This is a genomic window from Anaerotruncus sp., from assembly GCF_057433415.1.
The window spans coordinates 1-57,671 of record NZ_DBMDHH010000014.1; the positions used below are offsets into that span (position 1 = coordinate 1).

46 protein-coding genes, 1 tRNA gene, 2 other RNA genes and 1 riboswitch are annotated in these 57,671 nt (G+C 63.6%); of the genes, 4 read left to right on the top strand and 45 right to left on the bottom strand.

The window, feature by feature from the left end:
- From ACZO3G_RS05715 to ACZO3G_RS05755, 9 genes are all read right to left on the bottom strand, one after another.
- Positions 1–2,289 (bottom strand): PAS domain-containing protein (locus ACZO3G_RS05715; protein ID WP_486846917.1); only part of this gene is annotated, 2,289 nt, incomplete at its 3' end.
- A gap of 119 nt (positions 2,290–2,408) precedes the next feature.
- Positions 2,409–2,987, bottom strand: coding sequence for a DapH/DapD/GlmU-related protein (locus tag ACZO3G_RS05720; RefSeq protein ID WP_276871546.1), 579 nt, complete (start codon positions 2,985–2,987; stop codon positions 2,409–2,411).
- 144 nt (positions 2,988–3,131) lie between these two features.
- Positions 3,132–3,671 carry a hypothetical protein gene (locus ACZO3G_RS05725; protein ID WP_276871548.1) on the bottom strand — a complete coding sequence of 180 codons (540 nt, stop codon included), beginning with the start codon at positions 3,669–3,671 and terminating at the stop codon, positions 3,132–3,134.
- Positions 3,671–3,910, bottom strand: coding sequence for a bactofilin family protein (locus ACZO3G_RS05730; RefSeq protein ID WP_276871551.1), 240 nt, complete (start codon positions 3,908–3,910; stop codon positions 3,671–3,673). The genes ACZO3G_RS05725 and ACZO3G_RS05730 overlap by 1 nt, the downstream gene beginning before the upstream one ends.
- A gap of 176 nt (positions 3,911–4,086) precedes the next feature.
- On the bottom strand, positions 4,087–5,544 hold the full coding sequence (locus tag ACZO3G_RS05735) for a hypothetical protein (RefSeq protein WP_277138483.1): 1,458 nt from the start codon (positions 5,542–5,544) through the stop codon (positions 4,087–4,089).
- A 26-nt stretch (positions 5,545–5,570) separates the two neighbouring features.
- Positions 5,571–6,797 carry a hypothetical protein gene (locus ACZO3G_RS05740; RefSeq protein WP_276874860.1) on the bottom strand — a complete coding sequence of 409 codons (1,227 nt, stop codon included), beginning with the start codon at positions 6,795–6,797 and terminating at the stop codon, positions 5,571–5,573.
- Positions 6,798–6,854: 57 nt separating this feature from the next.
- The gene (locus tag ACZO3G_RS05745) at positions 6,855–9,116 is read right to left on the bottom strand and encodes an InlB B-repeat-containing protein (protein ID WP_277138484.1); all 2,262 of its coding nucleotides are present in this window, start codon (positions 9,114–9,116) and stop codon (positions 6,855–6,857) included.
- Positions 9,117–9,560: 444 nt separating this feature from the next.
- Positions 9,561–10,412, bottom strand: a complete 852-nt coding sequence (locus ACZO3G_RS05750) for a tyrosine-type recombinase/integrase (protein ID WP_276874752.1) — start codon at positions 10,410–10,412, stop codon at positions 9,561–9,563.
- Positions 10,413–10,676: 264 nt separating this feature from the next.
- Entirely contained in the window at positions 10,677–13,589 is a 2,913-nt protein-coding gene (locus ACZO3G_RS05755; RefSeq protein ID WP_276872294.1) for an ICP22 family protein, read from the bottom strand.
- A 110-nt stretch (positions 13,590–13,699) separates the two neighbouring features.
- Positions 13,700–13,782, bottom strand: a riboswitch (cyclic di-GMP riboswitch).
- 247 nt (positions 13,783–14,029) lie between these two features.
- Between ACZO3G_RS05755 and ACZO3G_RS05760 the strand changes: the two genes are divergently transcribed.
- On the top strand, positions 14,030–14,560 hold the full coding sequence (locus ACZO3G_RS05760; RefSeq protein ID WP_276872292.1) for a putative ABC transporter permease: 531 nt from the start codon (positions 14,030–14,032) through the stop codon (positions 14,558–14,560).
- Between the two features lie 76 nt (positions 14,561–14,636).
- Here ACZO3G_RS05760 and ACZO3G_RS05765 read toward each other — a convergent pair whose 3' ends face one another.
- From ACZO3G_RS05765 to ACZO3G_RS05800, 8 genes are all read right to left on the bottom strand, one after another.
- Positions 14,637–15,776: a M24 family metallopeptidase gene (locus ACZO3G_RS05765; RefSeq protein WP_276872290.1), complete on the bottom strand. Its 1,140-nt coding sequence runs from the start codon at positions 15,774–15,776 to the stop codon at positions 14,637–14,639.
- A 28-nt stretch (positions 15,777–15,804) separates the two neighbouring features.
- Positions 15,805–16,689, bottom strand: a complete 885-nt coding sequence (locus tag ACZO3G_RS05770) for a CoA-transferase subunit beta (RefSeq protein ID WP_276872288.1) — start codon at positions 16,687–16,689, stop codon at positions 15,805–15,807.
- A 1-nt stretch (position 16,690) separates the two neighbouring features.
- Positions 16,691–17,647, bottom strand: coding sequence for a CoA transferase subunit A (locus tag ACZO3G_RS05775; RefSeq protein ID WP_288283998.1), 957 nt, complete (start codon positions 17,645–17,647; stop codon positions 16,691–16,693).
- 10 nt (positions 17,648–17,657) lie between these two features.
- Positions 17,658–18,758 (bottom strand): CaiB/BaiF CoA transferase family protein, encoded by a 1,101-nt coding sequence (locus ACZO3G_RS05780; protein ID WP_172439196.1) that lies wholly within the window; start codon positions 18,756–18,758, stop codon positions 17,658–17,660.
- 28 nt (positions 18,759–18,786) lie between these two features.
- Positions 18,787–20,685: a TRAP transporter permease gene (locus ACZO3G_RS05785; RefSeq protein WP_172439195.1), complete on the bottom strand. Its 1,899-nt coding sequence runs from the start codon at positions 20,683–20,685 to the stop codon at positions 18,787–18,789.
- Positions 20,686–20,790: 105 nt separating this feature from the next.
- The gene (locus tag ACZO3G_RS05790; protein WP_101550301.1) at positions 20,791–21,837 is read right to left on the bottom strand and encodes a TAXI family TRAP transporter solute-binding subunit; all 1,047 of its coding nucleotides are present in this window, start codon (positions 21,835–21,837) and stop codon (positions 20,791–20,793) included.
- A gap of 91 nt (positions 21,838–21,928) precedes the next feature.
- A complete protein-coding gene (locus tag ACZO3G_RS05795) occupies positions 21,929–22,615 on the bottom strand; it encodes a GntR family transcriptional regulator (protein ID WP_276872283.1) in 687 nt (228 codons plus the stop codon).
- A 400-nt stretch (positions 22,616–23,015) separates the two neighbouring features.
- Entirely contained in the window at positions 23,016–23,705 is a 690-nt protein-coding gene (locus ACZO3G_RS05800; RefSeq protein WP_101550296.1) for a GntR family transcriptional regulator, read from the bottom strand.
- A 370-nt stretch (positions 23,706–24,075) separates the two neighbouring features.
- Between ACZO3G_RS05800 and ACZO3G_RS05805 the strand changes: the two genes are divergently transcribed.
- Positions 24,076–25,227, top strand: coding sequence for a M24 family metallopeptidase (locus tag ACZO3G_RS05805; protein WP_101550294.1), 1,152 nt, complete (start codon positions 24,076–24,078; stop codon positions 25,225–25,227).
- A 346-nt stretch (positions 25,228–25,573) separates the two neighbouring features.
- Here ACZO3G_RS05805 and ACZO3G_RS05810 read toward each other — a convergent pair whose 3' ends face one another.
- The 12 genes from ACZO3G_RS05810 to ACZO3G_RS05865 form a co-directional block, all read right to left on the bottom strand.
- Positions 25,574–27,025 carry a GntR family transcriptional regulator gene (locus ACZO3G_RS05810; RefSeq protein WP_276872296.1) on the bottom strand — a complete coding sequence of 484 codons (1,452 nt, stop codon included), beginning with the start codon at positions 27,023–27,025 and terminating at the stop codon, positions 25,574–25,576.
- 55 nt (positions 27,026–27,080) lie between these two features.
- Entirely contained in the window at positions 27,081–29,702 is a 2,622-nt protein-coding gene (locus ACZO3G_RS05815) for a hybrid sensor histidine kinase/response regulator (RefSeq protein WP_276872281.1), read from the bottom strand.
- A 2-nt stretch (positions 29,703–29,704) separates the two neighbouring features.
- Positions 29,705–31,657, bottom strand: coding sequence for a 5'-nucleotidase C-terminal domain-containing protein (locus tag ACZO3G_RS05820; RefSeq protein WP_277138485.1), 1,953 nt, complete (start codon positions 31,655–31,657; stop codon positions 29,705–29,707).
- 264 nt (positions 31,658–31,921) lie between these two features.
- Positions 31,922–32,271: a transfer-messenger RNA gene (gene ssrA / locus ACZO3G_RS05825) on the bottom strand.
- Positions 32,272–32,345: 74 nt separating this feature from the next.
- Entirely contained in the window at positions 32,346–32,813 is a 468-nt protein-coding gene (smpB, locus tag ACZO3G_RS05830) for an SsrA-binding protein SmpB (protein ID WP_101550288.1), read from the bottom strand.
- Positions 32,814–32,836: 23 nt separating this feature from the next.
- Complete coding sequence (locus tag ACZO3G_RS05835) at positions 32,837–33,235, bottom strand: GtrA family protein (protein ID WP_101550286.1); 399 nt, start codon at positions 33,233–33,235, stop codon at positions 32,837–32,839.
- 79 nt (positions 33,236–33,314) lie between these two features.
- Entirely contained in the window at positions 33,315–33,914 is a 600-nt protein-coding gene (recR, locus tag ACZO3G_RS05840) for a recombination mediator RecR (RefSeq protein WP_101550284.1), read from the bottom strand.
- A gap of 7 nt (positions 33,915–33,921) precedes the next feature.
- Entirely contained in the window at positions 33,922–34,269 is a 348-nt protein-coding gene (locus tag ACZO3G_RS05845) for a YbaB/EbfC family nucleoid-associated protein (RefSeq protein WP_101550282.1), read from the bottom strand.
- A 32-nt stretch (positions 34,270–34,301) separates the two neighbouring features.
- Complete coding sequence (gene dnaX, locus ACZO3G_RS05850; RefSeq protein ID WP_101550280.1) at positions 34,302–35,912, bottom strand: DNA polymerase III subunit gamma/tau; 1,611 nt, start codon at positions 35,910–35,912, stop codon at positions 34,302–34,304.
- Positions 35,913–35,972: 60 nt separating this feature from the next.
- An RNA gene (gene ffs, locus ACZO3G_RS05855) (signal recognition particle sRNA small type) lies at positions 35,973–36,070 on the bottom strand.
- Positions 36,071–36,155: 85 nt separating this feature from the next.
- The gene (locus ACZO3G_RS05860; protein ID WP_101550278.1) at positions 36,156–37,022 is read right to left on the bottom strand and encodes a DegV family protein; all 867 of its coding nucleotides are present in this window, start codon (positions 37,020–37,022) and stop codon (positions 36,156–36,158) included.
- Between the two features lie 121 nt (positions 37,023–37,143).
- Positions 37,144–38,760 (bottom strand): peptidoglycan D,D-transpeptidase FtsI family protein, encoded by a 1,617-nt coding sequence (locus ACZO3G_RS05865; protein WP_121586190.1) that lies wholly within the window; start codon positions 38,758–38,760, stop codon positions 37,144–37,146.
- A 156-nt stretch (positions 38,761–38,916) separates the two neighbouring features.
- On the opposite strand from ACZO3G_RS05865, the gene ACZO3G_RS05870 reads away from it, so the two are divergent.
- A complete protein-coding gene (locus ACZO3G_RS05870; protein ID WP_276872059.1) occupies positions 38,917–39,675 on the top strand; it encodes a hypothetical protein in 759 nt (252 codons plus the stop codon).
- Positions 39,676–39,722: 47 nt separating this feature from the next.
- On the opposite strand, the gene ACZO3G_RS05875 is transcribed toward ACZO3G_RS05870, so the two are convergent.
- The 13 genes from ACZO3G_RS05875 to ruvC all read right to left on the bottom strand — a co-directional run bounded on the left by ACZO3G_RS05875 (position 39,723) and on the right by ruvC (position 52,890).
- Positions 39,723–42,020 carry an ATP-dependent Clp protease ATP-binding subunit gene (locus ACZO3G_RS05875; RefSeq protein WP_276872063.1) on the bottom strand — a complete coding sequence of 766 codons (2,298 nt, stop codon included), beginning with the start codon at positions 42,018–42,020 and terminating at the stop codon, positions 39,723–39,725.
- Positions 42,021–42,141: 121 nt separating this feature from the next.
- Positions 42,142–42,690 (bottom strand): CDP-alcohol phosphatidyltransferase family protein, encoded by a 549-nt coding sequence (locus ACZO3G_RS05880; RefSeq protein ID WP_101550272.1) that lies wholly within the window; start codon positions 42,688–42,690, stop codon positions 42,142–42,144.
- Between the two features lie 39 nt (positions 42,691–42,729).
- Complete coding sequence (locus tag ACZO3G_RS05885; protein ID WP_276872058.1) at positions 42,730–43,443, bottom strand: CvpA family protein; 714 nt, start codon at positions 43,441–43,443, stop codon at positions 42,730–42,732.
- Between the two features lie 135 nt (positions 43,444–43,578).
- Entirely contained in the window at positions 43,579–45,018 is a 1,440-nt protein-coding gene (locus tag ACZO3G_RS05890) for a DUF5711 family protein (RefSeq protein ID WP_486846923.1), read from the bottom strand.
- Positions 45,019–45,043: 25 nt separating this feature from the next.
- On the bottom strand, positions 45,044–45,778 hold the full coding sequence (gene truA / locus ACZO3G_RS05895; RefSeq protein WP_101550266.1) for a tRNA pseudouridine(38-40) synthase TruA: 735 nt from the start codon (positions 45,776–45,778) through the stop codon (positions 45,044–45,046).
- 16 nt (positions 45,779–45,794) lie between these two features.
- Positions 45,795–46,637 (bottom strand): energy-coupling factor transporter transmembrane component T family protein, encoded by an 843-nt coding sequence (locus ACZO3G_RS05900; RefSeq protein ID WP_276872052.1) that lies wholly within the window; start codon positions 46,635–46,637, stop codon positions 45,795–45,797.
- Positions 46,630–47,499, bottom strand: coding sequence for an energy-coupling factor transporter ATPase (locus ACZO3G_RS05905; RefSeq protein ID WP_101550261.1), 870 nt, complete (start codon positions 47,497–47,499; stop codon positions 46,630–46,632). The genes ACZO3G_RS05900 and ACZO3G_RS05905 overlap by 8 nt, the downstream gene beginning before the upstream one ends.
- The gene (locus tag ACZO3G_RS05910) at positions 47,496–48,359 is read right to left on the bottom strand and encodes an energy-coupling factor transporter ATPase (RefSeq protein ID WP_101550259.1); all 864 of its coding nucleotides are present in this window, start codon (positions 48,357–48,359) and stop codon (positions 47,496–47,498) included. The genes ACZO3G_RS05905 and ACZO3G_RS05910 overlap by 4 nt, the downstream gene beginning before the upstream one ends.
- A gap of 111 nt (positions 48,360–48,470) precedes the next feature.
- Entirely contained in the window at positions 48,471–49,337 is an 867-nt protein-coding gene (locus ACZO3G_RS05915; protein WP_101550257.1) for a class I SAM-dependent methyltransferase, read from the bottom strand.
- Positions 49,338–49,341: 4 nt separating this feature from the next.
- Positions 49,342–50,682 carry a phosphoglucosamine mutase gene (gene glmM, locus ACZO3G_RS05920; RefSeq protein ID WP_277138566.1) on the bottom strand — a complete coding sequence of 447 codons (1,341 nt, stop codon included), beginning with the start codon at positions 50,680–50,682 and terminating at the stop codon, positions 49,342–49,344.
- 34 nt (positions 50,683–50,716) lie between these two features.
- The gene (ruvB, locus tag ACZO3G_RS05925; RefSeq protein WP_101550253.1) at positions 50,717–51,766 is read right to left on the bottom strand and encodes a Holliday junction branch migration DNA helicase RuvB; all 1,050 of its coding nucleotides are present in this window, start codon (positions 51,764–51,766) and stop codon (positions 50,717–50,719) included.
- A gap of 18 nt (positions 51,767–51,784) precedes the next feature.
- Positions 51,785–52,387 (bottom strand): Holliday junction branch migration protein RuvA, encoded by a 603-nt coding sequence (gene ruvA, locus ACZO3G_RS05930; RefSeq protein ID WP_276872049.1) that lies wholly within the window; start codon positions 52,385–52,387, stop codon positions 51,785–51,787.
- A gap of 11 nt (positions 52,388–52,398) precedes the next feature.
- Entirely contained in the window at positions 52,399–52,890 is a 492-nt protein-coding gene (gene ruvC / locus ACZO3G_RS05935) for a crossover junction endodeoxyribonuclease RuvC (protein WP_101550249.1), read from the bottom strand.
- 255 nt (positions 52,891–53,145) lie between these two features.
- Between ruvC and ACZO3G_RS05940 the strand changes: the two genes are divergently transcribed.
- Positions 53,146–53,221, top strand: a tRNA-Val gene (locus ACZO3G_RS05940).
- Between the two features lie 318 nt (positions 53,222–53,539).
- Here ACZO3G_RS05940 and ACZO3G_RS05945 read toward each other — a convergent pair.
- The 3 genes from ACZO3G_RS05945 to ACZO3G_RS05955 are packed head-to-tail and all read right to left on the bottom strand — an operon-like array spanning position 53,540 to position 57,624.
- The gene (locus ACZO3G_RS05945; protein WP_101550247.1) at positions 53,540–54,223 is read right to left on the bottom strand and encodes a fructose-6-phosphate aldolase; all 684 of its coding nucleotides are present in this window, start codon (positions 54,221–54,223) and stop codon (positions 53,540–53,542) included.
- A gap of 33 nt (positions 54,224–54,256) precedes the next feature.
- Positions 54,257–56,659 carry a glycyl radical protein gene (locus tag ACZO3G_RS05950; RefSeq protein WP_276872048.1) on the bottom strand — a complete coding sequence of 801 codons (2,403 nt, stop codon included), beginning with the start codon at positions 56,657–56,659 and terminating at the stop codon, positions 54,257–54,259.
- Positions 56,660–56,673: 14 nt separating this feature from the next.
- Positions 56,674–57,624: an ROK family protein gene (locus tag ACZO3G_RS05955; RefSeq protein WP_276872046.1), complete on the bottom strand. Its 951-nt coding sequence runs from the start codon at positions 57,622–57,624 to the stop codon at positions 56,674–56,676.
- Positions 57,625–57,671 lie beyond the last annotated feature (47 nt).

Consider the following 57,671-nt stretch of genomic DNA (forward strand, 5'->3'; position numbering starts at 1 on the left):
GAGCTTGTCCGGGTCGCCCAGCTGCTTTTCCGCGATGGAGGTCATGCCAAGGATGGCGTTCATCGGCGTGCGGATGTCGTGGCTCATCCGGGAGAGGAACTCCGACTTGGCGTGGTTCGCCCGCCGGGCGCCCTCGTACGCCTCCTCCAGCGCCCGCTTGGCCGCCTGGTCCTCCGCCTGACGCTCCAGCTCCCGCCGCTTCTCCCCGCTGATGTTGCGCAGGGTGACGATGGCGGTCCTGGTCTCCGCCCCCTCCGTCGAAACCGGGTGGATCTCCAGCCGCAGCCAGGGCGACGCGGTGCCGTCCGACGCGTTCCGGTGGAACTCCGCCTCCGAGTGGCCGCTGATCCGCGAAAATTCCCCGAGCAGGCGCTCCCGGTCGCACAGCCGCGCCACGCGGGGGCGGTCGCCCTCCGCCACATGGGGGAGCAGCCGTTCGCACAGGTCCCCGGTGAAGCTGCCGGTGCGCGGAAAGGCCATCGCGTCGCTCGCCTGCGGCAGACGCACGGCGTAGTACTCGTTCGCGGTCAGGTTGACGTAAAAGATGCTCACGTACATGCCGCTGATCGCCTGCAGGGCCGACTGGCTCATGTGCAGGCGTTCGCTGTTTTCCGAAAGCGTCTCCTTCATGCTGTGGATGTCCCGGATCGTGCCCACGACCCGGCTGAGCCGCCCCTCCCGCAGGATGGGACGGCTGCTCACCCGGTGCCAGCGGTAATCGCCGGGGGCGGCCCCGGGCGTGACGACCCGCATCTCAAACATTTCGCCCCGCCCGTTGCAGATGTTGTCGAGCGTGGCTGGCACGTCCTCCGGGTGGATGAACGTTTCGTCCCGCAGCCTCCGCGAATAGTCGCGGATCTCCCGGCGGATGATCCCCTGCCCGTGCTGCGGCTCGTAGCTGATGAAGGTGTCGGAATCCACAAGGTACTCGAACAGCGTGTCGGAGCTGGACTCCATGGCCACGCGGTACATCTCCTGCTCCTGCTCGAGCTGCTGCTGGAGGGCCCTGCGCGGTGTGATATCGATCATAGTGCGCTGGATGACCGCGTCCCCCTCCTCCGTCCGGCCGACGATCATGTTGGTGCCCTCCAGCCAGTGGACCGAGCCGTCGCGCCAGCGCGCACGGTATTCCCGGTCCTGGCGGTCCCCCACCTCGTGCAGCAGCAGGTAGGTCTTCCGCAGCATGACGCGGTCCTCCTCCAGCACCGAGCCGAGCACGCCGCCGTGCCAGTCGCGCAGGCCCTCCTCCATGCTTCCGTATCCCAGCAGGGAGAGCGCCGCCCGGTTGAGGGAGATCAGGTCGCACGCCCCGCCTTTGCGGCGGACGAAGCGGATGATCCCGCAGGGGACGGTGTCATAGATGCTGGTGAGCAGCGCGGTCTGCTCCCGGAGGCGCTGGGAGTCCTCCTCGGCCTGGGTCACGTCGAGGTAGAGGCTGTTGACCATCCAGTTGCCTTCCGCGTCCCGGGCCTTCTTCCCGCTGTCGATGATCCATTTGAGACTGCCGTCCTTGCAGCGCACCCGGTAACGGGTGGAATAGGAGAGCCCGCCGTCCCGGAACGCCTCGGCGCAGTCAGCGAGCGCGTGCGCGAGGTCGGGCGGATAGACGGCGCCCACGGCGCTTCCGCCGCTGGCCTCCATAAATTCCTCCACCGTGTATCCGAAGAGCGCGGCCGCCTCCCGGCTGACAAAGGCGAAGGAGTAGGTTTCGTCGTCCCGGCTGATCTTCAGCCCGCCGGCGATCGAGCTCATGACCACTTCCATCTGGCGGTTCTGCTGGACCGTCTGCGCCTCCAGCGCGGCAAGCCGCTCCTGTACGAAGTCGTAGGACTGGCGGCCGATCTTTTCGGGGAAGAGCTCCTCCTCCACCATCTCCTGATAGGGGTTGGAGCAGTGGATGTGCGCGCAGCGCAGGCCGTCCGGCGTCTCCTGGAAAACAAAGGTCACCCGCTGGTGCACCTTCAGGTACATCTTCACGCCGGGCGCGGTGGTGATCCACATCCGCCCCGTCACCACATAGACCCCCGGCGCCGGCTCGATCACGTCGTATTCCTCGTCCCGGATGTCGCAGCGGGGGATGGCTCCGCCGAACCGCCGGAACATCTCCGCCGCCGCGCCGCGGTCGGCGAGGTACTGCTCCTCCCCCGCGCCCAGCCAGGTGAACTGCGGCGCAAAAAAGGAGGCCACGCCCCCGGCGTCGCCGTCGCAGTAATGCATGTGCATCAAGCGGCTGGCGAGGGCCTTGGCCTCCTCATGGCGCCGGACATGCGCATCCCTCTGATTTTCCAATGCCTCCCGACCTTTCCTCCGCGGCTGAAAAGCGGATATCCTTTCCCATGATACTTGATTGTTTCCCGCCCGTCAAGGGAGCCGGGCGGGAACCGCGTCCGCGCTTTGCGGGGAACGGTCTACCGTTCGGCCTCCCCGTCCCTGCCGAGGAACTTGATCAGCCGGGCCGGATTCCCGCCCATCACGGCGTTGGGCGGCACGTCCCTCGTCACCACGGCGCCCGCGCCGACGATCGCGTTTTCCCCCACGGTGACGCCGGGCAGCACGATCGCGCCCGCCCCGATCCAGACGTTCCCGCACAGGCGGATGGGCCGCGAAACCGTGCACCTGCGCATCGCCGGTTCGGCCGCGTGGTTGGTCGTGATGAGGCTGACGTTCGGCCCGATGAACGCGTCGTCCCCGATCTCGATGCCGCCGCGGTCCATAAAGGTGCAGCCGGTGTTGATGAAGACGCGGCGGCCCACCCGGATGTTCCTTCCGAACCCCGCGTAAAAGGGCGGGCAGAGGCGCAGCGTCTCGTCGATCGGCGTCCCGGTGAGCCGTGCGAACCACGCGCGCACCTGCTCCGGGGTGTGATAGCCCATATTCAGCTCCGCGGAGAGCCGGTGGGCCTCCCGGATGATCTCATTGATGACCCCGTAATCGGGGTCCTCCAGCGAGACAGGAAGTCCCGCGCGGTCCCTCTCCAGAATATCCATCTCTTCCGCCTTCCTTCCGGGAGGGGGGTCCCTCCCCGTTTTCTCCAGCTTATCACATCCGCCCGACCGTTTCAATCCATTTCGCAGGGCGCGGGAAACGCAGAAAAGGCCGCATGGATCGAAATCCACGCGGTCCTTCGGCGGTCATTCCCCTGCGGGGCGGCTGCCGCGGAGAAGCCGTTCTCCGTCCACAGGCCGCCTTGCGACCCATCTGCCCGGTTTGTCCATCCGTTCCAGCGTCTCCAGAAGCATTTCGCCCAGCTCCAGCACGCTTCGGAAGTTCACCCTGCGCCTGCCCTCGGGCCACTCCACGCTGCCCTGCCAGGTGGCGTTCTGGCGAAAGAGCACCCGGATATAAAACCGGGTCTTGGCGGAGAGAATCTTCTTGAGCTCGCCCGGCTCCCAATACCGCACCAGAGAGGATTTCGGCAGGAAGACGGGGGGCTTGGCCGCCATGTTGTCCAGATCCCGCCCGGACAGCCAGCGGCGCTCGAACGTCGCCTGCGGGTGGTCCAGCGCGTCCAGAATCTGGTCGATGCGCAGGAAGAGGTCCATGAACCCGTAAAACGGGATGTAGGACTCCAGATAGCAGTTGAACAGCCGCCCCTCCGGGACGCCCAGCTGGTAGGCGTCCACCCCCACCACCATCAGGGCCGCGTAATCCGGCAAACCGTCCTTTTTCATCACAGGCTCCCTCCCTGAGCTTTCGTCAACACGGCGCCCGGCCGCAGGACGACCTGTCCCGCCCGCAGGCTCCCGGTGACTCTCGCGCCCGGATGCAGGAGAACGGTCCCCTCGGCCGAGATCTCCCCTGCAACCTCCCCGTACACCTCCAGCGCCGGGCAGGCGATGTTTCCGCGCAGCCGGGCGCGCGCGCCGATGATGCTTCGCCTTTCCCAGTTGATGAACGCTTCCTGTTCCACTGCGGACGCCTCCCTGATTCATTTTTGTCATGCGGGCGCCGTTCCGCGCCCGGGGGAAATGCCGGCCGGGCGGCGCGGCAAGAGGGCGCGCCGCGCCGCCGGCCGGTCATTCCGCACGGCCCTCCGCCATTGGACAGAGACTTGGAGAGACGGCGGAGGGGCCTATCCATATGGGCTCAGGCCCTTGAGGAAAGCATGATGCCGGTCGGGACGCGCAGGGGCCTGCCGGCCTCCTCCTGCGCCTTTGCGGCCGCGGCCGCGTCGGCAGAGAAGACGTAGGTCCCGAAGGTGCGGTCCTTCGCGGTGAACATCAGGTCGCCCCCGTCGTTCCCGGTATAGCGGAACTCAGCGGTGACGTCCTCCAGCGTGTCTTCATCGATCAGCTGGTAAATCCGGATCTCCTCCGGATCGATCAGCTCTTCGCCGTCGCGGCCGACGAACGGATTGGCCAGCTCCAGCTTGACGCGGGTCACGCCCGTCATCGTCGGCTTGCCGGAAAACGCATAGACGCAGGCGTCGGTATCCGCGAACCGGCCGTCCAGGATCCCGGAATCCCAGCGGGTGGAGAGCTTGGCGTAGAACTTGCCGGGGTCGCTGTCGCCCAAAAAGGTGGCGCGCGCGATGGTGCCGCCGTCGTTCTCCCAGGTGATCTCGTTGCCGTCATTTTTGGAGGGCTTGACCATCAGCCCGCGGTCGCCGGCGGCAAAGTCCGCGTCCGCGTCCACCACGAGGTTGTTGATCCACAGCCGGTCGCTCTCAAGGGTGATCTTGGTGCCCTTGGGGATCACGTCGACGCCCGGGACGAGGGTGGTCACATCCTCGGGAAGCCAGTAACTCTCGGGGGGATAGAGCCCGAACCAGGCGTTGCCCCAGGCGGCCTGCGCCCCCCTCAGGTCGATGTCCTTCTTGGCCTTGATCTCGAGCTTGAAGGTCACGCCGGCCTCCTTGTCCTGCTGGAAATCCTTCAGCCGGACCTGCGCGTAGTAGGAGCGGTCATGCGCGTTCATGCCGGGGCCGGCGGCATAGCCCGGCAGGCCGTCCGTCGACGGGTCGGTCAGGAATTCGATGTCCGCCGCGTCAAACTCCCTGTCGACGAGCTTGATCGACTCGATGTATTTCGCGTTGTCGCCCTTCTTGATTCTCACGTCGAGGTAGTCGTCATAGTCGAAGATCGACCGCCCCTCCAGCGTGCCCGCGGCGTCCTGCAGGTCCCCGACGGTCGGGAAGTCCGACTTGAGGTAGACCCAGAAGGGGTTGAGGGTCAGGTAGAGCGTTTCGCCGGGCTTGATCAGGTCGTTCAGCCGGTCGTTGGGTGTGTAATAGTCGCCGTTTACCCCCTCGGCATAGTGCCAGCCGGCGTTCAGGGTGTCCTTGGCCGGGTCGTAGCCCGGGTCGCCGGCGTAGACGACGGTGTCGAGGTGCCCGGATTCGTGCTTGGCGTTGTCCGCCTTCTCCACGATGACCCTCCGGCCGATCGTCCAGGGGTTGCCGTCCGTGTACTGGGAATCGTTGATCGCCCCGGTAAAATAGCCGAGGGCTTCCTTTTCGGCGCTGGCGCCGCCCGCGGCCGAGACGGGGACCGCCGCCGAAAGGGCGAGCGCCGCCGCCAGTGCAAGGGATAAGAGCTTCTTCATGAGAGTTCCTCCTTCAATAAAGTCGGTCAGCGCCCGGTGTTCGGGATTTCCTTTTCATCCGCGGGCTCTCCTGCGGGCGCCTCGCCGGCCAGTGTTTTTTCAACGAAGATGTAGGTGCCCAGCGTGCGGGTTTTGAGGGTGAAGACGTCGTTGCCGTCCTCGTCCTCGCCGTGCCGGAACGCCGCGGTCGCGTCGATCAGCTCGCCGTCTTGAACCTCATAGATGCGGATGTTTTCAAGGTCCGCGGTCAGCTCCTCCTCGTCCCAGTCGTAGTAGGGGTTGTAGAGGGTGAGCGTGGGGCGGATGGTCGAGGAGATGGACGGGTTCCCGACGAAATCGAAGATGAATGCGTCCTGGTCGGCGAACAGCTCGGCGTAATCCCGGTCGTCCCACCTGGTGGACAGCTTCGGATAATACTTTTTGGTCTCGGAATCCGCGTAGAATTCGAGCTTTGCGATCGCATGGTTCTCATTTTCCCAGGTGACCGTGTTGTCCTCGTTCCTCTCCGGCTTCACCACGTAACCCCCCTGTCCGGCCATCCAGTCCTGGTCGCCGCCGCGCTCGGTGCGGTTGCCGATATAGATCGCGCCTTCGAGCGAAGCGCCGGGGACGGTGCCCGCGCCGGGACCGTTTTTGAGGGCGGAGGCGGAGATGACGTACTTGGTGCCCTTGCTGATGCCGTTTACGCCCGAGGAGCCGGCGGTCCCGTTCTTCGACTCCACGAGCCTGCCGCCGGACTCATACACCATGTCGCACCTCGCGGTGAAGGTGAATTCGGGGGAGAGCTTGTATTCCGCGTCGGTGTAATCGTCCTTGATCACGATCTTGACGGCGCGGTCCCTGTCCGCCCCGCCGGTGACCCGCTTCTCGGCGATGGACATCGATTCGATGATCTTTTTGTCGTCGTCTCCCCTGCCCGCCTTGAATTTGAAAAGGTCCTTGTCAAAGAACGCCTCCAAAAGGGCCTCCCGGCCCGCGCCGCTCCAGCCGGCGAACAGGCCGCCGCCGTCCTCCGGGAACTGGCCCGCCGCCAGGTCGCCGGGGACGATGTCCAGGGTGTCCAGGACCAGATAGACGGTGGTGTTGGGGACGCCTTCGCCGTCCGGATTTTTGGCGACGGTCTCGCCGTCGTCAAAATAGATGGCGCCGTTGACGGTGGAGATGTGCACCTCGTCGGCCTTGGCGGCCAGAGCCGGAACGGCCGCCGAGACGGCCAGCAGCACGGCCAGCACGCCGGATAATAGCTTTCTCATAGGGTTTCCCTCCTGTTATTGTTCTGGACCGCCGCGCGGCGGTCCGTGCAGATATGGTTACCTCCTGCCGGGGCGCTTGGGAGGCGCGGGAACAACCGGCGATCCCCCGCCGGAGGACGAGGGCGCGTACTGCGCGGTGACCGTCTTGTTGCCGGTGACGGGGGTGTCCCTGTCGACGGAAGCGCCGCCTTCATCCACCCAGCCGATGATGTCGCCGTCCGTCGGCAGCCGGTCGCCGAGGCTTTCGCCATCGGGGACCTTGACCCTGGTCGTCCCGTCGTTGGTCACGATGGTGACGCTCCAGACGTTCTGGACGGCGGCGCCCTTGTCAAAGACCGCCGTGATCGTCATGTCCCCGTTCACCGGGAGCGCGGCGAGCGCGTCATCCTGGACGTCTGCCGCCCCGTCGCCGTCAACGTCCCAGCCCTTGAACTCGTAGCCGTCGTTCGGCTTCGTCCCGGGCGCGCTGAAGCCGCCCTCCGCGTCGCCGAGGACCGCGCTGCCCGCCCTGTCCAGAACGGCGAAGGCGTCCCTTCCGCTGATCGAGCCGTTGGGCCCGGAGGTAAACTTCACGTTGTAGGCGGGGACGTAGACCGGCTTGACGGTCAGTTCCCCGGAGACCTCCGCGTTTTTCAGGGCCTCGTTGTCCGCGTAGTCGGCCGCGCCGTCGCCGGTCGTATCCCAGCCGACGAACGCGTAGCCGGAATCCGGCTTCGCCTCCGGAAGGGTCTTGCCGTCCTTCTTGATCTCGACCGCGTCGCCCAGCCTGTCGCTACCCGTCTTAATCACGGTGAATTGCTTTTCACCGGAAAGGGTCCCGTGGTCGGCGTCCTCGAACCTGACGGTGAAGCTGCTCTGGTCCTCGTCGGGGATGCCGTCCCGGTTGAAGTCCTCCTTCCAGATCGGCTTCACGGTGATGGAGGTCCCGGTCATCGTCTGACTGCCGTCGAAGAGGACTTCCGCCCCGTTATCAAACTGCCAGCCGTCGACGACGTACCATTCCTTCTCCGGGTTTCTCGCGGGCCGGTCGCCCTCGGTAATCGGGTCGCCCATCTCCTTGGGAACGTTCAGGCTTGCGGTCTCGCCCTTTTCATTGAAGCCGTCCGGCCATTTCCCGTCGGCGGGGCTGAAATTGAGGCCTGCGGCCCTCTTCTTCCAGACGCCGTAAATGTCGGTCGCCTTGTTGACGGTAAAGCTGTCGCCCGCCTTATAATAGGTGCCGGTGCCGTCCGTCTTGTCGTTCCAGCCGAGGAAATCGTAGTTGACGCTGCCCGCCACGCCGGAGACGTCCGGCGTGGCGCCGACGACCGCGTTGACGGTGTAGGGCGTTCCGGGGTCGATGCCGGTGTCGCTGGCCTCCACGACGGGGTCGGCGTCGGTCGGGAAGTTTCGGATGTAGCGGACCGTGTAGCCCGACATCATGCGGAAATCGGAGAACTCGATGCGGGTCAGGCTGCTACAGGCATGGCTTTGGTAATCCGCGCCAATGCCGATCCCCGCGCCGGTGTTTTCGATGCCGCCGTCATAGAGCGTCACCGGGGCCTGCGCGACCAGCGAAGTGTTTCCGTCGCCGTCGGAGACTCTCTCGTACTGGGCGTAGGAGGCCAGTAGATGGGTGGGGTCGATCTCCATTTCGATGTGGATTTTGCTGCTGGTGGAGCTCGTATTGTACGCGGGAAGAGACGCCACCCTGCTGACGCCGCTGAAGGAGGTCACCGTGGAGCTCGCGGACATCGCCGCCGCGTTCACCTGCGACGCCTTCAGCAGCTGGACGCTGCTCCCCTTGTTGGCCGGGAAGTAGATGATGTACCCGTCCAGCGTGCCGTTTTCGATCTGCGCGTTGACAAAGATCATCGAACCGGACAGGGTGTGCGCGTCAATCCGCGCAAAGTCCAGGTCGAAGCTGACGACCTTCTTGGCGGAGGAGGCGGAGTGATAGATCATGAAGTCGGCCATCGCGTCCCTGCCGTAGCCGGCGAACATCACGCTGGACGAGTTGGCGTCGCCCTTGACCATGATGTGGCGGTCAAAGTTGTGGCAGACCAACAGATCGTTCCCGGACATCACGTCCGTGAAATAGCCCTGCACCCGTTTGCCGTCGGAGTAGCTGTTGTCCGCGGCCTGATAGGGGTGCAGGTCGTCGTTGACCGACCCGTCCCAGTTTGTGCCGTAGTGGTCGTAAACGGTCCAGCTTTCGCCCATGTAATCGGTGGGATCGATCACTTCGGCCGAACCCGCCGCAAAGGCCGGAAGCGAGAAGCCGGTCGCGATCATCGCGGCCGTCAGCGCCAGGGAAATCAGTTTCTTGGTAACTTTCAAGTACAACCCCTCTTTCCTGTTTCGTTTATTTGCATGGGATAGCAAACGATAGACTTCGGGTCCCGCCCCGGCGGCGTGCAAACCGGAATTGCGGCGCAGAAGCGGTAACAAAAGAAAAGCACTACATAATCCGTATTATGTGGTGGTTAAACCGGACCCGTCCGAATCTTCCGAAAAAACGAAGACGGGAAGCGCCAGAAGGCGCTTCCCGCGAGCGTTTATGCCGTTTCCCGGACAGGGGCATGGACCGAAAAAGTCACACGAATGTGCTTTTTCGGTCTGTTTTGCGTGCTGAAATCAGCGGATCGTTCGGATCCGCTGATTTTTTCTCTTGCTTTTTACGCGAAAATAGGATAAAATAAAAAAACCGGAGGGGAATTTTGTCAATATATGTATATCATCAACCACATAATACGGATTATGTGGTTTTTTTATGTCGATTTGCTACAACACCAGCCTGAGAGAACTGATCCGCCGCTCATGCTCGTATCCGCTGGTCACAGTATAGATGCGGGTGGTCTCCACGCTGCTGTGCCCCAGAATATCCGCCAGGCGGAAGACGTCCTTATCCACCGCGTAGAATTCCTTCGCGAACAGGTGGCGCAGGTTGTGCGGGAAGACCTTCGTGGACTCCACTCCCGCCGACCGGCAGAGGTTTTTCATGTCGTGCCAGATGTTGCTCCGGTCGAGCGGCCGGCCCGCCCGGGTCGCGAACACCGGCCCCGATTCGATCCCCGACCGCTTCATATACGCCCTGAGCGCCTCGCGCAGCTTCGGCGGGAGGAAAATCCTGCGCCGCTTGCCCTTCGCGGACACCTCGACGAGGTTCGCCGCCACCGCCTGCGCGGTGATCCACCGCAGCTCGCTCACCCGGATGCCGGTGGAGCAGATGGTCTGCATGATCAGGGAGAGGCGCGGCTTGTTGCTTTTTTGCGCCGTCTCGAGCAGCCGCAGGTATTCCTCGCGGGTCAGCTCCCTGTCCGTTTCGCAGAACATCCGGCGCTGCCGCCTCAACAGCTTGACGCGGCAGCCGTCCATGCCCGTCGCCGCGAAGAACTTGTTGAGCGCCGCGAGCTTGGTGTTGACGGTCGCCGACGAGCGGTAGGTCTTCACCAGGTGGTCCTTGTAGGCGATCGCCTCCTCCTTATCGACCGGCTCCCCCTTTTGCAGGAAGCCGCAGAAGTCCCGTACGTCTCTCATATACTGCGCGATCGTAAGCTCGCTCTTTTCTTCCGTGACCAGCCGGCGGCGGAATTCATCCAAAAGCTGATCCGTTATTCTGTATCTGCCGATCATTGATCTTCACTCCTCCACTGATGATTTTTACTAGAATGTCCAGTTGTCGGCATGTTATTTCGGCGTTTGATTACAGAATCGTCGGGTTTTGTCCGTTCGGTTTTTTCTCATTATACCAAGGCCGGTCAAGGCCGCCGCCCGCTGCCGGGCCCGCGCGCGGACAGGATATCGGGGCATCCGCTGCTTCCGTCCGGAGGGCAATGACAGAAAAAGGCGCCCGCCATGGGGGACCCATGGCGGGCGCCTTCTATGAAAACGCCGCTGTCATCTTCCGGTATTCGGGATTGCCTTTTCCCGCCCGGCAGGCTGTTCCGCGGACGCGGCGGCGGTTCCCGCCGCGTCCTTCAGCTCGTCAAAGGAATAGAACACCTTGTTCCCCGCGACCGCCCCCAACGACGCGCCGTCCAATACCAGGACGCCGCCGGGATAGCGGAGCTCCAGGATCACCCCGTGCTCCTTCAGCAGACGGATGATCCCCGCCGGCACGGTCTGTTCCGACCGCGCGTTGACCCGCACCGTCTGCCCCTCGGGCGCGGACCGGATCAGCCGCTCGACGGACGGCCAGATGGATTCCGCCGAGCCGGAGCCGGAGCCGGACGAATGATGCCCGGAGCCGCCGGACGGGCGGGACTCCTCCGATTCGGTGTAGGCCAGCACATAGAGGGAAAAGCGGTCGGTCAGGACGGTTACGGTTTTCGGGTCGTTGTCCGTATCCGGAAGCCGCGTGTAGGAAAGGCTTCCGTCCGGCTGCTCATGCGCGCGGATGACCGTGAACGTACGCTCATAGCCCGCCTGCGGGAGCAGGTCCTCCGGAAGCTCGATAACGAGCGGGATCGGCGCGATGGTTTCCGGGACGGCCTGCGGCGCCGCGTTGCCGACCTTTTTGAAGAGCTGGATGTCGAGGCTCGCGCCGATCGTCTCCCCCTGGAGGCTGCCCGCGAGTTCCGCCTCCACGTCGGCGGCCAGCGCGGTCTTTTCCACCTTGGGATAGATCTTCACCGTCGTGCCGTTCTGGACCTGCTCCTGCTCCCTATCGGTCAGGACGCTCGAGGCGATGTGGGAAGCCTGCTCCTGCGGCAGCTCCGTCTTCGGCGCGCCGTCGGCGATCTCCGAGTCGATGATCACATCCCCCGAGGCGAGGTTTCCGATCGTCCAGGCGGCCAGGTTTCCCTCCTGGGAAAAGCCGAGGTCGAATCCGCTGCCGGCAAACCACCCCGCGGGAACCGTTTCATTGTCGTCCGCCTCATAGGAGACGGCGACGTCCCCATTGTTCCAGCCGCTTCCGAGAAGTTCGAGGGAGACCGCGTCGTCGTCGGCTCCCGTCTTTGTGAAAAAGCCCTTCAGGTCGAGCCGGTCGGTCAAGCGGATCGTATCGAAATGCGCCACGCCGACGATCTGGCTGTTTCCTTCGTACAGGGTCAGCGACGCGCTTCCGGTCCCCGACGGGACAGGCATGTCTCCCCGCAGGTTTCCGCCGAGGATCATTTCAGCCTCGCTGTCCGAAACGGTGATGTCGCAGCGGTCCGTCACCGAGGCGTCGCCGCCCGTGCTGTCGGTCCCGCCGATCACGGTGCAGAAATATTCATTCTCCGGGAAAACCGCGGGATGATGATCCCCCTTCACGCGGTCCAGGGTCAGTTCGACGGAACCGACGGCCGCGTTCGCGCCGGCGCCCGCATCGCCCCCGCCATAGATGCCGCCCGGAATCAGGCAGTCCTCCAGGAGCATGGTCACGCTCCCCACCGACGCGTCGGAACCCGTCCCCGAGGCCGTTCCGCCGCCGTAAAACACCGCCGCGGCGGGACTTCCCCATTGGTCCGCGACCGGCGCTTTCGAGCCCGAAACGGTCAGCTCCACCCGGCCGATCGAGGCGTTGCCCCCGCCGCTGGCGTCGCCGCCGCCAAGCACATAGGCATAAAGATTGGGGCAGTCCTCGATCAGCGTCCGGGCCGTCCCCGATACGGAGGCGTCCCCCTTGCTGGCCTGCCCGCATTCGTAGCTCATCATCTCGGAGGTCCCGACCGTGCAGTCGATGCTTTCCGCCGTCGCGGAGGCGGATGCTCCGCTGGCGTAACCGCCGCTGTAGACCTCCCGCACGTCAAGGCCGGTGAGGCGCATGCTGATGGGGCCGTTCACGTCGGCCGCCGCCCCGCCCGACGTCGCGGTCGCGTAACCGCCTCCGCGTACACTGTAGGTCGCGCCCCCCTCCAGCACCTTCAGGGAGACGGCGCCGACCGAGGCGTCCGCTCGGTTTCCGCCGTTGGAATAGGCGTAACCGCCGCCATAGATATAGTGGCCCTTATTGGTAAAGCCTTCCCCCGGGAGAGAGCCGTAGGCCCGGCTTTCGGTGCGCGCGGTCCCCGCGACCCGGGCGCTGGCATCGCCGTTTTTGGCCTCCGCATAGCCGCCGCCGTAGGTTTTTACAAGGATTTCCCCGGCGGTCTCAATCTTTGTATCGCCGCTCACGTCGGCGGAATGGCTGCCGTCCGAATAACCGCCGCCATAGACGGCGCTCACCGGAACGCCGTCCAGCGTGACGCTGGTGTCCCCATCGACGTCGCGGTTCTTGCCGCCCCCGAAGACGGTTTTGCCTCCGGGAGAGGGAAGCTCCAGCTTCCCGTCCGTCCCGTAGAAGATGTAGCACGCGCCGTCCTCCTCGCCGATGATGATGGCGGCCCCGTTGGCGTAGACGCGGTTCCCGTCAATTTCCGGAACGGGACCGTCCTCCTCGGAAAGCGCGGCGACCGCGGCTTCCTCCTCCACGGGCTCCAGTCCGTCCTCATCCCCCGGCTGTTCCTCTCCGGGGAGCTCGTCCCCGGGAGTTTCCTCCGGCGGGTCCGTCCGCCCGCTTTCGTCCGGGACTTCCGGGTCCGTCACCGAGTCGGCGGGCCCGCCGTCTCCCGGCGTCTCTTCCCCGCCGTCCCCGGAATCCGCATCTCCCGGGAGTTCGGCGGGCGGGTCCTCTTCATCCGTTTCCGGTTCGCCGGGTTCTTCCGCGCCGCCCGTCTCCGGGACTTCCGTGGAAGGGGGCTCCGGGTCGGGGACCGGGTCCGCCTCCACGGTTTCACGCGGCTCTTCCCCGGGCTGCCCGTCCGCGGCGAACAGGGGGAGGCTGCCTCCCCACAGCAGAACGACTGCCGTAAGAAGCGCCAGAATCCCTTTCATCTTGGTTTTCATACAAACTACCCTCTCTAATAAAATACTGCAAAAAAAATACGCACCTCATTTTTCAATGATAAAATGCGCAGTCATACATAAGCAACGCCCCCGGGCTCCGGGAGCAGATGTGCTGCAACTGGCTGTCATCGCTTACGCATTAGACCCTATAGCTTTGCGTCCCTGCCTTTAGGCAGGTTTGCCCAATATGGAATTGTCACAAATTTTTTTGATGCTTCGAAATGATAAATTCTGTGTTACTTATAAATATATACCTTATTTTGCGGAATGTCAACGCGGTTTTTTATGAAAGATCTCCCAAATCGGCCGCCGGGCCCCAATTGGGAAAATTTCCTCCGCGGCTTCCCTTCCCGCCCGGAATCTGTCATAATGGGACTATCTTTCCGTGCTTCCGCCCCGCCCGCCGGGAGGGGCGGGAGCACGCAAAAAGGAGGGCCGGGATGCTGGTCAAAGCCGAACGGTATTTTCTCTGCTTCCTGTCATACTCCGTTCTCGGATGGCTGTACGAGGTATTTCTCGAGGTCGTCGTATACCGGTGGGGCTTCTCCAACCGGGGCGTCCTCTTCGGGCCCTACTGCCCGATCTACGGGGTGGGCGCCCTGGTGCTGGTCCTCTCCCTGCGAAGGCTGCGGGATCGCGACATCCGCATCGGGAAGCTGCCGGTCACGCCCCTGCTCGTCTTCGCGTCGGCCGGGGCCATCGCGACGGTGATCGAGCTCATCGGCAGCTACGTCATGGAATTCACGACGGGCGGCTGGATGTGGGACTACCGCGCGTACCCGCTGAATTTTCAGGGGCGGATCGCGCTCAATCCGAGCGTCCGGTTTGGGCTCGGCGGCCTCGTTATCCTCTACCTTCTCCAACCGTTGCTGGAGCGCGCGGCGCGCAGGCTGCCCGGCAGGGCCCTCGCCCTCCTGAGCGGTTCCCTCGCGGGGCTGATGCTTTTGGACGCCGCCGTGACCTTCTTTTGAGGCGGATTCCGGAAGGCGCAGTGAGGGACGCGGCCGGTGCAAATAAAAAAGAGCCGGTGGAACCGGCTCTTTTTTCTTATTTGATCGGGATGCAGACGAGTCCCAGCGGGAATTTGGTGAGCAGCTCGAGCTTCCTCTCCTTGACGCAGACGATATACTCGAGCGTAAAGGCGAAGTCCTCGTTGAGGTCGTAGATGTGGGAGTTGACGGAGATGAGCGTGTTGGGCTTCAGGATCACATCCTCGTCGTCCATGAAGTAGGGCGGCAGGTGGCCCGTACCGATGCCGTGTCCGAGGGGCACCGAACCGTTGTCCGGGTATCCCGCCTGCGCCAGCCGGTCGTGGTACCAGTGCTCGATCTCCTTAGTGGAGGCCCCCGGCACCAGCTTGGCGTTCAACTCGGGGATGATCCCCTCGATGGTATCGGTCATCTTGCGGAACTCCCTGCTCGGCTCGCCGAAGCACCAGGTGCGGAAGGTGTCGGTGCGGTACTCGTGCCAGACGGGATGAAAGTCGGTGTAGAAAACGTCGTTCCGGCGCAGGATCTTCCCCGAGGGCAGGTGGTCGCCGCCGCCGATGCGGGCGCCGAAGTTGCACTGGTTGGGGGTGTAATACCAGGTGGCGCCCAGGCGGCGCATCTCCTGCTCGCAGTGCCCCATCAGCTCCGCCTCGGTGATACCGACGCGCGCGTACTCAATGATCTTCTGCTGCGCGGCGTCGCCCATCGCGCAGACCCGGCGGGTGATCTCCAGCTCCTCCTCGTCCTTGATCATCATGATGTCGTTGATCATCTTTTCCCCGTCGACAATGGTGGCTCTGGGGAACTCCGTCTCGAGGTCGTGGTAGAGGCGGTAGGGGATGGAGGGCAGCTCCACGGCGATGGTGGCCTGCTCGCAGTCGTGCTCGTGGAGGATCTGGTTGGCGACCTCGAGGAAGGAGACCGGCTCCATGCCCGAATAGGGCGATTTCCAGAAGCGGATGTCCTTGATGTAGCCCTCATATTTGAGCCTGCGCCACTCCGCGATCGCCACCAGCAGGGTGGGCTCCTGGTCGGCCCAGACGAAGATGCAGTTCCCGAGGTTGAAGTCGTTGTGGAAGTTGCCCGACACATAGGAGTACTTCTGCTGGTGGGTGAGGATCATCACGTCGATGCCGCGTTTGCGCAGCTCCGCGCGCACCTTCTCGGCATTCCGCCGGAAGAACGAGTAATTCATCATGCTGTCACAGCTCCTTTTCCAATCCGTTTCAGTCGTACCGCTTGACAAACCGGCCCATCGGCTCGAACGAGTCGAGCATGTTCTGTAAGAACACCCCGAAATTCCCCTGCTCCCCCTCCTTGAGGATCTTTTTGCCGCTGCCGACATACATGCCCGAGGGGTCGAGCAGGCGCAGAATCTCAATCTCCTCCTCGGTGGGCGGCTCGGTCTCGCGGACGTCCGAAGAAACCTTCAGGTCCCAGGGCACCATCTCCCGGATCTCCTCCACCGACACGCCGGGATGATAGGTGGCGAGGTACATCTCCTTCGTCTCCGGGTCGAAACGGAAGGTCCCCTCGGCGGAGATGACGATCTCCGGCCCGCCGCCGGGCATCCCGTATTTTTCCCGGCACCCCGGCCCGTCAAGGTAGCCCGGCGAGGTGATGTAATCGACCTTCTCCACAAAGCAGCGCCTGGTGCTGCGCATGATGATGATCGTGCGTTTTGCGCTGGTGGCGATGTCGTTCGCCCCGCCCGAGCCGGGCAGCATGGTTTTGAGGCCGCCTGTCTCGCGGTCGAGGATCATCGTGGAGTTCACGTTGCCGTACCGGTCCACCTGCGCGCCGCCGATCACCCCAAGGTCGAGGCGGCCGTTCTGCATGTCGTTCATGATCACCTGCGAGCCGGGCAGCGCCACCGCCCGCTCGTTGACCGTGGTGTCGGTCACGCTGAACATCAGGCGGCGGGGGTTGGGATTCACGGTGCCCCACTCGGTGGTGACGACGATGTTTTTGGCGTGGGTGATCCCCGCGAGGCTCGCCGCCAGCGTCGGGATGCCGACCCCGGCGATCAGGGTCTCATAGTCGTGGATCACCTTTGCGGTGGTGACGACGAGCAGCTCGTTGAGGGTATAATCCTTCGCGTACTTTTTCACGCTACCGCACCTCCCCATATGCCAAAAACCGCTTTTCGGCGTGGTAGAGCTTCCACAGCCGCTCGTATCCGACCGTCCGGCAGTAGCCGTCCCAGTCCTCCACGCCGAAGATGTACTTGTCGCACCACTCCCGGAAGCCCTCCTCCGTCCGCCACTTTTCCAGCGTGTAGGCGCCGAAGGGGAAATCGTTGTGGTAATAGTAGTTGGAGGCGAACCAGTGCGCGCCGAAGGGTGCCTCGACGACCGCGTCCACGTTGTACTGCGGGATGATCGTCTGGTTGGGGGTGCGCCGGATCTCATCCGTGGTGACCAGCTCCTCGCAGCTCGCGATCACGTATTTCGCGCTGCGCACGAAGATGTCCGTGTTCCCGAAATGCCCGAAGAACTGTAAATTCCCCAGTTTGTCGGCCCGGTGCACATGGATGATGCACACGTCCGGCCGGGCGGCCGGGACCAGCGCGACGGGGGTTCCGCCGCCGTAGGGGTCGTCGATCACCCTGATGCGGGGGTTCTGCTCCGCGATGCTCGAGCCGATCATCGAGCGGGTCGGCAGGAAGGGCACGTTCATCGAACCGGCCAGCGCCATCAGCGCGATGCCGTAGTTGCTGTAGAACTCCATCTCGACCTCGCGGGGAATCTTCTGCTCCGCAGCGCGGCGGAAGACATAGTTGTTCCCCGCGTTGCCGCCTCCGCAGTAGGCGGTGATGATCCTTTTGACCCGCCCGAGCCCGAGCAGCGGGGCGGTGAGGCCGCTGTCGCTGTCGAGCAGCAGGGTCAGATCGGTCATCCCCTGCCGCGCGATCTCGTGCACGAGCGCGACCGAGCTGTGCTGCAGGCCGCTGAGCATCATGTCCCCGTCCCGCACGAACCGGCTGACCGCCTCCTTGGCGGTCATCACCTTGTCCCGGGACTTTTTATTTTCCACTCTGGGTGGCAGGTTGCTTTGCATCTCCCTCATATCCCTCCGATCACAGGCCGGGCCCGCCGAGGATCCCGCCGTTGTCCGCGCCGAGTTCGGGCGCGGGGCCCGGCTCCCTGAGCTCGAGTCCCTCGAACTTCACCGGGAACGCGACGAGCGGCTGCCCGTTCACCCGTTTTATCATCCCGCGGCTGACAAACTGCGGGTCGTTTTCCAGTTCCTCGATCCTGTTGACAGGCGTGACAGGTACGTCCGCCTCCCGCAGGATCTTCATCCATTCGTCCCGGTCCCTGAGCAGGAACTTTTCGTCGAGGCGCGGGTTGATCTCCGCGCGGTATTTCATCCGGTCGAACCAGCCGAGGTATTTCGGGTCCCTTCCGAGCTCCGGGTCGCCGAGCGCGTCGCACAGCCGCTGCCAGAAGTTGAGCTCCAGGCAGCCGACCGAGACGTATTTTCCGTCCCGGGTCCGGTAGGCGCCAAAGCCGCTGCGCCCCATCATGGTTCCCTTGGGCGGCATCCCCCGGTCGAAATACTCCAGGATGCGCGGCCCCATGAACGCCAGCACGCAGTCGGTCATCGACACGTCAAGGTAGGCCCCCTTCCCCGTGCGGCCGCGGTTGATGATGGCCGCGAGGACCGAGACCGCCGCGTACATGGCGGAGGTCAAATCCGCCACCTGCACGCCGCCGCCGGCGACCGGCGGCCCGTCCGGGTCCCCGGAGATGCTCAGCGCCCCGGCGATCGAGAGGTAGTTGACGTCGTGTCCCGCCAGATCGCGGTTGGGGCCGGTCTGGCCGAAGCCGGAGATCGAGCAGTAGACGACGCGGTCGTTGAGCGCCCGCACCGCCTCCCAGCCGAAGCCGAGCCGATCGAGCACGCCCGGGCGGAAGCCCTCCATCAGCACGTCGCAGTCCAGAACCAGCTTCCTGAGCGCCTCCTTCCCCCCGTCGCTCTTGAGGTCCAGCGCGACGCTCTTTTTATTGCGCCCCGCCGAGGCGAACATCCCGCCCTGGTACCGCGCGGGGTCCCCCTTGGGCGGGCGCTCCACCTTGATCACCTCCGCGCCAAAGTCCGAAAGGATCATCGAGCAGAACGGCCCGGGCAGGAAGTTGGTCAAATCTACTACGCGGACGCCTTCCAATGGCAGCAATAGACTCACTCCTATCTTCCCCGCCGCGCTACGCGGCGGGCACCTTTGGTTTTCGTTTGTACTGCGACCAGTTGATCGCGGAGATCACGGCGATGATCGCCAGCCCGACCAGGTCGCTGCCGATGCCGGGCTTGATGAGCACCAGCGCGGCAACGAGCGACATCGCCCGCAGGAACCAGTTGAGCTTCCCGAATTGATAGCCGGTCAGCCCGGCCGAAAGCGCGAAGGTCCCGAGCATGGCGGTGACGAACGCCAGCAGGATCTCTCCCGCCGAGCCGATCATCAACAGCGGCGTGCCGTAGACGAACATGAAGGGCACGATGAAGCCGCATGCCCCCACCCGCGTGGCCTGGAAGCCGGTGCGCATCGGATCGGAGCCCGCGATGCTCGCGCCCGCGTAGGCCGCCATCGCGACCGGCGGGGTGATGTTGGAGAGGCAGGCGAAGTAGAAGGCGAACATGTGCGCCGCGATGGCCGGCACGCCCATCTGTACCATGGCGGGCGCGATGAGGACCACCACGATGATATAGCAGGCGGAGGTCGGCAGGCCCATGCCCATGATGATCGAGGCGATCATGGTGAGGACCATCAGGATCGGCAGGCTGCCGTGCGACAGCTCGACCAGCATGCCCGTAAGCATCATGCCGAGCCCGGTGCGCATCAGGATGCCGATGACGATGCCCGCGCAGGCGCAGACCGCCGCGACCTCGAGCCCGCCGATCGCGCCCTCGATCATCGCGGAGACGAATTTGCGCAGGTTAATGCGGGTATGCTTGCGCAGCGCCGCCACCAGCACGACCAGCACGATGGTGAAGAAGGCGGATTTCTGCGCCGAGTAGCCGACCACACCGAGCAGGTAGATGAGCACGATGACCGGAATCACGAGGTGCCCGCTGCGCTTCATGATCTCGCCCGCCTTGGGCAGCTCGCTCTTCGGCATGCCCTTGAGCCCCGTCTTGGCGGCTTCCAGGTCGACCATGAAGAAGACCGCCGCGTAATAGAGCACGGCGGGGATGATCGCCGCCTTGACGACGTTCCAATAGGGGATCCGCAGGAAATCCGCCATGATGAACGCGGCCGCCCCCATGATCGGCGGCATGATCTGCCCGCCGGTGGAGGAGACCGCCTCCACCGCGCCCGCTACCTCGGGCCGGTAGCCGGTCTTTTTCATCATCGGGATCGTAAAGGTCCCGGTGGTGACCACGTTGGCGACCGCGCTGCCGCTGACGCAGCCCATGAGGCCGCTGGAGATGACCGCCGCCTTGGCGGGGCCGCCGCGCATGCCTCCGAAGGCCGCGTCGGCGATGTCGATAAAGAATTCTCCCGCGCCGGATACGCGCAGGAAGGCGCCGAAGAGGACGAACACCATGATAAAGTCGGCCGCGACCTGTAGGGGCGTGCCGAAGATGCCCTCTTCAGAGAGGTAGATGCTCGAAATGAACGCGCCCGGGTCCAGCCCGCGGTGCATGAGCACCCCCGGCATATAGGGGCCCGCAAAGCCGTAGATCACCAGGACGCCCACCAGGATCGGCAGCGTCCAGCCGACCTTCCGGCGGGCCGCCTCGATGACCAGAAGGGCCGCACAGACGCCCATCACCATATCAACCGCGTTGGGATTGCCGACGCGCCAGGCGATCGCCTTCTGGACCTTGATGACGTAAACAAAGACTACGACCGCGAGGATCGCGAACCCCGCGTCCAAAACAAGGGAAAGCCGCGGGTGCTTTTGGCTGGAGGGCTTGATCAAAAAGATCATCGGCAGCGCGAACGCCATCAGGGTCGCCCGCTGGGCAATGTTGGGCAGCGACCCCGAAAACGCGGTGTAAAGGAAGAAACAGGAACAGCAAAACGCAATGACCGCGATGATCTTCCCCCTGGTCCCTTTGAGCTTCTGCCCCTCCAGTACTTCTGTCAGCCAGTTCAGCATACTCATCCCTTTCTATTCAGTCTCCGGGTTTCCCTCCGCCGGCCGGCGGAGGATTGCCGGCCGGCGGAGACGGGGCCTCTTACGGTTCCCGCTGACGACCAGCGTTTATGGCAAGATGCTGATATCGAACCCGGCCTCCTTGTAGTAGCGCTCGGCGCCCGGGTGCAGCGGGAACGGGCAGTTGACCGCGGCGGTCTTTTCGTTGGTGTCCTTCCAGGCCGCGTGGATCGCGTCCAGTTCGTCCTTATGCTCGAACATGGATTTGGTGATATTGTAGACGAGCTCCTCGTCCATCGTATCCTTTACCATGAAGACGCAGCCGATGACCAGGGTGTTGACCGGCTCCTTCAGGCTGTCCACATAGCCCGCCGGAATCTGGCCGATCGTGTAGCAGGGGCTCTCCGCGTTGACCTCCTTGAGTTTCTCCATGTCCATGTCGATAAACCGGATCTTTTCGGTCGTGTCCAGCTCGATCAGACCGGGGGCCGCGCCGCCCTGCGGGAAGGTCATCATGAACGCGTCGATGTTGCCGTCCTTGAGCGCCTCCGTCTGCTGGGAGATGCCGCCCTGGTACTGGTCGACGTCCTTTTCAATGTCGATGCCGTGCGCCTTGAGGATCGCGACCGCGATTGTGTAGGCGCTGCTCCCCTGCACGCCGACCCCGAGTTTTTTCCCCTTCAGGTCCTCGATGCTGTGGACCGGGGAGCCGTCCTTGACGAGGATGCAGATGATGTTGTTGCTGAACATGGTGAGGGTGCGCAGGCTCTCATCCTTTTCCAGACCGGCCAGGCCGTGGTACTGCTGGTAGGGGATGTCCGCGGTCGCCATGCCGATCTCCATCTTTCCGCTGCGCACGAGGGTCAGGTTTTCAATGGTGGCCGCCGAAGGAGTCGCGCTTGCCTTTGCATTGGGAACATAGCTTGAAATCACGTTGGCCAGCGCGCCGCCCATCGGGTACCAGGCCCCGCCCACCGTCGAAGTCCCGATGGTGAGCAGCTGGGTCCCCGCGGGAGCCGCCGCTTCCTGGGAAGCGCCCGGGGCTGCGTCGGGGGCGGGCGTCTGGGGCTCCGCCTTCTGGCCGCACCCCGCCGTGCCGATGATCAAGGTCAATGTCAACAGGACCGCAACTAAAATACGCATGCTTTTTTTCATGTCACACACTCCTTTTCTCCGTTCCCTCGATTGCAGTTCGAATCCTTCCTTTCAGGCACATCCCCTTTCCGCACATCCATTTGTTTCCCGGCTACGCGCCGGGCAGCCCGCCCGACTCCCGCTCCAGGCGTTCGTTCGCCTCGCGGACCCGTTGCCGTACGGTGCGGCAGCCGTATATCATATGGATCCTGATTAGGTCCTCAACCAACTTCTCATCCCTGTCGCTCAGGGCCTGCATGATCTCCAGATGCCTCCGGATCGAACCGTCGATCTGTTCCACGCTGGTGTAGTACTGCGGGTAGCGGTGGGAATAGTGCATCAGGTCGGAGATGATGCCGATCAGGCGTTCGTTGCCGCACAGCCGGTAGATGTAGCTGTGGAACGCCTGGTTGCAGAGCCAGTAGGCGTAAAAATCCGCCGATTCGCGGTATTGCCTGCTGTCCTCGATCATCCGGTAGAGCTCTCCGATGTCCCTTTCCGTGACGCGCCGGGTGGAAAGCCTGGCCGCCAGGCTTTCCAGTGCCGCGCGGATCTCAAACGTCTTGCACACGTCCTCGTCGCTGATGATGCTGACGGTGATCCCCATGTGCGGGGCCGTCACGAGGTACCGTTCCTGCACAAGCTGCTGGACCGCCTCCCGCACCGGGATTTCGCTTACCTCAAATTTTTCCGCGAGGCTCGTGATGGTCAGGCGGCTGCCGGGGGCGACGCTGCCCTGAACGATCTCATCGCGCAGTTCGTAATAGACCTTCTCTTTTTTCGTCCGGTATTTTTTCATACAATGTTCTTCCTTAAAATATATTTTTCAAAAATATAATATACTTTACCATCAATATAGCAAAGGCACTCCGCAAAAGCAAGCATTATTTTCCTACCGCGTAAAAAATAGGCGTTTTGTGCATTTATTACCGTACAATCTTGTGATTAATGCAAATATTATGCATAATTACCACTATATTTTTCATTACTTTTTGTTCATATTGATTTCTCCGCCTTTTTTTACTTCTGAAAAAATTGAAAATATTTAAGCTCTCATTCGCAAAGATATATATTTTTCTTTATAACAATATATATTCATGAGCTTTTCAGCGCGTTTGCAGACATAAAAAAGCAGCCGTCCCTGACGGCTGCTTCTCCGATATGGGCCGCGCGGTGCGGCTTCTTCTGTAAAAATTTCGCTACTCCTTCTCTCCGGGGGCCTCCTCCCCCATCAGCTTCCGGCGCGCCTCCCGCACCCGCTCCTGCACCGTCTTGCACCCCATCACCATATGTGCGCGGACGAGGTCCTCCGTCAGCCGTTCGTCCCGGTCGGAAATCGCGTGCGCGATTTCCAAATGCCGGTCGATCGACCGCGAAATCTGCTTCGCATTCGTATAGTACTGCGGGTAGCGGTGGGAGTATTGCATCAGGCCGTCGATGATCCCAAGCAGGCGTTCGTTCCCGCAGAACTGGTAGATATAGCGGTGGAACGCCTGGTTGCAGAGCCAATACGCGTGGTAATCCAGTTCCTCATAGTATTTCCTGGAATCCTTGATCATCTTGTAGAGCTCGAAGACCTGCTCCTCCTCCATGCGCCGCACCGACAGGCGGGCCGCGAGGCTCTCCAGTGCGGCGCGCAGCTCGAAGGTCTTGCGCACGTCCTCCTCGCTGACGACGCTGACCGTAAGCCCCGCGCGCGGCGCGCTGATCAGGTAGGACTCCTGAAGCAGCTGCTGCACCGCCTCCCGCACGGGGATCTCGCTAACGCCGCATTTCTCCGCGATGCCGGCGATGGTGAGGCGTTCTCCCGGCGGGATTTCGCCCCGGATGATCTCTTCCCTCAGCTGGTAGTAGACTTTTTCCTTTTTGGTTTTATACGGCTTGGTCATAGACACGCATCTCCCGACTATGATTTTCAGATCATTCGGATTCGGCAGGCATTCAAATCTCCATCAAAATATATATTTGTTCAGGCCCATTCTAACTATATCAAAAATTTCCATTATTGGCAAATGAATTTCAAAAAAACCAAAAAAGAATCGCTTTCCTTCTTCTTAACGCTTGCAGCCGGAAATAAAGGCAAAAATCGTCTGCTTTTGTTGTATGATATCGCTAAACTTTTGAATGCGGATGGGAATCCGGTTGCTTTTCCCATTCCGCACATGCTATAGTAGAGGCGCGGCATTCCTTTGTTTTTTATCGGAAAATATATTTTAGGTCCTCAACCTATGATTTTGCGATAAAGAAGGAGTGTGTCCTATGATCCCAATCAATTTTGAAAAACGGCGCGCCGCGGTGGCACGGAAGGTTGAGGAAGCCGGTTTCGACGCCTACCTCGGCACCCGCACCGCCGCGCTGCACTATCTGGGCGGCGTCTTCATGCCGTGGCGCGGCATCGTAATCGTGACCAAACGCGGAGACTGCCGGTTCGTCTACTGGAAGGGCGACTCGGAACGCGTGCGGCTGGAGGGCCCCCCGATGAAGTTGGCCACCTACGGCGTCAGCAACATGATCGATGTGGCCGTAGGGGAACTGGTCGACCTCGGCGTGGCCGACGGTAAGATCGGCGTCGACCTGGAGCTGTTCGGCAACGCCCAACTCGCCCCCGGCATGCTCACCGCATCCGAATACCTCGCCCTGTGCAGGGCCCTGCCCGGGGCGGACATCCAAAACGGCGTGGCTCTGCTCGACGACGTGATCCTCCTCAAGGACGAGGCGGAAATCGAACGCCTCCGGCTGGCCACCGCTGCGGGCGACTACGGCTACGCCTGCGGGCTTGCCGCCATCAAACCCGGCGTTACGGAAAACCACATCGCGGGCGTCATCGAAAAGGCGATCCGCGATAAGGGCAGCTACTGGTCCTGGTCGGTCACCGCGGGGACGGAAGTCGGCTCGGGCGAGCGCACCGCCTATCTGGGCGGCGTGACCAACATCTCCACCGAGCGGAAGATCCGCAAAAATGAATTTGTCATTCTGGACCTTCACCCAGCGGTCGACCTCTATTACGCCGACATCTCCGTCCCGGCGTTCATCGGCAGGCCCAACGACAAGCAGAAGCACCTGATCGAATGCTGGGAGACCGCCGTGGCGACCGTCTTCGACGCCATCCGTCCCGGCGTCGCCATCGCCGACGTTGTGCGGAAGGGCGTTGCCGTCTATGAGCGCTTCGGGCTCGCGGAATACGGGGTAAACGGGTTCGGGCACGGCCTCGGCGTCTGTGCGCGCACCGCGCCCGCGATCAAATCCTACTGCAAGGCGGAGTTCCTCCCCGGCATGGTGTTCGCCCTGGGGGCGCATCTCTACCAGCCGGGCGTGGGCGGCATGCGTCTGGAATATCCCGTCATGGTCGGGAAGGAGCGTGCCGAATCCCTCGGCAGCACCGAGTTCCGGACGCACTACGTGGAGCTGTAGGGAGCATCCCGCCCACCGCTTCCCTCTTCGCCGCCGCTTCAAAAATGCGGGGCAAAACGTGGGTGATAATCAAAAAAAGAACCGCATGAAACGTACCGTTCATGCGGTTCTTTGTACGGATGCGAACCGTACGCTCTCCCGAATGTATCAATAAGGCCGTTTCGGTCTTTGATGTTTCGCAGACCGACGGCAAAGAACTCTCCTGGGCGCCTTTGCCTGAGGAACAGCCGGCTTGACGCCGGACCGTGCGGCGATGGAATTCTGGCAGCTGATCACCTGCTCCGCCTCCACCGCCAGGCAGGGAGCCGCCATAGTAAGCGCCGGGGCCGGCGGATCAGCATTTATTTCATGGGTGCACCTCTATCGTATCGGTAATTTCCGGCAAGATATTTTCACCATCTCCAGATGGGGACTGCTTGCAGTAATCGGTCAGGATCATTTCCGCAAGGCGTGCCTCACGGGCCATCAGGGCGCCGAACTTCCCGGAAAACCCCTCCCAATCCCGGCGTGTCAGGCAGTCCGCGGCCTGCCCGATGGTCTGAGCGTATTCGCTTTGCAGGCTGTGATTCCGCAGCCGGTGGACAGTAAAGGGGTATCCCCAGGCCAGAAATTCCTGGAGCGCCCCATAGCACTCCCGCACCATGGCCAACGGGCACCGCTCCGCAATAAAATCCAGAACAATATCAAAGCAGCGGTGGCAGCGGTCCCTTTCACACATCTCATTGAACTGCGCCGTCAAGCTGTCGCTGTCCGCTTCCGGCATCGTCCGCAGCATATGCAGCGAGACCGGTCCGGCCGTCAAGGATAAAAACTGCAGGCTCTCCCAGTAATACCGCAGTCCCTCTTTGATCTCCGGGCGGGAAAATTCAATATCCTCTACCTCCATACACACCAGCGTCCCTTTGCCATGGAAGGAGCGGGTCACGCCAAGGCTGCTTAAAATACTGAGCGTACGGCGCAGGGTGCGTACAGAGACGTCCAACTCCTCCGCCATCTTCGGCAGCGGCGGCAGGTAGCTCCCAATGGGATAGACTCCCGCCGGAATTTTCCGGATGATCCGGGCCGCCAGCGTATAGCAGAGCTGGCGCCGCTGCCGGTAGATTGTCCAGTGGAACGGGACCTGCTCCTCTGCCGGGTAACGCCCCCGGGCCTCGTGGCAGATGCCGATAATCTGGCGGATCGTGCCGCCGGCGTCATACAAAACCTTATCTGACCGGCCGGCCTCATTATCCCGGTCGTTTTGAAACATTGCGGACGCAACGGCATCATAGGCGTCTGAAACGGAGAGGCATGAGAAGCGGAGATAGCGGTCCACCTCCCAGAATAGATTCAGGATGAGAGAGTTGTTCAAAACGGACAGGAGCAGAGCGCAGAGCCGAATGGCGGGTGAAATAATCTGATCCTTCCGCCCCGCCTCCCAGTTCTCCCGCAGGCGAGTCCGACAGCTGTCGTCCATCTCCCGCAGCGCGTGAGTCAGAAGCGGCTCCAGCAGATAGGGCGCAGAGCGGCGCAGATCCTGGATCCCGTCACACCGCTGTGCGTAGTAGCGCGCCACAGCCTCCTCACGCGCGGCTCGGTCCGCCTGGTAGGTGACCCAACTGCCCTGTTTTGCCTCCATACGGATATAGCCATCCTCCGCCAGTATTAAAAGAGCGGCCCGAATGGTCTCCGGGGCCAAGTGAAAGGCGCCGGAGAGCTCCAGGATTGAGGGCAGCTTTTCACCATCAGAAAGCAGACCCGCCATAATGCGGGTGCTCAAATAATCATAGACCGATCCGCAGATCAACTTGTCGCTCACTTGCAAATGAAAAAACCTCCAAGTCAGATTCAACCATTCTATTATAACACGTTTTTCATTTTTCCGCCCCCGCACCTGTTTCCCGGCCGAACATAAACCGGTTCATCTGTGCATAGAGCGCCTTGATGTCAAACGGCTTGGAGATGTGGGCGTCCATCCCGGCCTCCCGGCTCTTATCCGCGTCCTCGGCAAAGGCGTTGGCCGTCATGGCGAAGATGGGGACGCTGCGCGCATCGGGGCGCTGAAGCGCCCGGATGCGGCGGGTGGCTTCGTAGCCGTCCATATGGGGCATTTGGATGTCCATCAGGATGAGGTCGTATTGCCCCGGGCCGGAGGTCTTGAACCGTTCCACCGCCTCCACGCCGTCCATGGCGGTATCTACAGAGGCTCCCGTCATCCCGATCAGCTCCGTCGCAATCTCCAGGTTGATCTCATTGTCCTCCACCAGAAGGATGTGCTTTCCATGGAAATCGCAGTCTGCATAACCGCCGCCCGGGCTGGGCTGCTCGCGGTCCTGGCTGAGGCCGGCCAGCGCATCGGCCAGGCTGCTCTCGAAAATCGGCTTGGTGACGATGCCCGCAGCGCCCAGCCCCTCCGCCGCCTGGGCGATGTCCGAGGCGTCGTTGGCGGTAATTATGACGATAGCGGTCTCGCCGCCCACGGCGGCGCGGATGCGGCGGGCCGTCTCCAGCCCGTCCATACCCGGCATCCTCCAGTCCAAAAAGCAGACGTCGAAGTCCTCGCCCCGGCTGTGGGCCTGCTCCACGCGAGCGACGGCCTGGAGCCCGCCGCTCACCGACTCCGAGCGCACCCCCATCTTGCCGAGCACCAGCGTGATGTGCTCACGGGCGTCCGGGTCGTCATCCACAACCAGGGCGCGGAGGTCCTCGTACCGGATCGGTTCCCTGCGTTCCTTCACCCGGCCGAAGGGCAGCTCCACGGTGAAGGCGCTGCCCTCGCCCGGGGTGCTGTCCACCCGGACGCTGCCGCCCATCAGCTCGGAGAAGCGCTTGACGATGGCCAGCCCCAGGCCGGTGCCTCCGTACTTGTGGGTCACGTCGGCGTTTTCCTGTTCAAAGGACTGGAAGATCTTATCAAAGTTCTCCGCCGCAATGCCGCAGCCCGTGTCCTGCACCACGAACCGCAGCCAGAGGGTGTCCTTATCCCCCAGCCCGTCCAGCCGGGAGACCCGCAGACTGATGAAGCCGCCGGCCGGAGTAAATTTCAGCGCGTTGGAAAGCAGGTTGGCGAGAATCTGATTGAGGCGCAGGGAGTCCCCCACCAGGGCCTCGTCCACGTCGCCGAGCAGGGTGGTCTCGCAGTGGATGCCCCTGTCTCTGGCCTGGGTGTAGTAGAGGTTGCCCAGGCTCTCCAGGAAGGAGCGGAAGTCGAACCGTGCCTTGCGCAACTCCACCTTGCCGCTCTCGATCTTGGACATATCCAGCACGTCGTTGATCAGGGCCAGCAGGTGGTTGGAGGAGAGGGTGACCTTCTTCAGGCAGTCGGCCACCTTGGCGTCGTTGCCGATGTTCTGCGCGGCGATGGCGCTCATGCCGATGATGCCGTTCATGGGCGTGCGGATCTCATGGCTCATGCGGCTTAAAAATTCGCTCTTCGCCAGGTTTGCTGCCTCCGCCCGCCTGCGCGCAGCCTCCGCCTCCGTGTTCGCGCGCAGCAGGGCCCGCTCGCTTCTGCGCATGGTTGCGTAGTAATAGAAGAAGACCGCCGACAAAATGGCGAGGATAATCACCAGCACGATGACCGCGTTCCGGTTGAGTCGGAAGGTCAGGTTGCGCACCGTGGTGTCCACCAGCTCATAGGGCGCGATCGTGAGTATAAACCAGTCCGTCTCCGGTACGGGGGCGTAGTGCAGATACCAGTCCCCGCCGTCCAGAGAGAGGGCGGCGATCCCCGCACCGCCGAAGCGGAAATCCGCCTGAAGCTGCTCCAGGGAGTACCCGCCGTCAAAGGCCGCGTACTGCTCCAGGGTGGAGAAGATGTTGGTGCCCTTGGGCACGTCGGCGCTGTACCAGCTGTTGTTAATGATGTAGTTCCCGTTGGGCGCCACGATGCTGGAGTAGGTCCGGGTGTCCTCCTTCTCCAGGGACAGCTGTTGGTTCAATGCCACGGTATCCAGCCCCGCCAGCACCGCGATGAACGTCCGGTCTCCGTAGGCCTGGGGTCGGATGGTGGCGCCCAGCAGCAGTATATCGTCCCCCAGAATTGTCTCGTTGTAGGAGACGAACGTCTCCTCCCCCTCCAGCAGTCTGCCAAGGGAGCTGATCTTGGAGGCCGCCGGAAAGGCGCCCTCCACGCTGTGGTACTCCCCGTGGTCGTCCAAAAAGGCCAAAAAGGTGAAATTGTTGTACTCCTGCACCTGTCTGAGGAAGTCCGACAGCGCCTGCTGATCCTCCAGGTCCTCGTCGGAGAGTGCATTCACCGCGGTGCGCAGCTGGGCGAACTGGGCGCGCAGGCTGGTCTGGAAGTGGCCGACGGTCTGGGAGGTCAGCTCCCGCAGATAGAGCGTACTCATTTCCATGGCGGCCTGCCGGGAGACCGTGTTGGAGAAATGGATCATGCCCAAAAAGCATATGGTGCAGGCGAGGATGATCGAGACGAGAAACAGGGCCGTAAAACTGGGCCTTTTCCTCCGCTCATGCGGCTGCAGGTCCTCCATGGTCATCCTTCCCTCCCCACAACGGTGATGCGGCCCTCCAGCCTGGCGGAGATGGGCTCGTCCCGGTGGTTGTAGAAATAGGCCCGCGCCGCATCGGCATAGGTCGCGCCCGTGTCGTCCAGCAGCGTGACGTCTTCTGCGGCAGGCGTGTCGGCGCTGAAGAGGTTCAGCATCGTGTAGCCGTCCCCGTTGTTGTCCAAATATCCGCTAGAGCCCGCCATATAGTTGTTTACAGCCAGCCGATAGCGCCTGTCCGGATCCAGGGGCGTCCCGTCCGGCAGGGTCGCGGACAGCAGCTCGGCGGGCGTACCGCCGTCCTGCGGCGTATAGGCGTAACGCAGCCCCGACACCTGGAGGAAGCGGCCGCCGGGCACCTCGTCCCGCGCGGTCATGGAGATGCCGTTTTTCAGCATCTCCAGGATAACGCTGCCCCGGGCCTCCACCAGGACGATGGTGTTGGCGTAGGGGCAGACCGCGGCCAGGTCCGCGCCCAGCACGTCGCCCTGATAGAGGCTGGCGCGGATGCCGCCGCCGTTGACCACGGCGATGTCCGCCTCCGTGTACTCCGCCACGGCATCCGCCATCAGGTTTCCGATGGCCGTCTCCTCCAGGCGGGTGTTGTAGTTTTCATAGAGCAGGTCCTCCGCCACGCTGCCCACCACCGACTGGTCGTAGTCCACCGCCTCGGAGCCGTTGACGCAGTAGTCGTCCACCGCAGCCAGGGCCTCCGCCATCTCCGCCTTTCCGTTCAGCACGGAGATCATGCGCTCCCCGAAGTACTGGATGATGTTGGAGGGCAGCCGCAGATCGTAGATATATCCGCCCTCCACGCAGTCCTCCAGGCCGGCTGGAATCTCGTTTTCCGCATCCTCATAGCCGGTGAGGTAGGAGTTGGTGGCCCCGGTATCGGCGATCCAGGCATCCTGTCCCTCCTGGGTGGAGAGCAGCTCCAAGACGCGCTTGCAGGCGTCCAGCTCCGCCTCTCTGCCCGGTTCGCTGAGCGCCGCGTTGATGCCGATGTAGCCGTCGGGGGAGGAGATGGCCCAAGGGTGGTTTCCCCGGCCGCTCAAAAAGGGCAGCATCACATATTCGTAGGCGTCCGCCTCGCCGCAGAGCTGCGCGAACAGCCGCGCGTTCCCGTAGCAAAACAGCAGCGTGCCGTCCAGCATCCGGTCCTTGACCGGCAGGGCGTTGGTCTGCTTGAGAGAGAGGGTCTGGGCGTTCAGATAGCCCCGCTCCACACAGCTCTCCAGGTCGTCCAGGCAGTTGTCCCACCGCCCGCTGAAGGCGACGGTGCCCTTTTCGACGCCGCCCATCCACCGGATGCCGTCCATCAGGCCGAGGAAGTCCGGCACCTGGGTGCCGATGATGTAGGAACCCACCGCCGCGGTCCCGACGATGTCGATGCCGAACATGGTCCCGTCCGGTCCGATGCCGACACCCTGTTCCCTGCCGGCGTCGAGCAGCGCCATCAGCTCCGCGTTGGAGGCGGGCAGCGCGTCCGCCAACCCGTCGGCAAGGGTTTTGTTTAAGATGTAGCCGGAGTACTGCCCGGGCAGGGGCAGGTAGCGCGTCCTGCCCTCGATCATGACCGGGTCCATCACCGTGGCCTGGTAGCCGGTGGAAAAGGCCGTGGCGCTCAGGTCCAGCATATAACCCTTCACGTCGCCGGTGGGCAGGGTGGTGACCACAAGGTCGGTGCCGTGGCTGTTGCGCAGGCGGCGCTCGCTGTCCCCGTTCATCATGGCCGTGGTGGTGGGCTCCACCTGCAGGTCGATGTCCTGACAGGAGGTCTCCACCAGCGCCTCAAAGCGGTTCAGGCCCGATGGGTACATCATGGTGACCACCGTTTTTCCAGAGGAAAGCGCTCCCTCCGGTATCTGCTGCCGGCAGCCGGTACTGCCGAGCAAAAGCGCCAGTCCCAGGAAAAGGCAGATATAACGTCTCTTTTTCATTTCAACTGCTCCCTATCGCGCCTTGATTGCCCCACTGGCAGCCAACGGGCTTAATAATCTAAATTTTAATTATCGTAGCATATTCATGGACATAGTTCAAGGCATATCTGATATATTTATGGACAGAGATGCCAGAAAGACAGCCGAAAGCGTGGAGGCGTTATTTAAAAGTATTTTGGCGGGCGAACAATAAAGTGGGTTAATAAGTGGGTTATTCAAAACGAAAGGACCGCATGAAACGTACTGTTCATGCGGTCCTTACTATGGTGGAGCCGAGGGGAATCGAACCCCTGTCCGAAAACCAGTCCATACAGGCTTCTCCGAGTGCAGCCGGTCTTTTTAAATTCCCTTGCCGCGCCGCCGTCCGGCAGGCTGCGCAGCTTGGTAGCCCCGAATACAATCCAGCCCTACGAGGCGCTCAGACGGATCGTTCACCACTCATCGACGCTCTGTCCGCGGCCGTGGTACTCCGCGGCAGAACGACGGCTTAATTAAGCCGCAAAAGCTAAATTATTGTTGTCGTCTAATTTAAAAACGTCATACTTTTATAGAGGTGCATGCTCCTCTACTCGCTACCCGTACTTCATGACCCCCGTCGAAACCTTTACGGCCCCGTATCGGTGGGGAAAGCCTTTCCCATGGCCATTTTGTCACGATCCTTGTGGGAACGTGCCTATTATACCAGAGTTTACGCCTTTTGTCTATCGCGCAGGGCGCGGTCAATATCCCGCTGAGCGGCTTTCTTGGCCATATCGGCGCGTTTATCGTGCAATTGCTTACCCTTGCAGAGCCCCAGCTGCACTTTCACGCGCGAGCCCTTGAAATAGAGGGAAAGCGGGATGAGCGTATAGCCCTGCTGCGCGACAAGCCCGGCCAGCCGGTGGATCTCCCGCCGGTGCATGAGCAGGCGGCGCGGACGGTAGGGGTCCTTATTAAAGATATTGCCCTGCTCGTAGGGGGAGATGTGCATCTGCTTGATGTAGAGCTCCCCGTCCACGACGTCGCACCAGCTGTCCTTGAGGTTGCAGGCGCCCTTGCGCAGGGATTTGACCTCGGTGCCGAAGAGTTCGATCCCTGCCTCGAAGCTGTCCTCCACAAAGTAGTCGTGCCGCGCCTTGCGGTTGAGCGTGATGGTTTTGGTGGACGCTTTTTCCACGCCCGCACCCCCTTTTTGTCCGGTTACTTCTGTCCTTTGAAGATCCACAGCCGGCTGATGAGGAAATTCACCGCCAGCGTAAAGCAGGTGACGACCAGTTTGGCCGTCAGCTTGCCAAGCCCCAGCTGCACGGTGCACAGGTTGATGAGCAGTACGCTGAGCAGCAGCACCGCCAGGTTCCCCACAATGAACCGCACGAGCTGGAGGCTGAAAAAGCGCTCCCCCGTCCGGAAGGTCCAGCTGCGGTTGACAAGGTAGCTGTTAAGCATCCCCGCCGAATAGCCGCACACCTGTGAAAACGGCACGCTCAATCCGAGCGCGACCGCCAGCAGCGTATAGACGCCGAAATCGATCAGCGTGTTCGCCGCGCCGGTGACCCCGAATTTGATGATCCTTTTAAATTCCTCGCGGTCGAGCCGCATCTTTGATCCATCTCCCCCGGCGGCGGGACAGCCGCTCTTTTAGTATGGTCCGCAAACCGGGAAATAGTCTATGTAGCCGTCAGATTTCGCTGCGCCCCTCGAGCGCGCGGTAGAGCGTCACCTCATCGGCGTATTCGAGGTTGCCGCCGACCGGGATGCCGTAGGCGAGCCGCGTCACCCTGACGCCCATCGGCTTTAGCAGCCGCGCGAGGTACATCGCCGTGGCCTCCCCCTCGACGGTGGGATTGGTGGCCATGATGACCTCTTTCACCTCGCCCGAACCGATGCGCGCGAGCAGCTCCTTGATGTGGAGCTGATCGGGGCCGATCCCGTCCATCGGCGAGATCAGCCCGTGCAGCACATGGTAGAGCCCGTGGTATTCCCGCGTGCGCTCGAACGCCAGCACGTCCTGCGAGTCCTCGACCACGCAGATGACGCTCCCGTCCCGTGCCGAATCGGCGCAGATCGGGCAGAGCTCCCCTTCGGTGAGGCTCTGGCAGACGCGGCATTTCTTGATCTTGTCGTGCGCCTCGGTGATCGCGTCGGCGAACTGCTGCGCCTTTTCGCGCGGCAGGTTCAGCACGTAAAACGCCAGCCGCTGCGCCGTCTTGCGCCCGATGCCGGGCAACCGCTCAAACTGCTCGATCAGCTTGGTGAGCGGTATTACGTTATATGCCATGATCCGCTCAGAACATGCCCGGGACCTGCAGGCTGCCGGTGATCTTCTCCATCTCGGCGGCCGAGGTGTCCTCCACCGTGCGGATGGCCTCGTTGACCGCGGCCACGATCAGATCCTGCAGCATCTCGATATCCTCGGGGTCGACGACCTCCGGCTTGAGGACCAGCTCGCGCAGCTCCTTTTTACCGGTCATCGTCACCTCGACCATGCCGCCGCCCGCGGTGGTCTTGAACTCCATCTCCTCGAGCTCGGCCTGCTTTTTCTTCATGTCCTCCTGCATCTTCTGCGCCTGGCGGATCATGGCGTTCATATTCTGCGGGCCGCCGCCCATACCCTGTGGCAGTCTTGCTTTCATGGTTCCGATTCCTCCAACCTGTTGTTTCCTTTTTATTTCAGTTCCACCGGCACGCCCAGGTCGCTCGCCTTTTTGAGAAGCCCGTCAAGCGGGTCGGCGGAGACTTCGGCAACCGCGTGTTTTTTGGCGTTGTAGGGCCCGAGACTGAACTTCTGCCCCGTCACCGCGAAGATCGCGTCGCGCAGGCTCTCCTTTGCGGCGGGACTCGTGCGCAGCAGCGTGCGGAAGAAGTCGCTTTCGCAGTCGATCAGCATGAGGTCGCCGCTCGTGAAGGCGCGCGACCCGGTCATCGCGCCGCAGAGCGCGCCGTTGTGCCTGCCCAGCTCCGAAAGCACCTTCGCCCAATCCTTGAAAGGCGAAACCTCGCTCTTTCCCTCCGCCTTTTCGGCGCGCTGTTCGGGCGCGGGGCGTGCCCCGGCCGTGGGCGCCGCTGCCGCCGCGGGCGGCTCCGGCGCCGTCCCGCGCGGCGCGTCCGGTTCCGGCGCGCGCGCCGGGACCCCGGTCCTTACCGCCCGTTCGAGCTTCTCGAGGCGCTCGCCCAGCGCTTCCAGTCCGCCGCCCATCTGCTCGTCGCACAGCCTTACGACGGCCATTTCGAGCTCGGTGCGTTTGAAGGCGGTGCGGGAGAGCCTGCCCAGCGTGTCGCCGAGCAGGTCGAGGGAATAGAGAATCCGCGTGAGCGGCAGGTCCTTCGCCTGGGCGCGCAGCCGTTCGAGGTCCTCCGGCGTGCCCTGCACGAGGTCGTCCGGTTCGCGGACGGTCTTGACGATCATCAGGTCGCGGTAGTGGCCGACAAGCTGTTCGCAGAGGCGGGAAAAGTCGATGGAATTCTCGCTGAGCCTGCCGATGACGGCGAGCGCCCCGGAGGGGTCGCGCCCGTTCACCGCGTCGGCGAGGTCGAAGAGGTGGGACTGCCCGGCAAGCCCGGCGGCCTCGGTGACGGTGGAGAGGGTGATCTCCTTTCCGTAGGAGGCGCACAGGTCGAGCAGCGACAGCGCGTCGCGCATCCCTCCGTCCGACAGCCGCGCGATGAGCAGCGCCGCGTCGTCCGCGAGGGAGAGCGCCTCCTCGCCCGCCACATGGAGCAGACGGTCGGCGATCGTGCGGGATTTGATGCGCTTGAAATCGAACCGCTGGCAGCGGGAGAGGATGGTCGGCAGCACCTTGTGGATTTCGGTGGTGGCGAGGATAAAAATGACGTGCGCGGGCGGCTCCTCGAGGATTTTGAGCAGGGCGTTGACCGCGCCGGGCGAGAGCATGTGGCACTCGTCGAGGATGTAGACGCGGTATTTGACCGAGGCCGGGAGGAAATACGCCTCCTCCCGGAGCTGGCGGATGTTGTCCACGCCGTTGTTGCTGGCCGCGTCGATCTCGACCACGTCGAGCACCGAGCCGTCGTCGATCCCCCGGCAGGCGGCGCACTCGTTGCAGGGGTTGCCGTCCACCGGGCGCTCGCAGTTGACCGCCTTGGCCACGATCTTGGAACAGGTGGTCTTGCCCGTCCCGCGCGAGCCGGTAAAGAGGTAGGCGTGGGAAAATTTGCCCGCGGCGACCTCGTTCTTGAGGGTCGCGGTGATGTGCTCCTGCCCGACCACCTCGTCGAAGGTCTTCGGCCGCCATTTGCGGTAGAGCGCCTGGTACATCGATTCCCACCACCTTTCCGTAAGAAGAAAAAAACGCAAAACTGTGTGCCCACATATGCGGACATGCAGATTACCTGCGGCACACATCACAACCGCTTAATGCTGCTCGGTTCCCCGCCTGACATGGTTCACGGCGCTCTGTCGCACAGGACCCGCATACCCGCATGTCTGGGCACACAATGTCTTGCGTATGCTGAACTAGGATATTATAGCACGGTATTGGGAAAATTTCAAGATTGGATTTTACTTGTGCTTGGCGTAGAAGAAGAGCGCGACCGTCCCGGGGCCCGAGTGGGCGCCGATGACCGGGCCGACATAGCTGATCGTATAGTCCTTGAGCCCGAACCGCCGGCACACCTCGTCGGCCACGAACTGGGCGTCGTCGATGCAGTCGCCGTGGCTGATGGCAAACCGGTCGCATTTCTCCGGGTCCATCTGGCGCGCCATGCCCTCCACCAGCCCCAGCAGGGAGTTGCGGCGGCCGCGCACCTTGCCGGTGGGGATGAGCCTGCCCGCGTCGTCGACGTGGAGGAGCGGCTTGATGCCGAGCATCGTCCCGAACACGGCGGCCGTCTTGGAGACGCGCCCGCCGCGGTGGAGGTGGTTGAGGTCGTCCACGGTGAAGAGATGCGCCTGACGGGGGATATCCTCCTTGATCCGCTCGGCGCTCTCGTCGAGGCTGAGGCCCTGCTCCCTGTACATGACGGCGCGCGCCACAAGCATCCCCTGCCCCGCCGACGCGGCGAGGGAATCGAGCACGATGATCCGCTGGGTGGGATACTGGGGCGCGAGCTCCTCGGCAGCGAGGCGGACGCTGTTGTAGGTGCCGGAGAGCGCGGAGGAAAACATGATGCAGAGCAGGTCGCTGCCCGCGTCGAGCAGCGGGGTCAGCGCGCGAACGGCGTCCTCGATGTTCACCTGCGCGGTGATCGGCATCTCGCCCGCCCGCACCATGTCGTAGAAGGCGGGGCGGGAAAGCGACGGATCGTTGCAGGGCCTGGTGACGCCGCCGATCGTGTAAGTCAGTTCCAGCTCCACGATGTGGTTCTCGGCCGCAAACCCCGGGACCATATCCGCGCAGGAGTCGGTAACGATGACGTAAGGATTCATGTGTGTACCCTCCCAACAGGAATTGCCAATTTTCCCCCATTATACCACAGTTCCCGCCCCGGTTCCATACGAAAATGCCCATCCCCGGCGATTTTCTTTCAGGGCGGCGGGGATTTCCCGTCTAGTTTCCCTGCCGCTGCAGCTCGGTGACCAGGATGCCGTCCGCGATCTTGCGGAAGATGGGGGCGGCGGTGTCCTCGCCCGATTTGCCGTCCTCCACGAGCACGACCACCGCGTATTTCGGGGTGTCCGCCGGAAAGTAGCCCGCAAACCACGCGTGTACGACTTCGCTCTCCTCCACGCCCGGCTCCAGGTAGATGCCCGTCTGGGCGGAGGCCGTCTTGCCGCCCGCGCCCACGCCGGCGACCGTCGGCTTGGCCTTGACGCCGCTGCCCACCTCGACGTTGTTGACCAGCGTCTCCCGCAGGATGTCGGAGGTGCGCTTGGAAAAGACGCGGCTGGGGGCATAGGCCGCCGTATGCTCATAGTAGGTCTTTCCGTCGTCGGTGAAGCCCTCGACGAGCCGGGGCGTCACCGCGAAGCCGCCGTTGGCCGTGGTGGACACCATCTGTGCGATCTGGATGGGGGTGGCCGTGAGGGAGCCCTGCCCGAAGGAGAGGTTTGCGACGGCCGCGTCGCTCTCGAGCTCCGCGTCGGAGGGCAGGGTCCCGCTCTGGGTGCGGATGTCGTCGGTGAACTGGGCGGCGCGGGTGAAGCCGATCTCCCGCGCCATCGAGACGATGTTCTTGCCCCCCGTCTCGAGCCCGAGATGGATGAAGAAGGGGTTGCAGGAGATCTCGATCGCCTTCTTGAGGTCGATGTTGCCGTGCCCGTTGCGCCAGTGACAGTAGAAGATATGCCCGCCGACGTCCGCGTACCCCTCGCAGGTATACCGCTCGTAGCGGCTCACGCCGCTTTCGAGCGCGGCGGCCGCCACCACCAGCTTGAAGGTCGAACCCACGTTATACTGCGAGAAGGCGCGGTTGACGAACGGGCTGTCGGGGTCCTGCAGGCTTGCCGCGAGGTCGTTCGCGTCGTAGGCCGGCACCGAGACGGATGCCTTGATGTCGCCCGTGGCGACGTCCATCACCACCGCCGCGCCCTTTTCGACCCCCTTCATCGCCCGCTGGGCGATCCGCTGGAAATCCGCGTCGAGGGTGAGCGCGACGCCCCCCTCGCTCTTGTAGTTGTCCCGCAGCACCTCGGGCGGGTTGAGGGTGAGGGTGTGTCCCGCCGCGTCGAGGGTGTAGCGCAGTTTGAGGCTGCCGTCATACTGCTTGAGCAGGTCGTCGTACGCCATCTCGATGCCCGCCGCGCCGTTCGTCTTTTCCGGGTTGAGGTAGCCGACGATGTGGGGCGCGAGCTGTTCGTCCCCGTAGCGTTCCACCGCGTCGATCATCTCGACCCCCTTGGCGTAGACCTCCTCCTCCACCGGGAGCAGGTAAGGCTTCGTCTGCGAGGCGCCCGCAGGCACCTGCTCCCCCGCCTCGGCAAGCGCGGTGAACGCCTCGGGCGAGGGCTGCACCGCCGCCAGCTTGCGCACCTCCGTGCCCACAAGGGGCTTGAGGTTGCAGTCGTAAATGACGCCGCGCGTGTTGTCCACATCGAGCACGAACGCGCTCTGGGTGTTCGCCGCCGAAGCGAGCGCGCCCCCCATCGAAAGCGCGTACACGCGGCAGATCATCCCCGTAAATATCAGCACCAGCGCCGCATAGACGCCGACCGCCCTTCTTCCCATAAGCCGTCTCCTTTGCCTTTTCGTTACCTCTATTGTTGGCGGGAGACGGCGGATTTTATACGCGCCGCGCCCGCGCGGGAAAATTCCCGGCGGGGCGCAGAAAAACCGGGCTTTTCCGGCACTTCTATGTCAGAAAGATGAAAAGGGGCTGATCCGATGAACCGGACCGTTGCTGTACTGCTCGCATTGACGCTTTTTTTGACCGGCTGCGCCCATCCCGCATCCACGCCGGCCGCATCCTCCGCGCCGGAGTCCGCCGCATTTGGCGCTCCCTCCGCGCCGCCAGAGCCGGAGGCGCCCGAAGCCGGCTCCGGGACGGACGGCGCGTCGTCGAAAGCGGAGACCTCCGCGCCGGCGGCGGTGGCCGACGTGGACGTCCTCCCCTCCGGCATCCGGGACCTCACCTACGCCGAGGCGCTCGCCGACCCCGATTTCGGCGGCTGCGTCCCGCGGGAGCTTGTCGAGGGGTTTGCCGTGCGTGAGGCCCACCGCGGCGCGGACTCCCTCTTCATCAGCTTTGAGCAGGCGGTCGGCAACGCCGATTACCGCGAGCTCGTCCTTTCGGCCTCCCGCGCGGAGCCGGGCGATGGAGAACGCACCGTCGACGTCGACGCGGTCGAGAGCTACGACGTGCACCTCTACGAAATCCCCTGGGCGGACAGCGTGCCCGAAAAATACATGGAAACCTTCGACCACCCCCTCTTTCGCGCGGAGGATCTCTCCCCGCAGGTGCTCGCGCGTCGGGTGTATGACCACCGGGAGCTGGGGGACGAGCACGTGGCCGCCGATTTCTCGGTGCTCTGCAAAGACGGCGTCACGATCCGCGTTATGGCGCGCAACATCGACGCGCTCGCGCTCTTTGATCTGCTCCAAAGCCTGCCCGCCGTGACCGCCGGGCAGGATGCGGCCGGCTGACGGCAGTCAAAAAGCGGCGCTCACCTTCCGGTGAGCGCCGCTTTTGTTTACTGGTAGATAAGCCTCAGACCGCCGTCCTCGACGGCCAGCTTCATCAGCGCGGGGACGTGGTCGGGGTCGTCGACCAGCCGCAGGCTGATGGCGTCCTCGACCTCCTTGCGGATGACGGTGCGCAGGTCGCGCGCGCCGCTGCGCTTGCCGTATGCCTTGTGGGCGATGAGCGCCGCAGCCTCGTCGTCCCAGCCGAACTTGATCCCCTTCTCGGCCAGCGGGTCCTTGAGCTCTCCGAGCATCAGCCCGGCGATCCTGCGGAAATCCCCCTCGTCGAGCGGGCGGAAAACGACCACCTCGTCGACGCGCGCCAGAAACTCCGGCCGCAAAAACTCGGAGAGCGCCTTGAGCGCCTTCTCCTTCGAGGCCTCCCCCTCGGTGCGGTTGAAGCCGAGCGCGCCTTCGCGCCGCTCGCTGCCCGCGTTGGAGGTCATGACGATGACGGTGTTCTCGAACGAGCAGACCCTGCCGTGCGCGTCGGTGATGCGCCCCTCGTCGAGGATTTGCAGCAGGATGTTGAGCACGTCGGGATGGGCCTTTTCGATCTCGTCGAAGAGGACGACCGAATAGGGCTTGCGGCGCACTTTTTCGGTGAGCTGCCCCGCCTCGTCGTAGCCGACGTATCCCGGGGGCGAGCCGACCAGCCGGCTGACCGTGTGCTTCTCCATGAATTCGGACATGTCCAGCCGGATGAGCGGGTCGGCCGAATCGAAGAGCTCCTTGGAGAGCACCTTGACCAGCTCGGTCTTGCCCACGCCGGTCGGGCCGACGAAGATGAAGGAGGCCGGGCGGCGGCGGGCGGAAATCTGCACGCGGGAGCGGCGCACGGCGGCGCTCACCAGCTCGACCGCCTCGTCCTGCCCGATGATCTTCTCCTTGAGCGCGGGCTCGAGCCGGGCCACCCGGCGCAGCTCGGTCTCGCGGATCTTGGCGGCGGGGATGCCCGTCCACAGTTCGATGACGTTGGCGAGGTCGTCCCCCGTCACCGGCTGGGCCAGCGCCCTGGGGCCGACCTCCTTGAGCTTTTCATCGATGACGATCTTTTCCCCGCGCAGCCGCGCGATCGCCTCGTAATCGGGCTCGTCGGTCGACGCCTCGAGCTCCTCGAGCTGCTCGGTCACGTCGCCGTCCTGCTTCATCAGGCGGTCGTACTCCGCGAGGTCGGCGTTGCGCAGCACGGCGGCCGAGCAGGCCTCGTCGAGCAGATCGATCGCCTTGTCGGGCAGGAAGCGGTCGGTGATATACCGCTCGGACAGCACGACGGTCATGCGCGCCAGCTCGTCGCTGACCACCACCCGGTGGTGCTGCTCGTAGTAGCTCTTGATCCCCTTGATGATCTCGACCGACTCCTCAATCGAGGGCTCCTCGATCGTCACCGGCTGGAAGCGGCGCTCGAGCGCGGCGTCCTTTTCGATGTTCTTGCGGTATTCGTTGAAGGTGGTCGCGCCGATCACCTGGATCTCCCCGCGGGAGAGGGCGGGCTTCAAAATATTCGCGGCGTTCATCGAGCCCTCCGAATCGCCCGCGCCGACGAGGTTGTGGACCTCGTCGATGAAGAGGATGACGTTGCCCGCCTCCTTGATGTCCTCGACGAGCCCCTTGACGCGGCTCTCGAACTGCCCGCGGAACTGGGTGCCCGCGATGAGCGCCGTCAGATCGAGCAGGTAGAGCTTCTTGTCCGCGAGGCGGAAGGGCACGTCGCCGCACGCCAGCCGCTGCGCGATCCCCTCGGCGACCGCCGTCTTGCCGACGCCCGGTTCGCCGATCAGGCAGGGGTTGTTCTTGGTGCGGCGGTTGAGGATCTGGATGACGCGGCCGATCTCCCGGTCGCGCCCGATGATCCGGTCGATCTTCCCCTGCTCCGCCTTGAGCGACAGGTTGTCGCAGTAGGCGTCGAGGTGCTTGTATTTTTTTTCGGGGGCGCCGCGCTTATTGCGCGGGGGCTTGGGCTTCTCGCGCAGCCGCGCGGGCGGCTCCTGCGGAAGCTCCTCCTTTTTCGGCTCCTGCGGCACCAGGCCGCCGCCGAGGATGTTTTGCAGAAAGGGCGGCAGCGCCTGCGCGCCGCCCATCTCAAAGCCGTTCTCGCCGTCCGCGCCGAACATATCCATCATCTGGTCGGAGACGCTGTCCAGCTCGTCGTCGGTGATGCCCATCTTCTCCATCAGGTCGCTGACCGGCTTGAGCCCAAGCTCCTTCGCGCAGCGCAGGCAGAGCCCCTCGTTGACCGTTTTATCCCCGTCAAGGCGGGTCATGAAGACCACCGCCAGGCGTTTCTTGCATCTTGTACACATCATATCCATCAGATTTTTCACCTTTTCTCACAAACGGAAATAGAATCTACCAGACTATATTGTATATGCCCGTTGTGAACAACATATTAACGCGTCATAAATAATCATACGATTTTGGTGTAGTTTACCGTTTTTTGGCGGAACGCAGCATCCCCCAGAACATCACCCCGTACCGCAGCAGCGAGAAGAGCATGAAGACGAGCAGCAGCAGGAGCATCGCAAGGATGGTCCCGTCGCTCAGCGACGGGAAGGCCACGATCGTGATCATAATGACGTAGAACATAACGGTCGCGAGCTTGCCGAACCACTTGGCCCCCTCGATGGTGACCCGCTTGCGGTGCAGGCGCAGTCCGCCGACCAGCATGAGGAATTCCTTGAGGATGAAGACCGCGTAGAGCGGCCAGAGGTGCGGCTTCGTAATCCACAGCGCCGCGACGACGGAGGCCAGGGTGAGCTTGTCCGCGATGGGGTCGAGGATTTTGCCGAGCTGGGTGATCTGGTTGCAGCGCCGCGCGATATAGCCGTCGAGCGTGTCGCTGAGCGCCGAAACCCCGAGGATCAGCGCCGCCGCGTAGAATTGCAGCTGCGTCTGCGCGGTCAGGAACCGCCACAAAAAGAGCGGGATCAGCACGATCCGCAGGACGGTCAGCGCGTTCGGAACATTCATTTTCATGGCGGTCAACCCTCTCTCTGGCGTCGGAGGCCAAACGGCTTATGCAAGCTGCCCCAGCAGCGTGGGATCGGCGAAATAGCGGAACAGGAAGGTGTGGCCGATCGTGTCGGCGCGGAAGATCCACCAGCCCTCCGGATAGATGCCCAGCAGCCCCCGCAGCAGGAAGGCGAACACCCACACGAGCAGCACCCCCTCGAGGACGCCCACCGCGCCGCCGAGCAGCGCGTTGATCGGGCCGACCACCGGCAGGTGGTTGACGATCCCCAGCGTGGAGAGCAGGATGTTCGCGATGATCGACAGGATGGAGAAGAGCAGCACGAACCCGATCATACCGATCGCGCTGACCATGAGCGGACGCAGGGTGGCGTCCGCCAGCTCTTCCACGATCCCGTCGGCGAGCGCCTGCGGGTCGAACTCGTCGGGCAGCATCTCCTTCATCGAGTCAAGCCCGCTTTCCAGCGCGCCGAGGCCGTCGTCGAGCGCCGAGAGCATCCCCGCCCGCCCGTAGGAGATGAGGTCCGCCCCGCCGGGTTCACGCGGCGCCTCCTGGCGGTGGGTAATCATCGGCTCTACCACCCGGTCATAGACGACCGGGGCGGCCGCGCGGCTGAAGAAGGAGGCCGCAAGAATGATCGCGACATAGGCGACCATCTGGATGACCGTGCGCAAAAAGCCCTTTTTCGCCGCCGCGTGCGCGCAGTAAACCACGATGGCGACGGCGGCGATATCCAATAAAATGGCTGCAATGTCCATAGATTCCCTTTCCTGCGGCTGTGCGCCCACCGGCGCGGGACGCGCGGCGGGAGCGCCGCAGCAAAAAGCGCTCCGCGCGGGCGTCATGGCCGCTGCGGCCATTATACCAAATCTGCCGCAAATTTACAAATCGGTTCAGCCTCCCGGCGCGAGGTCGTCGTAGTTGAGAAGGTCGCCCGACGGGGCGTCCCCGGAAGGGGCCGCGCTTTCGGGGGCGGATTCCGGCTCGGAAGCGCTTTCAGGCGCCGAATCCGGCTGGAGGTTTTCCGCGTCCCCGCCGCTTTCCGAAGGCGCTTCCTCCCCGGACGGCTGCAAAGACGCCTCCCCGGAAGGGCCGTCGTCCTCGTCCTCGGGGGCGCTTTCCTCCCCGGAGGAGGCGGGCGCTTCCTTGCCGGAGGAGGCGGGCGGCGCGACCTCGCCGATGTCGATGACGTTGATCGCCGTGTCGGTCGTGTAGTAGAGCTTGCCGCCGACCGGCTGGATCTGGCTCAAGCTGTTGATCTGCACCGACGCCGCCATCGCGCCGTCGAAGCCGAGGATGTGCAGACGGTCCTTGGCCATCAGGTAGATGTAGTCGCTGTCCGCCTTGACGCCCGAGATGTTGTAGTCGATGGTAAACCGCCCGACCTCGTTGAAATCGCGGTCGAGGGTCACCACCGAGAGGCGCTTCTCCTTGTCGTAGTTGCCAAGCACGAGCACCAGCCTGCCGTCGGGAGAATCGGCGTAGCGGTCGAGCACCGTCTCGCCGAAGGCGAAGGACGCCGTCTCCCGCAGGTCGCCGTCAAAGAGGATGACCCGCTGGTCGGTCAGCGCGCGGATCGCGCTCGCGCTGCGGTAGTCGACCATCAGGAGCAATTCGCCCGGCAGGTCGACCCGGCCGGTGTCCCCCTCCTGGTAGCTGAACTGAAATTTCCGGATGCTCGAGAGGTATTTGCCGTCCGACGCGTCCACGAACCCGACCGCCATCGTATCGCGGTTGTCGGCCAGCGAGATGCTGATGATCGGCGTATTCCCCGAGAAGCGGAAGATCTCCTCGGCGCCGCGGTTGTAGACGATGACGCGCGCGAGCGCGTCGTTCGCGCCGGTGACGACCGCGAAGTTGCCGTTGGTGGCGAGGTCCGCGGTATGTATCTGGCTGTCGGTCGTGACCGACGAGAGCTGCGCCGACTTGGAGTAGACCGCCAGCTTTTCGGCGCTCGGGTCGTAGAGCAGGATGCGGTCGCGGCCGGTCTTGAGGGTCTGGCTGGCCATGCCGTGCTGCACGCCCAGCATCTGCCCGCCCGAGGAATTGTAGGTGTAGAGGTTGGTGTCGGTGAGCATCACGAGCGCGTCCCCCGCGCTCTCGAGCTCCGTCACCTGCCCGCCCGGCAGAGAGACGGGATATCCGTCGCCCGACGCCATCCCCGCCCGGAGGTCGCTGTAGGCGGTTTTGAGGTCGAGGTCGCCCGCCTGGCGGATGACCGTCACGCAGAGGAAGACCACCGCCGCGAAAAGCGCGAGGATGAAGAGGCTCCGCACCATCCGGCGCCGTGCGCGGCGGCGGCGCACCTTTTCAAGATCGGTTAACTGTGCCATCGGTTTTCCTCCCGTGAAGCTGAAATCAGTAGAATACCGCGTCGAGGTAGAGCCCGTGCGGCGGGGCGGTCGGACCGGCCGCGGCGCGGTCGCGGCCCGCGAGGATGCGGGGGATGTCGGAGGGGGCGAGCGCCCCGCGCGAAACCTCCAGCAGCGTGCCCGTCATGATGCGGACCATGTTGTAGAGAAAGCCGCCGCCCGTGACCGAGAAGGTGACGAGCGCCCCCTCGCGCGCGACCGACGCGGCGGTGATGGTGCGCACCGTGTCCTCCACCGAGCCGCCCGCGCTGCAAAACGCCGAAAAGTCGTGCGTCCCGATAAACTGCCGCGCCGCCGCGTCCATCGCATTTTCGTCGAGCGGGTATTTCCAGTGGAGCGCGAGACCGCTCAGGAACGGGTCGCGCACCGGGGAATTGTAGATCTTGTAGAGGTACCGCTTGCCGGTGCAGGAGTAGCGCGGATGGAACTCCTCCGGCACCTCGCGGCAACCGGTCACGGCGATATCCTCCGGCAGGCGCACGTTCATCGCGCGCACCACCGCGTCGCAGGGGATGCCGCTCTCGGTGCGCAGGGCGAGCGCGAAGCGGTTGGCGTGCACCCCCGCGTCGGTGCGGGAGCAGCCCTTCACGTCGAGCCGCGCGCCGAACACCGCCTCCACCGCGTCCTGTACCACCTGTGCCACGGAAAGCGCGTTTTGCTGCACCTGGAAGCCGTGGTAATTCGTGCCGCGGTAGCGCAGGGTCAAAAGCAGATGGCGCAACCCCGTCACCTCCCCGCTAGACAGAACGAAGCAGCAGGCCCAGCTGCTCCAAAACCCGGGCCCCGTAAAGATTGGAAAGGACGATGAAGACCAGGCAGGCCCCCACGAAGACGGCGCTCCACACGTCGCGCGGGTGGATCTTGAGCTGCTTCATGCGGGTACGGCCTTCTCCGCCGCGGTAGCAGCGGCACTCCATCGCGAGCGCCAGCTCGTCCGCGCGGCGGAACGCCGACACGAAGAGCGGGATCAAAATCGGGATGAGCGCGCGCGCCCGCTGCATGAGCCCGCCGCTCTCGAGGTCGGCGCCGCGCGCCTTCTGGGCCGACATGATCTTGTCGGTCTCCTCGATGAGGGTCGGGATGAAGCGCAGCGCGATCGTCATCATCATCGCGAGCTCGTGCACCGGCAGCTTGAAGCGCTTGAGCGGGTTGCAGAGCCGCTCGATGCCGTCGGTGAGCGCGATGGGCGAGGTCGTGTAGGTCAGCAGGCTGGTGCCCGCGATCAGGCAGACGATGCGCACGCTCATGAATACGGCGGTCTTGACCCCCTCCGCCGTGAGCTTTAAAATCCACCACTGGAAAAGCACCCTGCCGTCGATGAAGAACATGTTGAGGACCGAGGTGAAGACGATGATCGGCACCACGGGCTTTAAGCTCCGCAGGATCATCACCGGCGGGATTTTGGAGATCCCGTAGACGAGCACGAGAAAGAGCACCCCGACCGCGAGCCCCACCGCGTTCTGCGCGGTAAAGAGCAGGATGATGTACGCGACCGTGAGCACGATCTTCATGCGCGGGTCGAGCTTGTGGATGGGGGAGGTCCCGGGGAAATACTGGCCGATCGTGATATCCTTAAGCATGGTTCCCCGCCCCCTTTCCGAGCAGCGAAAGCAGCTCCTCGCGCGCGTAGTCCATCGTGTAGACGCTCTCGCTCACCGGGAAGCCCTCCTCCCGCAGACCCATGAAGATGCGGGTCACCTGCGGCACCGAAAGGCCCATCCTCGTGATCTCCTCCGCGCGGGAGAAGACCTTCGCCACGTCGTCGTACATCGCGACGCCCGAGCGGTTGAGCACGAGCACCTTGCGCGCGTAGCGCGCGATGTCCTCCATGCTGTGGGAGACGAGCAGCACCGTGTTGCCCCGCTCCCGGTGGTAGCGCTTGATCTGTCCGAGGATGCTGTCGCGCCCCTTGGGGTCAAGCCCCGCGGTCGGCTCGTCGAGCACGAGGATGTCCGGGTTCATCGCGAGCACCCCCGCGATCGCCACCCGGCGCTTCTGCCCGCCCGAAAGCTCGAAGGGCGATTTCTGCAAATGGTAGTCGCGCAGGCCGACGAAGTTGGCGGCCTCGCGCACCCGCTCGTCCACCTGCGCGGGCGAGAGCCCCATGTTGACCGGTCCGAACGCGATGTCCTTGTAGACCGTCTCCTCAAAGAGCTGGTATTCGGGGTACTGGAACACCAGCCCCACCTTGAAGCGGTATTCCCGCAGGTTGGTCTCCTTGGCCCACAGGTCGGTCCCGTTGATGAGCACCCGGCCCGAGGTGGGCTTCAAAAGCCCGTTGAAGTGCTGGATGAGGGTCGACTTTCCCGAGCCGGTGTGCCCGATGACGCCGACGAACTCCCCCTGCTCGATCTCGAGGTTCACATGGTCGATGGCCGTCTTCTGGAAGGGGGTGCCGGCCGAATAGGTGTAGGTGAGCTCCTCCGTTTTGATTGCGATCATCTGGCGCCCACCCCCTTTTTGCGCAGCGCGTCCGAGATGGCCGCGACGGCCTCCGCCTCGGTAAGGATGCCGCCCGGCAGGTCGACCCCCGCCTGCCGCAGCTGCCAGCAGAGCTCGGTGGCCTGCGGCACGTCGAGCCCGACCTCCTTGAGCTCCCGCACGTGGGAGAAGACCTCCCGCGGCGGCGCGTCGAAGAGGAGCTCGCCGTCGTTCATCACGACGACCCGCTCCGCCTGCGCCGCCTCCTCCATATAGTGGGTGATCAGCACGACGGTGATGCCGTTTTCGCGGTTGAGGCGCTTGATCACGCTCAAAACCTCGCGGCGGCCCTTGGGGTCGAGCATCGCGGTCGGCTCGTCGAGCACGATGCAGCGCGGGCGCATCGCGATGATGCCCGCGATCGCGATCCGCTGCTTCTGCCCGCCCGAAAGCTGGTGCGGCGCGTGGGTCCTGTACTCGGTCATCCCCACGTCGGAAAGCGACTCGTCCACCCGGCGGCGGATTTCCGCCGGGTCGACCCCCATGTTCTCCGGCCCGAACGCCACGTCCTCCTCGACGATCGTCGCGACGATCTGGTTGTCCGGGTTCTGGAACACCATGCCCACCTGCTGGCGGATATCGTAGAGCTTGTTCTCGTCCGTCGTGTCGATGCCGCAGACGGTCACCTTTCCCTCGTTCGGGACGAGGATCGCGTTAAAATGCTTGGCCAGCGTGGATTTGCCCGATCCATTATGGCCGAGCACTGCCACAAACTGCCCCTCCGGGATGGTAAGGCTCACGCCCCGCAGGACGATATTCAGTTGGTTGTCCTCTTTCGGGTAGCCAAAGACCACCCGTTCCGCGGAAATGATGTCTTCCATTTGGCTGTCTCCTCTTAGATGGTCCGGTTCCCCGGGGGATACCGGCCGTGTGAGCTTGTCTGTTTCTGCGGGCCGCGCCCGCGATGCGTTATCCGCGCGTCCGGACGGCGGTCACGGTTCGCGCGTCCAGACGGCGGTGCTCCCGCAGGGGAGCACCAGCCCCGTCCGCGTGACCGGCAGGCCGATCTCGTCGGCGGACACCCGCCCGCCGAACCGCTCCCCCACCGTCACCGACAGGATGTACGCCATCACCGACGGGGAGAGCCCCGTCGTATAGGAATTGAGCAGGAAAAATTCCGGCGCGTCCGACAGCGCCCCCGCGCAGAGGCTCACGAGGTCGAAGACGCTGTCCTCCAGCTTCCACACCTCGCCGCCCGGGCCGCGCCCGTAGCTCGGCGGGTCCATGACGATGCCGTCGTACCGGACGCCGCGGCGGATCTCCCGCTCGACGAACTTCTTGCAGTCGTCGACGATCCAGCGGACGGGCCTGTCCGAGAGGCCGGAGCGCGCGGCGTTGTCCCGCGCCCACTGCACCATCCCCTTGGAGGCGTCGACGTGGCAGACCTTCGCGCCCGCCGCCGCGCAGGCGAGCGTCGCGCCGCCCGTGTAGGCGAAGAGGTTGAGGACGCTCAGCTCCCGGCCGGCGTTTTTGACAAGGCCGTCCATCAGATCCCAGTTGACCGCCTGCTCGGGGAAGAGCCCCGTGTGCTTGAAGCCGGTCGGCCGGATGCAGAACCGGAGCGGTCCGTAGCCGATCTCCCATTCGGCGCGCGGCAGGCGGTTCACCTGCCAACTGCCGCCGCCGCTCGACGAGCGGTTGTATCGCGCGTTGGCGCGGCCCCACTCCGGACCCTTCGGCGTCTTCCAGATCACCTGCGGGTCGGGGCGGGCGAGGATCACGTCCCCCCACCGCTCCAGCTTTTCGCCGTCCGCCGCGTCAAGCAGTTCAAAGTCCTTCCATCCGGTTGCTGCGCGCATGTCATTACCCCTTTATCACGTCCGCGATCTCCCGCGCGATCGCCTCGATCTCTCCGATGTCCTGCCCCTCGACCATGATGCGGATGAGCGGCTCGGTCCCCGACGCGCGCACGAGCACCCGCCCGTCGCCGCCCAGCCGGTCGTTCTGCCGCGCGATCTCCCCCTGCACCCGCGCGTCCTGCGAGAGCGACGCCTTCATTTCCGGCGTCGCGCGGATGTTTAAGAGGGTCTGCGGATAGGTCTTCATGAGCCCCGCCGCCTCAGAGAGGGGCTTGTGGAAGAGCTTCAGGAGGCTCAGCAGCTGGATGCCCGAAAGCTGCCCGTCCCCCGTGGGCATGAAGTCGCGGAAGATGATGTGCCCCGACTGCTCCCCGCCGATGCAGAAGTCCTCGGCGAGCATCGTTTCGAGCACGTAGCGGTCCCCGACCTTGGTGGCCTTGGTCGCGATGCCGTGCTTTTCGGCGAACTTGAAGAGGCCGAGGTTGCTCATCACGGTGGCCACAAGGGTGTTGTTTTTCAGTTTGCCCTGCTCCTTGAGATGGTATGCGAAGAGGGCGATCAGCCGGTCGCCGTCGACCAGCCCGCCGTTCTCGTCCACCGCGAGGCAGCGGTCGGCGTCTCCGTCGAAGGCGAGCCCCGCGTCGAAGCCACCCGCGCGCACCCGCGCGCAGAGCTCCCCGATGTGGGTGCTGCCGCAGCCGTCGTTGATGTTTTTGCCGTCCGGCTCGGCGTGGAGGATGTCGCAGTCCGCGCCCAGCCCCTCAAAGAGCTTTTTCGCCGTGACGCTCGCGCTGCCGTTGGCGCAGTCGAGCGCGACGCGCAGCCCCGAGAGGTCGCACTCCACGGTGGTCTTGAGGTACTCCACATAGTCGTCCACCGCGCTGTCCGCGCGGCGCACCGTGCCGATCTCCGCCGGGGCCTTGATCGAATAGGGCTTCTCGTGGTCGAGCACGATCCGCTCGATCTCCTCCTCCTGCGCGTCAAGCAGCTTGTAGCCCCGGGAGGAAAAGATTTTGATGCCGTTATATTCATAGGGGTTGTGGCTCGCCGAGAGCATCACCCCCGCGTCCGCGCCGTACCTGGTCACCAGGAAGGCGACCGCCGGGGTGGGCACCACGCCGAGCAGCACCACGTCCGCCCCCGCGCTGCACAGCCCCGCCGCCATGGCGGATTCAAGCATGTCGGAGGAGATCCGCGTATCCTTGCCGACCAGGAAGGTCGGGCGGCGTCCGGTCGCCTCCTCCACCACCATGCCGGCCGCGCGGCCGAGGTTCATGGCGAGCTCGGGCGTCAGGTCGCCGTTGGCGACGCCGCGCACCCCGTCGGTTCCAAAAATTCTGCCCATTCGGTCTTTCTCCTATCGTATGTAATCGGTCCGCTCAGCCGAGCGTGAGCTGTCCGGGGGCGTCCTCCCCCGGCATTTTGAGCCCGAGATGCCCGTATGCCAGCGCGGTGGCGCACCGCCCGCGCGGGGTGCGCGCCAGAAAGCCGAGCTGCATGAGGTAGGGCTCGTAGACGTCCTCGAGCGTGATGGCCTCCTCGCCGACCGCCGCGGCCAGCGTGTCCAGCCCCACCGGGCCGCCCGCATAGTTCCTGATGATCGTCTCGAGCATCCGGCGGTCGGTCGTCTCGAGCCCGAGGTGGTCGATCTCCAGCCGGTCGAGCGCGATGGCGGCGATCTCCTTGGTGATCCTGCCGTCCCCCATCACCTGGGCGAAATCGCGCACCCGCTTCAAAAGCCGGTTGGCGACGCGCGGGGTGCCGCGGCTGCGGCGCGCCAGCTCAAACGCCCCTTCGGGGTCGCATTCGACCCCGAGGATCCCCGCGCTGCGCCGCACGATCGTGCAGAGCTCGTCGGCGGTGTACAGCTCCAGCCGCTGGATCACGCCGAACCGGTCGCGCAGCGGCGAGGTGAGCTGCCCCGCGCGCGTCGTCGCCCCGATCAGCGTGAAGTGCGGCAGGTCGATGCGGATCGACCGCGCCGACGGGCCCTTTCCGATGATGATATCCAGCGCGTAGTCCTCCATCGCGGGGTAGAGCACCTCTTCCACCGCGCGGGACAGCCGATGGATCTCATCTATAAACAGTATATCATTTGGCGCGAGATTGGTGAGTAACGCGGCCAAATCGCCCGGTTTTTCGATCGCCGGGCCGCTGGTGACGCGAATATTGACGTTCATCTCGTTGGCGATGATCCCCGAGAGGGTGGTCTTGCCCAGTCCCGGAGGGCCGTAGAGCAGCACGTGGTCGAGCGGTTCCCCGCGGCCCTTCGCCGCCTGGATGAAGACCCGCATGTTCTCCTTGACCTTCTCCTGCCCGATGTACTCCCCAAGCGTCCGGGGGCGCAGGGAGAGCTCGATCTCGCCGTCCGCCGGGGTATACTCCGGCGCGGCGATGCGGTTTTCAAAGTCCATCTCGTTGTCGAACATCCCCGATGCCCCCTCCCGTTATCTGCCGCCCGAAAGCGCCTTGAGCCCGTGCTTGATCAGTTCGTCCACCGGCGTGTCGGCGGCCATGCCCGCCAGCGCGCACGCCGCCTCCGACTGGCTGTAGCCGAGCACGCACAGCGCGCTGACCGCCTCGCTCATATTGGTCGTCTCGCTGCGGAGCTGCGCGGCGACCTCCTGCATCCCCTCGGCGAGCCCGTCCGTCCCGAGCTTGTCCTTGAGCTCGAGGATGATCCGCTGGGCGACCTTCGGCCCGATGCCCGGCGCGTTGCGCAGGCTCTTCGCGTCGCCCGACGCGACCGCCAGCGAGAGCTGGTCGGGCGTCATGTCCGAAAGGACGGCCAGCGCCGACTTGGGCCCCACGCCGGACACGCCGATCAGCATCTGGAAGGCGGTCCGCTCCGCCTGGGTATAGAACCCGTAGAGGTCGAGCGCGTCCTCCCTTACGTTCAGGTGGGTATAGAGGGTGACCTCCCCGCCCGCCGGCGGCAGGCAGGAGAGGGTCGTCATCGTCGTCATGCACTTGTAGCCCACCCCGCCGCAGCTCACCACCGCGAGATAGGGCTCCACATGGATCAGCTTTCCGGTCACGCAGTAATACATCCCCGCGCCTCCTATCGGTATTTTGCAAGCAGCGAGCCCGCGCAGTGCGCGTGGCAGATGGCCAGCGCCAGCGCGTCGGCGGTGTCGTCCGGCCGCGGGACCTTTTCCAGCCCGAGCAGCCGGCGGGTCATCTCCATCACCTGCTGCTTTTCGGCCAGCCCGTAGCCGACCACCGACTGCTTGACCTGCATCGGCGTATACTCGTATACCGGCACGCCGCGCTGCTGCGCCGCGAGCAGGATCACCCCGCGCGCCTGCGCCACGTCGATGCCGGTGGTCTTGTTGTTGGTAAAGAAGAGCTGCTCGACCGACATCGCCGCGGGCGGGGTCTTGTCGAGCACCTGGCAGAGGTCGCCGTAGATGATTTCCAGGCGCGCCGGAAACGCCATCCCCGCCGGCGTGGTGATCGCGCCGAAGCGGATGGGCGTAAATTTCCCATAGGCATAATCGACCACCCCGAAGCCGACCGTGGCGTAGCCGGGGTCGATTCCCAGAATTACCATGACGCCCTCCTGTACATGCCAAATCAATTTATTATATCACATTCACGCACCGGCGAACAAGTGCTTTTCAGTTGGTTTTGACAGTGCGAAGGGGGCAATTTTTGACAGAACTGCACAATAAATCCCCCGGATTCCCCCCACACTCCTTGTCGATTTCCACGGTTTACAAATTTTTGCGCCAATTTTGAATTTTTCGCTTGCATTTTACCGAGAATTATATTATAATAACAAAGTCGCTGATAGAGACGACGATATGGACGGTTAGCTCAGCTGGTAGAGCACCTGCTTGACGTGCAGGGGGTCAGGGATTCGAGTTCCTTACCGTCCACCAGGGGTGCTGTCCGGGCAATCGCTTGGGCGGTACTTTTTTTGCTCTTTTTTAATTTCCATTTTTCTGGATATCACAATATATTTGATTTTTTCTCCCGATTTTCCACGAATATGACTATATACAGAATTGTAAATTTATGGTATACTAAAGGCGCAATCAAAATAAACCGTTTCCCCACAGAGCGTCCGCCTTTCCCGGCGGGCGTTTTGCTCTTCCCTGCCGCACGGCCCAAAACGCCTCCGCCGGGGCTGGAAAAATCGACCGCGGCGGAAAAAAGCCCGGCTGCCTCTGGCAGCCGGGCTTTTATGATCGTGCGGTTCAGATCGTCGACATCGTCTTGCCCGCGCCGTGGATCGCCTCAAAATCCTTCCGGAAGCCGTCCACCGCGCTGTCGATGCTGGTCATGCCCAGCCCCAGGCGGATGATGTCGGCGCCCACGGTGGCGCCCTGCGCGCCGCTCGCGTAGGCGGAGACGACCTGCGCGGCGTTCTTGAAGCTGGCGGCCAGGATCTTCGCGCCGCTGCCGCTGCCGTCGATGAACGCGCGGATCTCCGCGATGACCCGCGTGGGATCGGTACAGTTATTCTCCATGCGGTTAAAATAGACCGCGATGTACTTCGCGCCCGCCAGTACGGCGAGCATCCCCTGCATCGTCGAATAGATCGCCGTGGCGGTGACGTTCACCCCCCCGGCGGAGAGCTTTTTGATGGCGGGCAGGCCCGCGGCGCTGACCGGGACCTTGATAAAGGTGTCCTTCCCGAGCTGATCGAGGATGTGGCGCGCCTCCTCCAGGATCGCGTCGGTGGCGGTGGAGACGACCTGCACATGCAGGCTGCGCTTTTTTCCGCAGAGCGCCTTGATCTCCCGCAGGCGGGCGTAGACGTCGATCCCGCCCTCCTCCTTCAGGATCGTGGGATTGGAGGTCACGCCGACGACCGGCCAGCTGTCCAGTCCCTCCTTCAAATCTTCCAGATTCGCGGTGTCAAGCATCAGTTCATACATATTGAAAACTCCCTTTCGGTCAATTGATCGGCGTTACAGGGCCTGCTCGGTGCGCTCGATGATGTCGTCCTGCGTCCTGCGCGAGAGGACGTTGAAGAAGGCGCTGTACCCGGCCACCCGCACGATGAGATCGCGGTGGTTTTCGGGGTGGGCCTGCGCGTCGAGCAGGGTGTCGCGCGAGACGACGTTGAACTGCACGTGGTAGCCGTGGAGGCGGTTGAAGAAGGTGCGCAGCAGCAGGACCAGCTTCTCGCGGTTCTCCTCCTTTTGGAGCATCTGCGGGGTGACCTTCTGGTTCAGGAGCACGCCGCCCGTGATCTCCTCGGTGGGCAGCTTGGAGACGCTCTTGAAGACCGCCGTCGGGCCGTTTCTGTCGGCTGCGTGGCTCGGGGAGCACCCCTCGGCCAGCGGCTCGCCCGCCCTGCGGCCGTCGGGGGTCGCCAGCGTGCCCGCGCCCTGCGGGACGTTGGCCGAGATCGAGCTGGTGCCCGCGTAGTAGATTCCGCCGATCGGGCCGCGCCCGTACCGGGTGTTGTGGTATTTCTTCATCTCGTCGATGTAGACATTGTAGGCGTCCACAACGAGGTTGTCAACATAGTCGTCGTCGTTGCCGTACTTGGGCGCGGCCTGTAGGAGCGCCCGGATGCGCTCGTTTTCCGGTCCCTCGAAGTTCTGTTCCAGCGCCTCCCACAGGCGCGCCGGGGTGACCGCTGCGTCCTCGAAGACGACCTTTTTGACGGCGGCGAGGCTGTCGGCCAGGTTGGCGATGCCCACCTGCAGGTCGCTGATGAAGTCGTAGACCGCGCCGCCCTCCTTCATGTTGAGGCCGCGCTCGATGCAGTCGTCGGTGAGCGCGCTGCAGAGGATGTCGGCGGTGTTTTCCTCGAGCACCATGTCGCAGGTCGCGTCGATGACCGTGCACTGGCGGCACATCTCGCGGATAACCTTGTCCCAGCAGGCTTTCACCTCGTCGAAGCTCTCCATATCGCGGAAATGCCCCGCCCCCTCGCAGAGTCTGGTGCCCGACGCGGGATCGACGCCGTCGTTCATCGCGATGAGCAGCGCCTTGGGGAAGTTCAAAAAGCTCATGCCGGTGCAGCGGTAGCCCCACTTCCCGGGGACCGCCGTCTCGACGCAGCCGATCGCCGAATAGTTGTAGGCGTCCTCCGGCTTCACTCCCTTGGCGATGAAGGAGGGGATAATCACCTCGTCGTCGTTGAAGGCGGGCATTCCGAACCCACAGCGCACCACCTCGACGCATTCGCGCATGAATTCGTCGGAAAGCCCCCTGTGGTAGCGCACGGTCAGGTTGGGCTGGGTCAGGCGGCACTGCGCCACGCTCCGGAGGATCAGCCGGCTCATCGGGTTGGTCGCGTCCCGCCCGTCGGGGGTCTGGCCCGCGATCGTCACGTTCTGGTAGAGGGGGCTGCCCGCGCTGAACTGGGTGTGGCTCCACGAGCGGATCTTGTTGATCGTGTAGGTCTTGAGCCAGAGGTTGCAGAGCAGCTCATCCGCCTGCGCCGCGGTGATCCTTCCGGCGGCGAGGTCCGCCTCGTAGTAGGGGTCGAGGTACTGGTCCATCCTCCCGTAGGAGAGGCTGTGGCCGTTCGATTCGATCTGGAGCACGAGATGGGTGAGCCAGAGGGCCTGCACGGCCTCCCGGAAGCTCTCCGCCGGCCCGTAGGGCACCTTGTTGAGGATCCGGCTCATCTCCAGGAGCTCCGCCCGGCGGGCTTCGTCCGGCTCCTCCTGCGCCGTCCGGAAGGCGAGGTCGGCGTACCGCCTGGCGAAGGCGCGCACCGCGTCCACCACGATGACGACCGCGCGGTAGAAATAGCTCTTGTGGATATTGCGGTAGTCGGTCAGGTCGAGCGCGGCGAGCTTTTCCTCCGCGCGGCGCTTATAGTCCCCGAGGCCCGCCCGCAGCATGTCGCCGTAATTGACCGCGCAGTGCGCGTCGCCCGAGGTGATGTTGCCCTCCGACTTGATGATGCCGAGGTCATAGTAGAGCCTCGAGTGGGGCGGGAAGGCCGCGAGACCCCTGTCGAGCACCGTGTTGTGCTCCCAGAAGGGCGCGATCTCCCGCAGCTTCCGCTTATTCTCCTCCGTGATGTAAAAGACGTCGCCGTCCCGGCGCTCGAACTCGTCGAGCTCGTCGATCACCCACGACATCGCGTACTCGGGGAAGATCGGCGCGCTGCGGTTGCTCGACGCCTGGTTTCCGGCGATCAGCGTCTGCGGCTCGATGAAGATCGACATGCCCGCAAGCACCTCGCGCAGCATGGTCGCGCGCTTGAGGGCGAGCGGCTGGTCCTGCCGCTCGCGGTAGACGCGGGTGGTGATCACCGCGCGCTCGACACAGACCTGCGGCTTCGCGTTCAGCAGCTCCTCGCGGAAGGCCGCCATGCGCGGGGTAAGCTCTCCAAAATAACTCATATCGGGTTCTCCTTTCAATAGAACAGCTCGGCCGCGCCGATGACGCCGAAATCGTGTTCAAGCTCCGCCATCTTGAAGTAGACGGGCATATCGTTGTGATTATAGCCGTCGAACACCTCGCGCACGCGTCCGAAGAGCAGTTCCCCAAAGCCGGTCAGCCCGCCGCCGAAGATGAAGCAGTTGATGTTGAGGGTCACATAGAGGTTATAGAGCCAGATGCCCAAAAACTTTGCCATCTGCCCGAGCGCACGCAGCGCCATCGCGTCCCCCAGCCCGCACGCCTGCCGGAGGTGCACCGCCGTGATCTTTTCCGCCCCGCCCGCCAGCTCGGCCATGACGGTCGGTTCGCCCGCCGCGATCCAGCTTCGGATGTGCCGGACGATCATCGAGCCGGAGCACCAGCTCATGAGGCAGCCGCGGTTGCCGCAGCCGCACTCGATCCCCTCGCCGGGCGTGACGATCATGTGCCCGCTCTCCCCCGACCAGCCGTACCGGCCCCGGAAGAGCCTGCCGTCGATGACGATGCCCGACGAGATGCCGGTGCTCACCGGGCAGTAGACGATGTTCTGGAAGCCGCGCCCCGCGCCGTGGCGGAATTCCGCCAGCGCACCGGTGTGGGAGTCGTTGTCGAGCAGCACCCGCGCGCCGCCGAGCTTCTCCATCAGGTAGGCGCGCGCCGGGAAGTCGCGGATCTTCGTCAGGTTGGTGGTCTTGACGATCCGCCCCTCCTCGAAGAGGATGAAGGAGGGCATCCCGATGCCCACGCCGCGCAGGTTTCCCGGGGAGATCCCCGCCTCCTCCATCAGCTCCCGCACGTTGGCGGCGACGCCGTCGAAAAACGCCTCGGGGGAAAGAGAATCGTCCGATCGGCAGCGGCGGCGCGCCACGATCTGTCCCGCGCCGTCAAACACGCCGTACGCCGTCTTGGTCCCGCCCACGTCAACGCCGATCACATACTGTTCCATGCGGCCGCTCCTCCCCGCTGTCAAGTGTATTCGTTCGTAAGTCTTTA

What these genes read in the sequence shown, in the direction of transcription:
- dnaX (WP_101550280.1), bottom strand. Translation starts at nt 35,912, where the DNA reads ATGTACCAGGCGCTCTACCGCAAATGGCGGCCGAAGACCTTCGACGAG.
- ACZO3G_RS05955 (WP_276872046.1), bottom strand. Translation starts at nt 57,624, where the DNA reads ATGGAACAGTATGTGATCGGCGTTGACGTGGGCGGGACCAAGACGGCG.
- ACZO3G_RS05800 (WP_101550296.1), bottom strand. Translation starts at nt 23,705, where the DNA reads ATGACCAAGCCGTATAAAACCAAAAAGGAAAAAGTCTACTACCAGCTG.
- ACZO3G_RS05755 (WP_276872294.1), bottom strand. Translation starts at nt 13,589, where the DNA reads ATGAAAACCAAGATGAAAGGGATTCTGGCGCTTCTTACGGCAGTCGTT.
- ACZO3G_RS05900 (WP_276872052.1), bottom strand. Translation starts at nt 46,637, where the DNA reads ATGCTTAAGGATATCACGATCGGCCAGTATTTCCCCGGGACCTCCCCC.
- ACZO3G_RS05890 (WP_486846923.1), bottom strand. Translation starts at nt 45,018, where the DNA reads ATGGCACAGTTAACCGATCTTGAAAAGGTGCGCCGCCGCCGCGCACGG.
- ACZO3G_RS05835 (WP_101550286.1), bottom strand. Translation starts at nt 33,235, where the DNA reads ATGCGGCTCGACCGCGAGGAATTTAAAAGGATCATCAAATTCGGGGTC.
- glmM (WP_277138566.1), bottom strand. Translation starts at nt 50,682, where the DNA reads ATGGGCAGAATTTTTGGAACCGACGGGGTGCGCGGCGTCGCCAACGGC.
- ACZO3G_RS05845 (WP_101550282.1), bottom strand. Translation starts at nt 34,269, where the DNA reads ATGAAAGCAAGACTGCCACAGGGTATGGGCGGCGGCCCGCAGAATATG.
- ACZO3G_RS05750 (WP_276874752.1), bottom strand. Translation starts at nt 10,412, where the DNA reads ATGATCGGCAGATACAGAATAACGGATCAGCTTTTGGATGAATTCCGC.
- ACZO3G_RS05915 (WP_101550257.1), bottom strand. Translation starts at nt 49,337, where the DNA reads ATGCGCGCAGCAACCGGATGGAAGGACTTTGAACTGCTTGACGCGGCG.
- ACZO3G_RS05785 (WP_172439195.1), bottom strand. Translation starts at nt 20,685, where the DNA reads ATGCTGAACTGGCTGACAGAAGTACTGGAGGGGCAGAAGCTCAAAGGG.
- ACZO3G_RS05820 (WP_277138485.1), bottom strand. Translation starts at nt 31,657, where the DNA reads ATGAAAAAGAGACGTTATATCTGCCTTTTCCTGGGACTGGCGCTTTTG.
- ACZO3G_RS05775 (WP_288283998.1), bottom strand. Translation starts at nt 17,647, where the DNA reads ATGAGGGAGATGCAAAGCAACCTGCCACCCAGAGTGGAAAATAAAAAG.
- ACZO3G_RS05910 (WP_101550259.1), bottom strand. Translation starts at nt 48,359, where the DNA reads ATGGAAGACATCATTTCCGCGGAACGGGTGGTCTTTGGCTACCCGAAA.
- ACZO3G_RS05950 (WP_276872048.1), bottom strand. Translation starts at nt 56,659, where the DNA reads ATGAGTTATTTTGGAGAGCTTACCCCGCGCATGGCGGCCTTCCGCGAG.
- ACZO3G_RS05790 (WP_101550301.1), bottom strand. Translation starts at nt 21,837, where the DNA reads ATGAAAAAAAGCATGCGTATTTTAGTTGCGGTCCTGTTGACATTGACC.
- ACZO3G_RS05860 (WP_101550278.1), bottom strand. Translation starts at nt 37,022, where the DNA reads ATGAATCCTTACGTCATCGTTACCGACTCCTGCGCGGATATGGTCCCG.
- ACZO3G_RS05870 (WP_276872059.1), top strand. Translation starts at nt 38,917, where the DNA reads ATGAACCGGACCGTTGCTGTACTGCTCGCATTGACGCTTTTTTTGACC.
- ACZO3G_RS05865 (WP_121586190.1), bottom strand. Translation starts at nt 38,760, where the DNA reads ATGGGAAGAAGGGCGGTCGGCGTCTATGCGGCGCTGGTGCTGATATTT.
- ruvA (WP_276872049.1), bottom strand. Translation starts at nt 52,387, where the DNA reads ATGTATTACTGCGTGACCGGAAAGCTGATCCATGTGGAGCCCTATCTC.
- recR (WP_101550284.1), bottom strand. Translation starts at nt 33,914, where the DNA reads ATGGCATATAACGTAATACCGCTCACCAAGCTGATCGAGCAGTTTGAG.
- ACZO3G_RS05765 (WP_276872290.1), bottom strand. Translation starts at nt 15,776, where the DNA reads ATGATGAATTACTCGTTCTTCCGGCGGAATGCCGAGAAGGTGCGCGCG.
- ACZO3G_RS05740 (WP_276874860.1), bottom strand. Translation starts at nt 6,797, where the DNA reads ATGAGAAAGCTATTATCCGGCGTGCTGGCCGTGCTGCTGGCCGTCTCG.
- ACZO3G_RS05905 (WP_101550261.1), bottom strand. Translation starts at nt 47,499, where the DNA reads ATGATCGCAATCAAAACGGAGGAGCTCACCTACACCTATTCGGCCGGC.
- ACZO3G_RS05945 (WP_101550247.1), bottom strand. Translation starts at nt 54,223, where the DNA reads ATGTATGAACTGATGCTTGACACCGCGAATCTGGAAGATTTGAAGGAG.
- ACZO3G_RS05815 (WP_276872281.1), bottom strand. Translation starts at nt 29,702, where the DNA reads ATGGAGGACCTGCAGCCGCATGAGCGGAGGAAAAGGCCCAGTTTTACG.
- ACZO3G_RS05760 (WP_276872292.1), top strand. Translation starts at nt 14,030, where the DNA reads ATGCTGGTCAAAGCCGAACGGTATTTTCTCTGCTTCCTGTCATACTCC.
- ACZO3G_RS05885 (WP_276872058.1), bottom strand. Translation starts at nt 43,443, where the DNA reads ATGGACATTGCAGCCATTTTATTGGATATCGCCGCCGTCGCCATCGTG.
- ACZO3G_RS05805 (WP_101550294.1), top strand. Translation starts at nt 24,076, where the DNA reads ATGATCCCAATCAATTTTGAAAAACGGCGCGCCGCGGTGGCACGGAAG.
- ACZO3G_RS05880 (WP_101550272.1), bottom strand. Translation starts at nt 42,690, where the DNA reads ATGAAAATGAATGTTCCGAACGCGCTGACCGTCCTGCGGATCGTGCTG.
- ruvB (WP_101550253.1), bottom strand. Translation starts at nt 51,766, where the DNA reads ATGTTCGACAACGAGATGGACTTTGAAAACCGCATCGCCGCGCCGGAG.
- ruvC (WP_101550249.1), bottom strand. Translation starts at nt 52,890, where the DNA reads ATGGTAATTCTGGGAATCGACCCCGGCTACGCCACGGTCGGCTTCGGG.
- ACZO3G_RS05875 (WP_276872063.1), bottom strand. Translation starts at nt 42,020, where the DNA reads ATGATGTGTACAAGATGCAAGAAACGCCTGGCGGTGGTCTTCATGACC.
- ACZO3G_RS05735 (WP_277138483.1), bottom strand. Translation starts at nt 5,544, where the DNA reads ATGAAGAAGCTCTTATCCCTTGCACTGGCGGCGGCGCTCGCCCTTTCG.
- ACZO3G_RS05720 (WP_276871546.1), bottom strand. Translation starts at nt 2,987, where the DNA reads ATGGATATTCTGGAGAGGGACCGCGCGGGACTTCCTGTCTCGCTGGAG.
- ACZO3G_RS05725 (WP_276871548.1), bottom strand. Translation starts at nt 3,671, where the DNA reads ATGAAAAAGGACGGTTTGCCGGATTACGCGGCCCTGATGGTGGTGGGG.
- ACZO3G_RS05795 (WP_276872283.1), bottom strand. Translation starts at nt 22,615, where the DNA reads ATGAAAAAATACCGGACGAAAAAAGAGAAGGTCTATTACGAACTGCGC.